Source organism: Phenylobacterium sp. SCN 70-31 (assembly GCF_001724605.1).
Taxonomy (GTDB): Bacteria; Pseudomonadota; Alphaproteobacteria; order Caulobacterales; family Caulobacteraceae; genus Phenylobacterium.
Map to the genome: position 1 here is coordinate 55056 of NZ_MEEX01000011.1, position 51169 is coordinate 106224.

Annotated in this window: 53 protein-coding genes, 1 tRNA gene and 2 pseudogenes (1 of these 56 running past the window's edge); 26 read left to right on the forward strand and 30 right to left on the reverse strand. The window is 71.0% G+C overall.

Features of this window, described 5'->3' with window-relative positions:
* Positions 1-174, reverse strand: the 5' portion of a protein-coding gene (sucC, locus tag ABS78_RS10500) for an ADP-forming succinate--CoA ligase subunit beta (protein WP_293378246.1). It extends 1026 nt beyond the left edge of the window; the window shows 174 of its 1200 coding nt (coding positions 1-174); the start codon lies at positions 172-174; its stop codon lies beyond the left edge, outside the window.
* Positions 175-539: 365 nt separating this feature from the next.
* Here sucC and ABS78_RS10505 point away from each other — a divergent pair, with 365 nt between their 5' ends.
* Positions 540-1310, forward strand: coding sequence for a LytTR family DNA-binding domain-containing protein (locus ABS78_RS10505; protein ID WP_293378249.1), 771 nt, complete (start codon positions 540-542; stop codon positions 1308-1310).
* Positions 1311-1334: 24 nt separating this feature from the next.
* On the opposite strand, the pseudogene ABS78_RS10510 reads toward ABS78_RS10505, so the two are convergent.
* Positions 1335-1869 (reverse strand): annotated as a pseudogene (locus ABS78_RS10510) (GNAT family N-acetyltransferase).
* 134 nt (positions 1870-2003) lie between these two features.
* On the opposite strand from ABS78_RS10510, the gene ABS78_RS10515 reads away from it, so the two are divergent.
* The 3 genes from ABS78_RS10515 (at position 2004) to ABS78_RS10525 (ending at position 5385) form a co-directional block, all read left to right on the forward strand.
* A complete protein-coding gene (locus tag ABS78_RS10515) occupies positions 2004-3041 on the forward strand; it encodes a hypothetical protein (protein ID WP_293378252.1) in 1038 nt (345 codons plus the stop codon).
* Between the two features lie 100 nt (positions 3042-3141).
* Positions 3142-3918 (forward strand): 4-hydroxy-tetrahydrodipicolinate reductase, encoded by a 777-nt coding sequence (dapB, locus tag ABS78_RS10520; RefSeq protein WP_293378255.1) that lies wholly within the window; start codon positions 3142-3144, stop codon positions 3916-3918.
* Complete coding sequence (locus tag ABS78_RS10525) at positions 3919-5385, forward strand: amidase family protein (RefSeq protein WP_293378258.1); 1467 nt, start codon at positions 3919-3921, stop codon at positions 5383-5385.
* On the opposite strand, the gene ABS78_RS10530 is transcribed toward ABS78_RS10525, so the two are convergent.
* Together ABS78_RS10530 and purE are read right to left on the reverse strand one after the other, a co-directional pair.
* A complete protein-coding gene (locus ABS78_RS10530; RefSeq protein WP_293378261.1) occupies positions 5363-6442 on the reverse strand; it encodes a 5-(carboxyamino)imidazole ribonucleotide synthase in 1080 nt (359 codons plus the stop codon). The genes ABS78_RS10525 and ABS78_RS10530 overlap by 23 nt on opposite strands.
* 4 nt (positions 6443-6446) lie before the next feature.
* Positions 6447-6926 carry a 5-(carboxyamino)imidazole ribonucleotide mutase gene (gene purE / locus ABS78_RS10535; RefSeq protein ID WP_293378264.1) on the reverse strand — a complete coding sequence of 160 codons (480 nt, stop codon included), beginning with the start codon at positions 6924-6926 and terminating at the stop codon, positions 6447-6449.
* A 159-nt stretch (positions 6927-7085) separates the two neighbouring features.
* Here purE and ABS78_RS10540 point away from each other — a divergent pair, with 159 nt between their 5' ends.
* Positions 7086-7808 carry a diguanylate cyclase gene (locus tag ABS78_RS10540; protein WP_293378267.1) on the forward strand — a complete coding sequence of 241 codons (723 nt, stop codon included), beginning with the start codon at positions 7086-7088 and terminating at the stop codon, positions 7806-7808.
* Between the two features lie 31 nt (positions 7809-7839).
* On the opposite strand, the gene ABS78_RS10545 is transcribed toward ABS78_RS10540, so the two are convergent.
* The 3 genes and pseudogenes from ABS78_RS10545 to ABS78_RS10555 form a co-directional block, all read right to left on the reverse strand.
* A complete protein-coding gene (locus ABS78_RS10545) occupies positions 7840-8289 on the reverse strand; it encodes an NUDIX hydrolase (protein ID WP_293378272.1) in 450 nt (149 codons plus the stop codon).
* Positions 8290-8433: 144 nt separating this feature from the next.
* A complete protein-coding gene (locus ABS78_RS10550; protein WP_293378408.1) occupies positions 8434-9531 on the reverse strand; it encodes a glycosyltransferase family 1 protein in 1098 nt (365 codons plus the stop codon).
* Between the two features lie 126 nt (positions 9532-9657).
* Positions 9658-9840, reverse strand: a pseudogene (locus tag ABS78_RS10555) (helix-turn-helix domain-containing protein); the annotation flags it as partial.
* 211 nt (positions 9841-10051) lie between these two features.
* Here ABS78_RS10555 and ABS78_RS10560 point away from each other — a divergent pair.
* Positions 10052-10690, forward strand: coding sequence for a TetR/AcrR family transcriptional regulator (locus tag ABS78_RS10560; RefSeq protein WP_293378275.1), 639 nt, complete (start codon positions 10052-10054; stop codon positions 10688-10690).
* Positions 10691-10725: 35 nt separating this feature from the next.
* On the opposite strand, the gene ABS78_RS10565 is transcribed toward ABS78_RS10560, so the two are convergent.
* From ABS78_RS10565 to timA, 3 genes are read right to left on the reverse strand one after another with little or no spacing between them, the layout of a single operon-like run.
* Positions 10726-11229, reverse strand: a complete 504-nt coding sequence (locus ABS78_RS10565) for a Smr/MutS family protein (protein WP_293378278.1) — start codon at positions 11227-11229, stop codon at positions 10726-10728.
* Complete coding sequence (locus ABS78_RS10570; RefSeq protein WP_293378281.1) at positions 11226-12386, reverse strand: MltA domain-containing protein; 1161 nt, start codon at positions 12384-12386, stop codon at positions 11226-11228. Before ABS78_RS10570 ends, ABS78_RS10565 begins: the two co-directional genes overlap by 4 nt.
* A 5-nt stretch (positions 12387-12391) precedes the next feature.
* A complete protein-coding gene (gene timA / locus ABS78_RS10575) occupies positions 12392-13009 on the reverse strand; it encodes a TIM44-related membrane protein TimA (protein WP_293378285.1) in 618 nt (205 codons plus the stop codon).
* Positions 13010-13191: 182 nt separating this feature from the next.
* Here timA and secB point away from each other — a divergent pair, with 182 nt between their 5' ends.
* Positions 13192-13677, forward strand: coding sequence for a protein-export chaperone SecB (gene secB, locus ABS78_RS10580; RefSeq protein ID WP_293378288.1), 486 nt, complete (start codon positions 13192-13194; stop codon positions 13675-13677).
* Between the two features lie 42 nt (positions 13678-13719).
* On the opposite strand, the gene ABS78_RS10585 is transcribed toward secB, so the two are convergent.
* The 3 genes from ABS78_RS10585 to murJ all read right to left on the reverse strand — a co-directional run bounded on the left by ABS78_RS10585 (position 13720) and on the right by murJ (position 17084).
* Positions 13720-14196 carry a universal stress protein gene (locus tag ABS78_RS10585; RefSeq protein ID WP_293378291.1) on the reverse strand — a complete coding sequence of 159 codons (477 nt, stop codon included), beginning with the start codon at positions 14194-14196 and terminating at the stop codon, positions 13720-13722.
* Between the two features lie 45 nt (positions 14197-14241).
* Entirely contained in the window at positions 14242-15294 is a 1053-nt protein-coding gene (gene trpS / locus ABS78_RS10590) for a tryptophan--tRNA ligase (RefSeq protein WP_293378294.1), read from the reverse strand.
* Between the two features lie 125 nt (positions 15295-15419).
* Positions 15420-17084 (reverse strand): murein biosynthesis integral membrane protein MurJ, encoded by a 1665-nt coding sequence (gene murJ / locus ABS78_RS10595; RefSeq protein ID WP_293378297.1) that lies wholly within the window; start codon positions 17082-17084, stop codon positions 15420-15422.
* 119 nt (positions 17085-17203) lie between these two features.
* On the opposite strand from murJ, the gene ABS78_RS10600 reads away from it, so the two are divergent.
* Positions 17204-17863, forward strand: coding sequence for a sulfotransferase family protein (locus ABS78_RS10600; protein WP_293378300.1), 660 nt, complete (start codon positions 17204-17206; stop codon positions 17861-17863).
* Between the two features lie 13 nt (positions 17864-17876).
* Here ABS78_RS10600 and ABS78_RS10605 read toward each other — a convergent pair whose 3' ends face one another.
* Positions 17877-18542, reverse strand: coding sequence for a YggS family pyridoxal phosphate-dependent enzyme (locus tag ABS78_RS10605; RefSeq protein WP_293378303.1), 666 nt, complete (start codon positions 18540-18542; stop codon positions 17877-17879).
* A gap of 151 nt (positions 18543-18693) precedes the next feature.
* On the opposite strand from ABS78_RS10605, the gene ABS78_RS10610 reads away from it, so the two are divergent.
* Positions 18694-19143: a thiamine phosphate synthase gene (locus ABS78_RS10610; RefSeq protein ID WP_363083062.1), complete on the forward strand. Its 450-nt coding sequence runs from the start codon at positions 18694-18696 to the stop codon at positions 19141-19143.
* Here ABS78_RS10610 and ABS78_RS10615 read toward each other — a convergent pair.
* Positions 19133-19519, reverse strand: coding sequence for an NtrZ family periplasmic regulatory protein (locus ABS78_RS10615; protein WP_293378306.1), 387 nt, complete (start codon positions 19517-19519; stop codon positions 19133-19135). The genes ABS78_RS10610 and ABS78_RS10615 overlap by 11 nt on opposite strands.
* A gap of 272 nt (positions 19520-19791) precedes the next feature.
* Between ABS78_RS10615 and ABS78_RS10620 the strand changes: the two genes are divergently transcribed.
* The 7 genes from ABS78_RS10620 (at position 19792) to ABS78_RS10650 (ending at position 29765) form a co-directional block, all read left to right on the forward strand.
* A complete protein-coding gene (locus tag ABS78_RS10620) occupies positions 19792-20262 on the forward strand; it encodes a DUF3576 domain-containing protein (RefSeq protein ID WP_293378309.1) in 471 nt (156 codons plus the stop codon).
* Positions 20263-20435: 173 nt separating this feature from the next.
* A complete protein-coding gene (gene leuS, locus ABS78_RS10625) occupies positions 20436-23048 on the forward strand; it encodes a leucine--tRNA ligase (RefSeq protein WP_293378312.1) in 2613 nt (870 codons plus the stop codon).
* Positions 23045-23554, forward strand: coding sequence for an LPS assembly lipoprotein LptE (gene lptE, locus ABS78_RS10630; RefSeq protein WP_293378315.1), 510 nt, complete (start codon positions 23045-23047; stop codon positions 23552-23554). Before leuS ends, lptE begins: the two co-directional genes overlap by 4 nt.
* Positions 23555-24607, forward strand: a complete 1053-nt coding sequence (holA, locus tag ABS78_RS10635; RefSeq protein ID WP_293378318.1) for a DNA polymerase III subunit delta — start codon at positions 23555-23557, stop codon at positions 24605-24607.
* Positions 24608-24782: 175 nt separating this feature from the next.
* Entirely contained in the window at positions 24783-26900 is a 2118-nt protein-coding gene (locus tag ABS78_RS10640; RefSeq protein WP_293378321.1) for a TonB-dependent receptor, read from the forward strand.
* Between the two features lie 97 nt (positions 26901-26997).
* Positions 26998-28680, forward strand: a complete 1683-nt coding sequence (locus ABS78_RS10645) for a carboxylesterase family protein (RefSeq protein WP_293378324.1) — start codon at positions 26998-27000, stop codon at positions 28678-28680.
* Between the two features lie 119 nt (positions 28681-28799).
* A complete protein-coding gene (locus ABS78_RS10650) occupies positions 28800-29765 on the forward strand; it encodes an AraC family transcriptional regulator (RefSeq protein ID WP_293378327.1) in 966 nt (321 codons plus the stop codon).
* An 11-nt stretch (positions 29766-29776) separates the two neighbouring features.
* Here the strand turns inward: ABS78_RS10650 and ABS78_RS10655 are convergent, their stop codons facing one another.
* Positions 29777-30736: a LysR family transcriptional regulator gene (locus ABS78_RS10655; protein WP_293378330.1), complete on the reverse strand. Its 960-nt coding sequence runs from the start codon at positions 30734-30736 to the stop codon at positions 29777-29779.
* Between the two features lie 200 nt (positions 30737-30936).
* Here ABS78_RS10655 and ABS78_RS10660 point away from each other — a divergent pair, with 200 nt between their 5' ends.
* The gene (locus ABS78_RS10660) at positions 30937-33744 is read left to right on the forward strand and encodes a pitrilysin family protein (protein ID WP_293378333.1); all 2808 of its coding nucleotides are present in this window, start codon (positions 30937-30939) and stop codon (positions 33742-33744) included.
* Here the strand turns inward: ABS78_RS10660 and ABS78_RS10665 are convergent.
* From ABS78_RS10665 to ABS78_RS10685, 5 genes are all read right to left on the reverse strand, one after another.
* Positions 33731-34090: a PEPxxWA-CTERM sorting domain-containing protein gene (locus ABS78_RS10665; protein ID WP_293378336.1), complete on the reverse strand. Its 360-nt coding sequence runs from the start codon at positions 34088-34090 to the stop codon at positions 33731-33733. The two genes, ABS78_RS10660 and ABS78_RS10665, sit on opposite strands and share 14 nt — an antisense overlap.
* A 517-nt stretch (positions 34091-34607) precedes the next feature.
* Positions 34608-35912, reverse strand: coding sequence for an Hsp70 family protein (locus ABS78_RS10670; protein ID WP_293378339.1), 1305 nt, complete (start codon positions 35910-35912; stop codon positions 34608-34610).
* A 67-nt stretch (positions 35913-35979) separates the two neighbouring features.
* A complete protein-coding gene (rnk, locus tag ABS78_RS10675; protein WP_293378344.1) occupies positions 35980-36390 on the reverse strand; it encodes a nucleoside diphosphate kinase regulator in 411 nt (136 codons plus the stop codon).
* 395 nt (positions 36391-36785) lie between these two features.
* A complete protein-coding gene (locus ABS78_RS10680; RefSeq protein ID WP_293378347.1) occupies positions 36786-37526 on the reverse strand; it encodes a hypothetical protein in 741 nt (246 codons plus the stop codon).
* A complete protein-coding gene (locus ABS78_RS10685) occupies positions 37507-38070 on the reverse strand; it encodes a hypothetical protein (RefSeq protein WP_293378350.1) in 564 nt (187 codons plus the stop codon). The genes ABS78_RS10680 and ABS78_RS10685 overlap by 20 nt, the downstream gene beginning before the upstream one ends.
* Positions 38071-38552: 482 nt before the next feature.
* On the opposite strand from ABS78_RS10685, the gene ABS78_RS10690 reads away from it, so the two are divergent.
* Positions 38553-39905, forward strand: a complete 1353-nt coding sequence (locus tag ABS78_RS10690) for a site-specific integrase (protein ID WP_293378353.1) — start codon at positions 38553-38555, stop codon at positions 39903-39905.
* A gap of 120 nt (positions 39906-40025) precedes the next feature.
* Here the strand turns inward: ABS78_RS10690 and ABS78_RS10695 are convergent, their stop codons facing one another.
* The 8 genes from ABS78_RS10695 to ABS78_RS10730 form a co-directional block, all read right to left on the reverse strand.
* On the reverse strand, positions 40026-40394 hold the full coding sequence (locus tag ABS78_RS10695; protein WP_293378356.1) for a hypothetical protein: 369 nt from the start codon (positions 40392-40394) through the stop codon (positions 40026-40028).
* Positions 40384-42783, reverse strand: coding sequence for a DUF927 domain-containing protein (locus ABS78_RS10700; RefSeq protein ID WP_293378360.1), 2400 nt, complete (start codon positions 42781-42783; stop codon positions 40384-40386). The genes ABS78_RS10695 and ABS78_RS10700 overlap by 11 nt, the downstream gene beginning before the upstream one ends.
* Positions 42784-42868: 85 nt before the next feature.
* Complete coding sequence (locus ABS78_RS10705) at positions 42869-43159, reverse strand: hypothetical protein (RefSeq protein WP_293378363.1); 291 nt, start codon at positions 43157-43159, stop codon at positions 42869-42871.
* A gap of 80 nt (positions 43160-43239) precedes the next feature.
* Positions 43240-43626, reverse strand: coding sequence for a hypothetical protein (locus ABS78_RS10710; protein WP_293378366.1), 387 nt, complete (start codon positions 43624-43626; stop codon positions 43240-43242).
* A 108-nt stretch (positions 43627-43734) separates the two neighbouring features.
* Positions 43735-44064: a hypothetical protein gene (locus tag ABS78_RS10715; protein ID WP_293378369.1), complete on the reverse strand. Its 330-nt coding sequence runs from the start codon at positions 44062-44064 to the stop codon at positions 43735-43737.
* Complete coding sequence (locus tag ABS78_RS10720) at positions 44061-44270, reverse strand: helix-turn-helix domain-containing protein (protein WP_293378372.1); 210 nt, start codon at positions 44268-44270, stop codon at positions 44061-44063. Before ABS78_RS10720 ends, ABS78_RS10715 begins: the two co-directional genes overlap by 4 nt.
* A gap of 123 nt (positions 44271-44393) precedes the next feature.
* Positions 44394-45251: a hypothetical protein gene (locus tag ABS78_RS10725; protein WP_293378375.1), complete on the reverse strand. Its 858-nt coding sequence runs from the start codon at positions 45249-45251 to the stop codon at positions 44394-44396.
* On the reverse strand, positions 45248-45487 hold the full coding sequence (locus ABS78_RS10730) for a helix-turn-helix transcriptional regulator (RefSeq protein WP_293378377.1): 240 nt from the start codon (positions 45485-45487) through the stop codon (positions 45248-45250). The genes ABS78_RS10725 and ABS78_RS10730 overlap by 4 nt, the downstream gene beginning before the upstream one ends.
* Positions 45488-45594: 107 nt before the next feature.
* Between ABS78_RS10730 and ABS78_RS10735 the strand changes: the two genes are divergently transcribed.
* From ABS78_RS10735 to ABS78_RS10745, 3 genes are all read left to right on the forward strand, one after another.
* Positions 45595-45870: a hypothetical protein gene (locus ABS78_RS10735; RefSeq protein WP_293378380.1), complete on the forward strand. Its 276-nt coding sequence runs from the start codon at positions 45595-45597 to the stop codon at positions 45868-45870.
* Positions 45871-45959: 89 nt separating this feature from the next.
* On the forward strand, positions 45960-46808 hold the full coding sequence (locus tag ABS78_RS10740) for a hypothetical protein (RefSeq protein ID WP_293378383.1): 849 nt from the start codon (positions 45960-45962) through the stop codon (positions 46806-46808).
* A 178-nt stretch (positions 46809-46986) separates the two neighbouring features.
* Positions 46987-47397, forward strand: a complete 411-nt coding sequence (locus tag ABS78_RS10745; protein WP_293378386.1) for a type II toxin-antitoxin system PemK/MazF family toxin — start codon at positions 46987-46989, stop codon at positions 47395-47397.
* 1293 nt (positions 47398-48690) lie between these two features.
* Here ABS78_RS10745 and ABS78_RS10750 read toward each other — a convergent pair.
* Positions 48691-48766 (reverse strand) — tRNA-Ala (locus ABS78_RS10750).
* A 144-nt stretch (positions 48767-48910) separates the two neighbouring features.
* On the opposite strand from ABS78_RS10750, the gene ABS78_RS10755 reads away from it, so the two are divergent.
* The 5 genes from ABS78_RS10755 to ABS78_RS10775 all read left to right on the forward strand — a co-directional run.
* On the forward strand, positions 48911-49216 hold the full coding sequence (locus ABS78_RS10755; RefSeq protein WP_293378389.1) for a YggT family protein: 306 nt from the start codon (positions 48911-48913) through the stop codon (positions 49214-49216).
* Positions 49217-49221: 5 nt separating this feature from the next.
* Complete coding sequence (locus tag ABS78_RS10760; RefSeq protein ID WP_293378414.1) at positions 49222-49521, forward strand: DUF167 family protein; 300 nt, start codon at positions 49222-49224, stop codon at positions 49519-49521.
* A gap of 4 nt (positions 49522-49525) precedes the next feature.
* Positions 49526-50287, forward strand: coding sequence for a Sir2 family NAD-dependent protein deacetylase (locus tag ABS78_RS10765; protein ID WP_293378392.1), 762 nt, complete (start codon positions 49526-49528; stop codon positions 50285-50287).
* A gap of 84 nt (positions 50288-50371) precedes the next feature.
* A complete protein-coding gene (locus ABS78_RS10770; RefSeq protein WP_293378395.1) occupies positions 50372-50788 on the forward strand; it encodes a hypothetical protein in 417 nt (138 codons plus the stop codon).
* Between the two features lie 82 nt (positions 50789-50870).
* Positions 50871-51169 (forward strand): hypothetical protein (locus ABS78_RS10775; RefSeq protein WP_293378398.1); only part of this gene is annotated, 299 nt, incomplete at its 3' end.

Sequence of the window (51169 nt, forward strand, 5' to 3'; positions counted from 1 at the left end):
CCGGCCCTTGCCGCGTCCGCCGGCGTGGATCTGCGATTTCACGACGAAGACCGGGCCGCCCAGCTTGCTGGCCGCATCGACAGCCTCCTGGACGGAAAACGCGGGATACCCGCGTGGAACGGCGACGCCGAACTCCGCGAGGACGGCTTTGGCTTGGTGTTCGTGGATGTTCATGAGGCCTTGGGGAAACTGCCTGACGCTCGCCCTCTCGGCGAGTGAGCGGCTTATAGGCGCCGGCCCCTGCGATGACAACCGCGTGAGGCCCCCAAACCGTGACGATGCTCACCCTGCGGAAGTTCCACCCAAACCGCACGTCCCGGCGGCCGATCGCGGGCGCCGCGATCGCGTGGGCTCCCGCCCGGCTTGCGAAACGGACGGCATCCTCTATCTCCGGTCCCGATGGGGCGGCGCCCGACCGCCCGGGTCGAAGCGGGTCATGGCCATCGTCCGGACGGGGTGCGAGCGGGAATGCGTCGGATGACGGCGAGGCGGGGCGAACGGCCGAGGCCCGCCGTTCGGACTCCTCGGACGGCGTCGCCGTGAAGGCCCCTCTTCTCCGGAGGTCGGACGGCCAGGCCGGGCCGGGCAAGTGGCTCCGCGGCATCGCCGTCGCGACGGCCGCCGCCGCCTTCCTGACGGCTTCGGGCGCGTTCAGCACCGGAGACGCGCCGCTGGCCGTCCGCGCGGCCTACTGGTGCGCGCTGATCGCGCTGGGCTACGTCTGGGGCTCGGCCGTGGCGCGGCTGTTCTTCGCCGGCGGGCGGCTGCGCACGGGCTTTCCGTGGCTGGACGTGCTGCTGGCCTCGCTTGTCATGAGCGTACCGCTCACCGGGGTGGTCTGGGCCGCCTCGGCCTACGCCTTCGGGGGATCCCCCGATCTGGCGGGACTGCCGTACTATTTCGGGCCGGTCTTCGCGATCTCCGTGGCTCTCACGGCGATCAACATGCTGATCGAGATGCGCCAGGACGGCCCTGCCGGAGAACCGGCCGCCGAACCGCCGCGGTTCCTGGAACGGCTGCCGCTCAAGTTGCGGGGCGCCGCGGTGTGGGCCGTCGAGGCCGAGGACCACTATCTCCGCCTCCACACCTCGAAGGGCCAGGACCTGATCCTCATGCGCCTGGCTGACGCCGTAGCCGAACTGGAGGGGATCGAGGGCGCCCAGGTCCACAGGTCCTGGTGGGTGGCCCGCGACGCCATCGTCGCCGCGCGCCGGGGCGACGGCCGGGCGACCCTGACCCTGAAGGACGGCGCCGAAGTCCCCGTCAGCCGCACCTACGCCGGCGCCCTGCGCGACAGGGGCTGGATCTGAACGTCCCGGAGCCTTGCCCGGTCTTCAGTCCCGACGCCGCGCCCGCCAGTCCTCCCGCGTCTGGCCCCAGCAGTCGACCGCGAGACCGAGCGGTGGCGGCAGGATCGCCTGGCGGAGGATGCGCGAGCCGAGCCGCATCGCAACCGCCTGGGACGGCGTGTTCTCCGCCTCGATTGTGAATCACCTCGGTCCAGCCCAGGACGTCGAACGCCCAGTCGACGGCCGCGGCGGCGCCCTCGACAGCGTAGCCCCGCCCCCAGGCGTCGCGCGAGAGGCCCCAACCCACCTCGGTTCCCGGCCAGCCCTCGGGCTGCCAGGGCCCCAACCGCCCCACCCAGCGGCCGGTCGCCTTCTCGACGACCGAGAACATGGAGAACCCGCGCGACATCCAGCCGCCCGCCATGCCCGACATGATGCGCCATGCGCCGATGCGGTCGGTCGGCCCGCCCAGGAACCGCATCGTTTCGGGGTCGGCGCAAAACGCCGCCCAGGCGTCGAAGTCCTGCGGTTCGGGCGCCCGCAGGATCAGCCGTTCGGTTTCCAGGACCGGGGTTTGCATCGGGGTCGAAAAGGCCTCAATCTGTGAACGGGAGAGCTATAGGGACTGGGGCGACTTTCGGCTGCGCGTGCTGCGCGTTGCGTTTCGCGCCTGTCCCATACGTCGAGGGAACCCTGTGTGTCGAAGGGTCGCCCATGTCGTCGGAACCGCCGCCCCGCTCCCTGCCGCCCCGCTCCCTGCCGCCGTCGGCTTCCCGTTCTCCAGCCCCGGACTCCGCAACCCGTGACTCCGGGGCCCGCAACGTCCCCGCCGGGACGTTCGCCCTGATCGAAGCCGGGCCTTCGGGCTCATGGCGCATCGCGCTGGCCGGGGTGGCCGGCGCCTGCGTCCTGGGCGCCGGCCTGGGATTCCTCGCCCGTCCTGCGCCAGAAGCCGCGTCCGGCGCGAAGCCGGAAGCGACAGGCCCCGTCGAGACGCCCGTCGAACCCCTGCTCCAGGTCGTGGTGGACGAGACGCCGGCGCCGATCGGTCCGCCCATCGAGGTCCTGCCGCCCGACATGGCCGCCGCCGCCGCCGAGAGCGCGGCGCCCTATACGATGCCGGCCCCGCCGGCGCCCGACCGTCCCGCATCGGGGGATGTCGCGCGCCTGGTGAAGGCCATCGCGGTCGCCTCGCCGGCGATCCGCAAGACCGAGCCGGCGCCCAAGGCGGAATCCCGCCCCAGGTCAGCGCCCGACAGGGCCGGGTCGGTCGCCGCCCGTTCGGAGCCCAAGCCGAAGGCCCAAAGGCAGGCCAAGGCCGAAACCAGGAAGGAAACCACGGCCCCAAAGCCCGCGGCCGCCACGAAATCGGGCGACATGCGACCGAAGCGCCCGGTCGTCGCCGTCGCCAAGCCCCGGCCGGCCGACCCGTCGTCCGCCCGCAAACCACCCGCTCGCAAGCCGGCCGCCGCGCCCCTCCGCGGTGACGGACCCACCCGCGTGGCGCGGGCCGACGGCTGCGGAACCGGCTGCGACGACGCCCTGCTGGCGGCGCGCGAGCAGCAGCTCCAGCGCGCCTACGCCGAAGCCGAGGCGGCGGGCGTGCCGTCGCAGGCCCTGCGCCGGCAGCAGGCCCGCTGGCGGGAGGCCCGCGCCGCGGCGGCCCGCGAGGCCCCCTGGGCGGTGGAGGACGTCTACCTGGCCCGCATCTCCGAGCTGCGCGACCTGACCCGCGACGCGCGCGACGAATAGGCCGTCGCCACCGGCCGCGCCGGCCCGACCGCACCGGATTGACCGGGCGGCCTTCCCGCGGGAGACAGGCCCGGTATCCGTCGCCGGGAGCGCCTTCGCCGTGTCCACGTCCCCCATCCGCATCGCCATCGCCGGCGCTCTCGGCCGCATGGGCCAGGCCGTGGCGAAGGTGGCCGAAGGCGACCCCGCCCTGACTGTCGCGGCCCGCTTCGACCGGCCCGGGGCGACGGGCGACGGCCTGGTGTCGCAGGCCGAGGCCCTCGCCGCCGCCGACGTGGTGATCGACTTCACCACCCCCGCCGCCTCGGTCGCACTGGCCGCGGCGGGCGCCGACGCCGGGGTGGCCCTGGTGATCGGCTCCACGGGCGCGGGCGACGCCGAACGCGCGGCCATCGCCGCCGCCGCCGCGCGCACCCCCATCGTCTTCGCCGGCAACTTCTCGCTCGGCGTCAATCTGCTGATGGGCCTCGTGGCCCAGGCCGCGCGCGCCCTGCCGGCCGACACCTGGGACATCGAGATCTTCGAGGCCCACCACAAGCACAAGGTCGATGCGCCCTCGGGCACCGCCCTGATGCTGGGCGAGGCCGCCGCCGCCGGCCGCGGCGTTGCGCTGGATCAGGTGGCGCGCCGCGCCCGCGACGGCATCACCGGCGCCCGGCCGCCCGGCGAGATCGGCTTCTCGGTGCTGCGCGGCGGAGGCATCGTGGGCGAACACACCGTCACCTTCGCCGGCGAGGAGGAGATCCTGACCCTCAGCCATTCGGGACGCGACCGCGCCCTGTTCGCCCGCGGCGCCGCCCACGCCGCCCGATGGGTCGCCGGCCGACCGCCCGGCCTCTACGACATGCAGGACGTCCTGGGGACGAAGGGGCCTTAGGTGGCCCGGGACCTGATCGACGACGACGCGACCGCCCAGCTCCAGGCGCTGGCGACCAAGCATGTTTCGGCGGTCGAGCTCCTGAAGGCCGCGCTCGAGCGTCATGCCGACACCCATGCCACCCTCAACGCCGTGGTGGCGGCCGACCCCGAACGAGCGCTGGAACGGGCCCGCGCGCTCGACGACGCCCGCGTCCGTGGCGAGTCCCTCGGGCCGCTCGCCGGCCTGCCGATGACGGTCAAGGACACCTTCGACGTGGCCGGCATGGCCGCCTCCTCAGGGCTGCCGCACCTGCGCCGCCGCCAGGTCGAGGACGCCGTCGCCGTTTCCCACGCCCGCCGGGCCGGGGCGGTGATCTGGGGCAAGACCAACGTGCCCGTGATGGCCGGCGACTGGCAGAGCGCCAACGCCCTCTACGGCGCCACCCACAATCCCTGGGATCCCGCGCGTACGCCCGGCGGCTCGTCCGGCGGCGCGGCGGCGGCGCTGGCGGCGGGCGTCACACCGCTGGAGATCGGCTCGGACATCGGCGGCTCGCTGCGCGTGCCCGCCAGCTTCTGCGGCGTGTTCAGCCACAAGCCGACCTGGGGCATGGTCTCGCAACGCGGTCATGTCCCGCCCAGCCCGGGTTCGTTCGCCGAGCGCGACCTGAACGTGGTCGGACCCATGGCCCGCTCCGTGCGCGACCTGCGCCTTCTGCTGTCGATCGTCGAGGACGGGCCGCTGGCCCCCAAGGCGCCGCCCGCCGACCTGAAGACGGTCAGGATCGGGCTCTGGCTGGACGAACCGCTGTGCCCCCTCGACCCCGAGGTCCGGGCGGTGGTGGAGGCCTTCGCCGCCCAGCTGCGCGACGCCGGCGCCGAGGTGGAGCCGGTGACGAGCCCGGTGGACATGCGCGCCCTGCTCTTCGCCTACCAGACCCTGCTGGGCGCCGTGCTGGGCGAAGACCTGCCGCCCCGCGTGCTGCGGGGCCTGGAACGCGCGCGGCCGTTCGCGCGATTCGCCCTGGCTCGCGGCGCCGGGCCGCTGTCCGACGCCGCCGCCACCCTGGCCTACACCGCCCGGCACCGGGAATGGATGGCCGCCGACGCGGCGCGCGCGCGCCTGCGCCACGAGATCGACGACACCTTCGCCCGGTTCGACGCCATCCTCGCCCCGATCGCGCCGGTCCCGGCTTTCCCGCACGACCGGCGTCCCTTCGGCCGGCGCCGCCTCGCCACCTCGACCGGCGAGAGCCTGAGCTACAACAGCCTGCTGACGTGGATCTCCCCGGCCACGGCCCTGAAGCTGCCGGCCACCGCCCTGCCCGCGGGGCGCACATCTGCGGGACTGCCCGTGGGCGCCCAGCTCATCGGGCCGATGGGCGCGGACGGCCGCATCCTGGCCATCGCCCAGGCCATCGACGAGAACGTCCGCGGCTTCGAGTCGCCCCGCTCCGGATGTCTTAGAGTCGCCTCAGGCGGTTGACGTGGCCCATCTTGCGGCCGGGCTTGGCCTGCCGCTTGCCGTAGAGGTGGAGGCGCGCATCCGGGTCATGGGCGTACTTCGCCCACTGATCCGCCTCGTCGCCCAGCAGGTTCAGCATCTCGATCCGCGCGTGCGGCTCGGTGGGCCCCAGCGGCCAGCCGGCGACGGCGCGGACATGCTGCTCGAACTGGTCCACCGAACAGCCGTCCTGGGTCCAGTGTCCCGAGTTGTGGACCCGCGGCGCGATCTCGTTGACCAGCAGCCGGCCGTCCTTCAACTCGAACAGCTCGATCCCGATCACGCCGACATAGTTCAACCCGTCCAGGACGCGCCGGGCGATCTTCTCGGCCTGCTCGGCCAGGGCGGCCGACACTTCGGCCGGCGCCAGGCTCCGGCGAAGGACGCCGCCTTCGTGATGGTTCTCGGCCAGGGGATAGATCGCCGTTTCGCCGTCGCGGCCGCGCGCGGCGATCACCGACAGCTCGCGCACGAAGTCCGCCGGCGCTTCCAGGATCACCGGGACCCGGCCCAGGACCTCGAACGCATCGGCGGCGTCGGCGGCGTGCTCGATCCAGCGCTGGCCCTTGCCGTCGTACCCCTCGCGGCGAGTCTTCATCAGCACCGGAGCGCCCATGGCGGTCGCGGCGGCCACGGCCTCGTCGGCGCTGTCGGCCGAACTGAAAGCCACCGTGGGCGCGCCGGCGGCGTTCAGGAACTGCTTCTCGGCCACCCGGTCCTGGGCCACGGCCAGGGCTTCGGCGCCCGGCGCGACCTCGCAGCCCAGCTTCTGGAGGGTCAGGACCGACTGGGCCGGCACGTTCTCGAATTCGAACGTCACCACCCTGGCGACGGCGGCCAGCTTCTCCAGCGCCGCCGGGTCGTCGTACGCGCCGACGATGGTGTGGTTCGAGACCTGGCCGGCGGGGCTGTCGGCGTCGCGCTCCAGCACCGCGACGTCCAGGCCCAGCCGGGCCGCGGCCAGCGCCAGCATGCGGCCGAGCTGCCCGCCCCCCAGGATGCCGAGGGTCGAACCGGGCGGAAGCGGAAGGGCGGTCATGGGGCTACTCGACGGCCTCGGGAATACTGGCGGTCTGTTCGGCGGCGAATGCGGCGACGCGTTCGGCCACCGCCGGGTCCGAGAGCGCCAGGATGCGCGCGGCCAGCAGCGCGGCGTTCTTGGCGCCCGCCTCGCCGATGGCCAGCGTGCCCACCGGGATGCCGCCGGGCATCTGGACGATGGAGAGCAGGCTGTCCATGCCCTTCAGCGCCTTGGACTCGATCGGCACGCCCAGGACCGGCAGGTCGGTGAGCGAGGCGGTCATGCCCGGCAGGTGGGCGGCGCCGCCCGCGCCGGCGATGATCACCTGGAATCCCGCCGCCTTGGCCCCTCGGGCGAAGTCGTACATGCGCTGCGGCGTGCGGTGGGCCGAGACCACCTTGGCCTCGTAGGCCACGCCCAGGCTGTCCAGCAGTTCGGCGGCGTGTCGCAGGATCGGCCAGTCGGACCGGCTGCCCATGATGATGGCGACGGGCGCGCTCATGCGTCGTTCGAATCCCCAGAGTTCCGGAAAGGGGGTCCCGGAAAGGGCGCGGAGTATAGGCGCCGCCTTTGCGCGCACAATGCAGCGCCGTTAGAATCCCTTAACCGCGGTCGCTTCGAATAGCGTTAACCTTGTCGAATGGCCCTGGTGGGACAGCCCATGAGAATAGCCGGCGCCCGCAGCGAACAGATCCGACCCGGCGCCCGGTCCGGCGGCCGGCCCGACACCCGACAGGGGACCGTCGCCGCCACCGGCGCGCCTGCGCCGCCCGACCGGATACAGGTTCTGGGCATTCCTCCGGCCGAAATGACCGCGGCGGTGAAGGCCGCCGTCTCGGCCCTCGCCTCGGAACTCGACACCCTGAAAGCCGAGGTGGGCCGCCTCAAGGCCCGTCTGACCGAGGCCGAAGGCCTGGCCGATCGCGACGCCCTGACCCCCCTCTACAACCGTCGCGCCTTCGTGCGCGAGCTGAGCCGGGTGCGCACCTTCGGCGACCGCTACGGCTTCGCCGCGTCCCTGGTCTACTTCGATCTCGACGGCTTCAAGTCGATCAACGACAGACTGGGACACGCCGCCGGCGACCAGGCCCTCAAGGCGGTGGCCGACATCCTGCTGTCCAATGTGCGCGAGGGCGACGTGGTGGGACGCATGGGCGGCGACGAGTTCGCCGTGGTGCTGGCCCAGGCCGATCGCGCCGCGGCCGCCGCCAAGGCCGCCGCCCTCTGCGAAGCCATCGCGGCCGACCCCGCGCTGGCCGCGATGGGCGGTCTGCGCGCCAGCTACGGCGTGGCCGGGATCGCCGCCGGGGCCGATCCCGAAGCGATCCTCGCCGAGGCCGATGGGGCGATGTACGAGACCCGCCGCCTGCGCAAGGCGGGGTAGCGCGCGTCCCGCATCTTGCGGAGGCAGGGCCTCAGGCCTTGAACTTCGCCAGCAGCGTGCGCAGTTCCGGCTCGTCCACCAGGCCCGCCGCTTCCGCCGGCGAGCCCCACATGCGGTCGCGCTCGGCCATCTCGGGCCAGATGTCGCGGGCCTCGGCGACTTCCAGCGGATAGACCATCACCCGCACGTGCTGCAGCCGCCCCGAACGCAGGCGCTTGTCGTAGTGGTAGATTCCCAGCGGCTTGCGCTTGGGCGCGCCCAGCACCCCCGCCTCCTCATAGGCTTCCTGGGCGGCGGCGGCCTCGGGCGCCTTGTCCTTCATCGGCCACCCCTTGGGGATCACCCAGCGGCGGCTTTCCCGCGATGTGATCAGCAGGATCTGGACCGAGCCGTCGTCGGCCTTGCGCCAGGGCAGGGCGGCGTACTGGGTCCTGGGCTCCCGGTCGGGTTCCGGACGCAGCCTGTCGCGCTTCTTGCCCATCGGCGGTGGTCCGGCGCTCCCTGGCGAATCGGCCGTCTCGAGGCCTTCGAAGCCGGGCGATGTACGCGCGGTTTCGGGCCCGGACAATCGGATTGTCACAAAACTGTCATGAGCGTCGCGCGGGTCGCCGCCCACCGCCTCCTCTCAGGCGGCTTCGGGCCGCCGCCGCCGCACCCTCGCCAGCCGTCGCAGGCGCCGCCAGAAGCGCGTCTTCTCGGGTTCGGGGTAGGGCTGGAGGTTCTTCACGAAGTCCTCGGCGCAGGCGCGCCACGAGAACGTCTCGGCGAAGGCCCGCACCCGCTTCCGGTCCAGCTCCAGGCATTGCAGGCAGGCTTCGCGCAGGCCTTCGGTCGCCGTCAGCGCCAGGACGCCCGCGCCCGAGCCGGGGATCAGGTCGATGGGCCCGGGCGCCGGATAGGCGGCCACGGGCGTGCCCGCCGCCATGGCCTCGAGGATCACCAGGCCGAAGGTGTCGGTGAGCGAGGGGAAGACGAAGACGTCGGCGCAGGCGTAGTGGTCGGCCAGGTCCCGCCCCGACTTCGCGCCCGTGAACACCACATCGGGATACTTCTCGGTCAGCTCCTCGAGCTGCGGCCCCGGCCCCACGACCACCTTCGTCCCCGGCAGGTCCAGGCCCAGGAACGCCTCGATGTTCTTCTCCACCGCCACGCGGCCCACGTAGAGGAAGACCGGCTTCTTCAGATGGGCGAACAGGTCGGGCTCGCCCTCGGCGCGAGGGCGGAAATGCTCGGTGTCGACGCCGCGCGACCAGGCCGAGATGTTGCGGAAGCCGTGGCGCGACAGCTCCTCGCGCATGGTGGGGGTGGCCACCATCAGCCGGCCCGACGGCTTGTGGAACCACTTCATATACGCATAGCCCGCCGCCAGCGGCAGCGGCAGCCGGGCCGAGACATATTCCGGGAACCGCGTGTGGTAGCTGGTGGTGAAGGGCAGCTTCCATTCCACGCAGATGCGTCGCGCCGCCAGGCCGATCGGGCCTTCGGTGGCGATGTGGATGGCCTCGGGCTCGAACGCCTTGAACAGCTCCTGCACCGGCTCGTAGACGCCGATCGCCACCTTGATCTCGGCGTAGGTGGGCAGCGGGAAGGTCTTGAACTGGCCGGGGTGGATCACCTCCACCGTATGGCCCATGGCCTGGAGCTCCTGCACCACGCGGGTCAAGGTGCGGACCACGCCGTTCACCTGCGGCTCCCAGGCGTCGGTGGCCACCAGGATGCGCATGGGCCGCTGGGCGTCGCGCGGCGCGGTGATGGCCTCGCGCAGGCGCCTGTCCGAGCGCGCCGCCCGCGGTCGTTCGGGCTGGCCGAGCGCCTCGCTCTGGAGGAAGGCCCAGAACGCGCCGAGCAGGGATTCCTTGGTGGGGAAGTGGCGATAGACGGTGCGCTCGCCCACGCCGGCGTCGCGGGCGATCTCGGCGAAACTCAGGTCCTCGAGCTGGCGGTCTTCGAGCTGGCGGCCCACGGCGCGGAGGATCTGTTCCCGCGTTTCCGCCCGCTGGCGGTCGCGCATGTTGGGCAGGGGCGATTTCATGACAGCGGCACTGTCACGGGTTCGGACGCCAAGTCAACGCGCCGCGATCGCTGCAAAACTGTCGCGCCGGCCGCCGGGTCGCCCAATCCGCGGGCAGGGGCGCGTCCAATCGAAGCGCCGCCCGTCCAAACCCTGGCGCGGCGACCCCGGCTGTTGCTAGGGAGAAGGGTCGAGAGCAGGACCTCCCCAGGTCGTCATTCCCTTGGGTCCGATGGACGCGCGAATCTATCCCGCCAAGGCGACGCCGAAGTCGCAGCGGACGCGCGCGCGCATCCTCGACAACGCCATGCGCCTGTTCGCCGAGATCGGCTACCACGCGGCCACGAACGCCGTGATCGCCGACGCCGCCATGCTGACCCGCGGCGCGATGCTCTATCATTTCGCCACGCGCGAGGAGCTGGTCGAGGCCGCGGTGGCCCATATCGAGCTGCACCGCGCCCGCCTGTTCGAACAGGCCGCCGCCGGTCCGCCGCCGCCGGGCGTGGATGCGGCCGAGCACGCCATCGACGTCTATTGGGCCCTGCTGCACGAACTGCCGTTCCGGGCGTTCGCCGAGCTGGAGGCCGCGGCCCGCACCGACGCCATGCTGGCCGATCGGCTGGCCGGCGCCCAGAGCGCGTTCGACCACGCCCAGCTCGGCGGCGACCGCTTCGGGGCGATGGTCCAGGCCGGAACCGATCCGCGCTTTCAGACCAGCCGCGACCTGGGTCGCTTCCTGCTGGAAGGCCTGGCCCGGGGCTCGCTCACCTACGACCAGGACGCCCGCCGCGAACGTCTCCTGGCCGTGGTCAAACGCGCCGTTCGCGCCCTCAACCGCCGCACCGACGCCGCCGATCTCTGGAGCGAATAGCCACCGCGCCCACGAAGGCCGCCCCGAAACGCGGCCTACGGGCGGGGCCTGCGTTTCAGCGCCACATACAGCGCCCCGGCGCCCCCGTGGCGGCGATGCGCCTCCGAGATGCCGGCGACGACGTGGCTCAGGTGCGGCGCGCCCAGCCAGTCCGGCACGCGACGCCGGAGCACGCCGTCGCCCTGCACGCCCTTGCCGGTGATGATGAGCACCGCTCGGACGCCGTCGGCCTGGGCGCGCTTCAGGAAGTCGTCCAGAACGGCGCGGGCGCGCTCCTGGGTCAGGCCGTGCAGGTCCAGCCGCCCGCCGATCTCCTCCCGCTCGCGGCTGATCCGATGCCGGCGGTTGGGCTCGATGGGATCGACGCCCTCGCGCAGCGCCTTGGCCGCGTCTCCGGCGCGCTGCGGCGCGATCCGGGCCGGGGCGTCCAGGGTCTGCGGGCGCGCCGGCTTCGGCGCATCGCGGCCCACCAGCGGGTGCACGGTGGCGGCGACCAGGCCCCAGATCTTGAGCTCCTCGGGCTTGAGCGGCCGTTTCATGGCGGGGCGGCGGCCGAGCGGGGAACCAGGCGCCAGAGGCGGAGGGTGTGACGGACGCGCCCGGCTTCCAGTCCCGCCGCATCGCCCTCGCCCAGATAGAGGTCGGCCCTCACCTCGCCCCGGATCGCCCCGCCGGTGTCGAGCGTCGCGACCAGCCGGCGGTAGCGCGGAAAGGCGCCCGCGAGCAGAGGCGCTTCGGCGTCCAGCCACACCAGCCCGCCATAGCCGTGGAACGCCGGGTCGATGGCGACGGCCCGTCCCCGGGGCAGCGGCAGCCCCGCGGCGCCGACGGGCGGCCGCCCGTCGTCGGGCGCCAGGCGGAAGAAGACGTAGCGCGGGTTCAGCCGCATGATCTCGTCCGCCGCCGGCCCGCGGTTGGCCGCCAGCCAGGCGCGGATCGCCTCGCCCGAGGTGTTGTCGCGCGCCAGCAGGCCCCGGTCGCGCATAGGGTTGGCCACGCCCACGAACGGGCGGCCGTTGTGCGCGGCGTAGAGGGCCTTCATCCGCCGGCCGTCCTCCATCACCAGCACCCCCGAGCCCTGGATCTGCAGGAAGAACAGCTCCTCGGGCCGCATCCACGCCAGAGGAGTCCCGGAGGACGGGCTTTCCGCCGCCGTCTCGACGGCCGCGCGATCGGGATAGGGCTCGCGGACGCCGTCCGGGCGGATCCGCCACACGGTCCCGTTCTCGCCGGGCGCCAGATCGGCCGGCCGGGGCCGCAGGGGCGCGCTGAATTCGCGGTCGGGCCGCGACCGGGCGGCGTATTCCGGCGCGAAATAGGCGGTGAGCACGCCGTCGCCCGGCGCCCGTTCGGCCTCGAAGAAGGCCTCCAGGAAGGCGCGGCCCACGCCGGGACCGGTGTCGCGCACCGCGCGGGCGCGGGCGCAGAGGTCGGCCGTCGCGGGCGCCTTCGAAACCTGGCAGGTCGCCCGCCAGGCCGCGAACGCCGCGTCATGATCTTCCTCGCTCCAGCCGGGAAGCTGCGAGAGGGGAATGCGCTGCGGCTCGGGGACCGGCGTCGGGCGCGGCGCGGGCGCTTCGGGCTGCGGTAGTCCTGGCGGGGGAAAGCCGGGCGGCGGCGGCCCATGCTCGGACCGCGTGGCGCAGGCGGCGAGGCTCAACGCGGCCAGACCCGCCGCCCATACCCCCCATCTCACGGCGCCTACGCCTCCGCGGCGTCGACGTGGACCAGGGTCCAGTTGGGATCGCGGCTCTTCAGCGGACGCTCGAACGTCCAGAGTTCGGCCGTGCGGCGATCGTCCACCGACTCGCCCTCGGGACCCTTCGCGCGGTTGCGGAACTCGGCGAGGAAGCGGACGGTCACCCGCGCCACGTCGCCGGGCGCCACTTCGGCCTTCTCCAGGTCGGCGCGCGGGGCGTGGAAGAACTCGACGGTCTCGGTGCGACCCTCGGCCTCGCGCTGGTCGATGGCCTGCTCGAAGCTGGCCAGCACGTCGGCGGCCAGCAGGTTGCGCAGCGTGGCGCGGTCGCCCTCGGCGAAGGCCTTCACCGTCATCTCGTAGGCGCCCTTGGCGCCGTTCAGGAAGCGTCCGACGTCGAACCCCGGGTCCCTGGCGCGCACGGCCGCCAGGCCCGTCAGCTCGACGCCGTCGTCGGCCGGCTCGGGCGCGCGCTCGGGCGAGGCGGGCCGGCGTTCGATCGGCTCGGCCTGCTTGCGATCCTCGGGTTGCAGCCCCTTGCGACGCCCCAGCACCGAATAGAGCTGGTAGAGGACGACGGCCGCCAGGCCCGCGAAGATGATCAGTTCCAGGACTTGCAACAGCTCGCTTTCGGTTCGGTCATGGACGCGGCCGGATCACCGGGTCCGGCTTGTTAGCACGTATATAGCCTCACGGAACGCCGCCGTCAGGGGCGGCGTTGCAACGCAAGGGGCGCCATGATAGCCGCTCGGGCCCGAATGGGCGCGATCCTCGCGTTCCCCATACCAGAGATTCCGACCACATGACCGACACCGACGCCGGCGCGGACGCGCCTCCGGTTCCGGGCGCCGAACCCGGCATCCGCATCCTGGCCCAGTTCATCCGCGACCTGTCGTTCGAGAACCCGCGCGCGCCCGAGGCGCTGCGCCCCAGCCAGGACCAGCCCCAGATCGACCTCCAGGTCGAGATGAACGCCCGCGGCCGCGAGGACGGCCTGTTCGAGGTGGACCTGAAGCTGTCGGCCCGCGCCGGCCGCCCCGACGGCGCGCTGTTCCATGTGGAGCTGCTGTACGGCGGCGTGTTCCAGATCAGCGGCGTGCCGGCCGAGGAGATGGAGCCCGTCCTCCTGATCGAGTGCCCGCGCTACATGTTCCCCTTCGCCCGGCGGATCATCGCCGAGGTCACGGCGGAAGGCGGCTTCCCGCCCTTCCTGCTCGATCCGATCGATTTCGCCGGCGTCTACGCCGCCCGCAAGGCCCAGCAGGACCCCACCGTCGGCCACGCCTGACGCGGGCCGCCTCCCGGTCGGGAAGGGTCAGGTCGGGAAGGGTCAGGCCAGGTCCGCGATCTCGGCGTCCGTCAGGTCGCCGGGGACGATGGTGATCGGCACCTTGCGGTCGCCGAAGCGCACGCCGTCCTTGGCGATGGCGCCGACGAGAGGCCCCGGCCCCCCGCGCCCGGTCGCCGCGGCCAGCACGACGATCTTGATGTCCGGATCCTCGGTGAGGACCTTGCGAAGCGCGGCGCGGGGGCTGTCGGCTTCATGGATCAGGAACTCGGGCGGCAGGCCGGTCTCCGTCTGGACGAACTCGGCCGACTGCTGCAGCGCCGCCTCGGCTTCCTGGCGCTGCTGGCGCGCGATCTCCTCGCGGACGCCGGACCAGTGCTCGAACACCGCCGGCTGGATCACCCGCAGCAGCGCGACATAGCCGCCGGTCGAACGCGCGCGGCGGCACGCGAAGCGGAGCGCCGTCTGGAACTCCGCCGTATCGTCCGCCACGACCAGGAACTTGCGCCGTACGCTCATGCGCTGAGCCTTACCGCTTGCAGGCCGGGGCGCAAGCGGGCGGCCTCAGGCGCCCCAGAATCCGACCAGGGCCTTCACCTCGGCCAGGGTCGGCGCCGCGATGGCGCGGGCGCGGGCGGCGCCGTCGGTCAGCACGCGGTCGATCTCGCCCGGATCGGACAGCAGCCGGCGCATTTCGCCGCCGATCGGACCCATGACCGCGACGGCCAGGTCGGCCAGTTTCGGCTTGAACGCGCCGAAGCCCTGACCCGCGTACTCGGCCAGCACCTCGGCCTCGGCCTTGCCCGCCAGCGCCGCATAGATGCCGACCAGGTTCTTCGCCTCGGCCCGACCCTCCAGGCCCTCGGCCGTCTCGGGCAGCGGCTCGGCGTCGGTGCGCGCCTTGCGGATCTTCTGGGCGATGGCGTCGGCGTCGTCGGTCAGGTTGATGCGCGAATAGTCCGACGGGTCGGACTTGCTCATCTTGGCCGCCCCGTCGCGCAGGCTCATCACACGCGCGCCCGGTCCCTGGGTCAGCGGCTCGGGCAGGGGGAAGAAGCCGGGCGCCGCGAAGTCGTTGTTGAACTTCTGGGCGATGTCGCGCGTCAGTTCCAGGTGCTGCTTCTGGTCGTCGCCGACCGGCACCTTGGTGGCCTTGTAGGCCAGGATGTCGGCCGCCTGGAGCACGGGATAGGTGTAGAGCCCGACGCTGGACCGCTCCTTGTGCTTGCCGCTCTTCTCCTTGAACTGGGTCATGCGGTCGAGCCAGCCCAGGCGCGCGACGCAGTTGAAGATCCAGGCCAGCTCGGCGTGCTCGGGCACGGCCGACTGGGCGAAGATGGTGGCGACCTTGGGGTCCAGGCCGGTGGCCAGGTAGGCGGCGGCGATCTCGCGCACCTGCTGCTTCAGCTTCGCCGGCTCCTGCCAGACGGTGATGGCGTGATAGTCCGCCACGAAGATGAAGGTCGGGATCTCGTGCTGGAGCCTCGCGAACTTCTTCAGCGCGCCCAGGTAGTTGCCCAGGTGCAGGTCGCCCGAGGGCTGGACGCCCGAAAGCACGCGGTCGGGGCCGGAATAGGGAACGGGACCCTCGGACGGGGTCGGAGCTTGGTCGGTCATGATGGTCGGCTTCTCTAAGGAACGGGCAGGCGGGCGCAAAGCCCGGTTTCACGGGTGGGCGGTCAGCGCCATCGCCAGGTGAGACGTTCGAAAGCCATGCCGGCGCGAATAGCCCGCGGCGCGCCTCACGACAAGTCCGCCGGCGCGGCGGGCGGATCGCCCCGCCGCCGGCGGAGGGCCGCCTTCGCCTCGGCCGGCGTCAGGCCGCCGAAGGCGAACAGCAGCGCCGGGTAGAGCGCCAGACCCGCCGAACAGACCAGGACGATCGAAATCTCCTTCACCCCGAAGGGCGCGACGGCGCCGACCGCCGCCTCGATCTCGGCCCGGAAGAGGTTTGCGGCGAAAAGCGCGCCGCCCAGGGCCGCGCTGGCCAGCGCGATCCGTACGATCCGCGAGGCGGTCTGCGGCGAGGGCCGCCAGTCGCCGCGGCGGGTGAGCGCGACCCACATCTGCAGCACGCTGATCCAGGCCGCGACGCTGGTGGCGATGGCCACGCCCTGGAAGCCGATGGCGTAGAACAGCGCGATCCCCAGCACGATGTTGACCCCGACCGAGATCAGCGAGAACCGCATCGGGGTCCGGGTGTCCTGCCGCGCGAAGAACGCAGGCTGGAGGATGCGCAGCAGCACGAACGCCGGCACGCCCCAGCCGTAGTGGAACAGGAGCTGGCCTGTGGCCGCCGCGTCGACCGCGGTGAACTGGTCGCGGGTGAACAGGCCGTCGATCAGATAGACCGGCAGCGCCATCAGCGCCGCCGCCGCCGGAAGACTGAGCGCCAGGGCGAAGACGATCCCCTGGTCCATCGCCGCCTGGGCGTCGTCGTGGTCGTCCCGCTGGAGCGCCTGCGACAGCCGCGGCAGCAGCGCCACGCCGATGGCCACCCCTACCAGGCTCATGGGAAGCTGGTAGAGCCGGTCCGCCACGTTCATCCAGACGCGCATCCCGGCGATCTGCGAGGCCAGGATTCCCGAGATGAAGATGTTGATCTGCGTGGCCGAGTTGGCGATCGCGGCGGGCACGGCCAGTGTCACCAGCGCCTTCATCTCGGGCGTCAGACGCGGCCGGACGAGGCGCAGGCGCGCGCCGCTGCGCCGGGCGCCCCACCAGCAGATTCCCGCCTGGCCGATCCCGGCGATCACCACCCCGGCCGACGCCCACCAGGCGGCCCGCACCGGGTCGGTCTGGGGCAGCACCACGGCCAGCATCACAAGGTTGAGCACCGTCGGATAGGCCGCCGAGACGATGAACTTTCCCCGGGCGTTGAGGACCCCGGAGAACAACGCCGCGATGGCCATGCACGGCAGGTAGGGCATCGTCACCTGGGTGAGCATCCAGGCCAGGCGGAATTTCTCCGGCTCGTCCGCGTAGCCGGGGTTGATGACGTACATCAGCCAGGGCATGGCGAGCTGGGCGACCAGCATCACCGCCACGGTGGCGACCGCGACGGTGGCCAGGGCGTCGGCGGCGAAGCGGTCGGCGTCGGCCTCGCCCTCTCCCGCCAGCCGCCGCGAGTAGGCGGGAACGAAGGCCGCGGCGAAGGCGCCCTCGGCGAAGATCCGGCGGAACAGGTTCGGGAAGGCCAGCGCGGTGTAGTAGGCATCGGCCGCGATGGTGGCGCTGGCCCCCAGGCGTGCGGTGACCACGAGGTCGCGGACCAGACCCATCACCCGGCTCACCAGCGTCAGCCCCGAGAAGATGGCCGACGAGCGCAGCAGGCCGCCGGATCGCTTTGGCGCGGGTCCGGGCGCGGGCGCGGGCGGCGCGGGAGACGGGGTGGCGGTCTCGGTCACGGAGCCCTAGGGACGCTGCGTCGGAAGCGGCGTCAACCTAGCCGCAAGCGCCGCGGATCGCCCGTGGATTCTCGGCGCCGACGCGCTACGCTGATGCGCAGAACAGAGGGAGGATCGTCGTGGGGCTGAAGGTGATCGGGTCGGGACTCGGCCGGACGGGCACGCTGTCGACCAAGCTGGCGCTCGAACAACTGGGATTCCGCTGCCATCACATGGCCGAGGTGTTCATGAACCCGGCGTCGATCCCGCTCTGGGTCGAGGCGGGACGGGGCCGGGGGGACTGGGACGCGATCTTCGACGGCTACGAGGCCATGGTCGACCACCCGGGCTGCTGCTACTGGCGCGAGCTGATGGATCGATATCCGGACGCCAAGGTGCTGCACACCGTCCGCGACCCCGACAAGTGGTTCGACTCCACCCAGGCGACCATCTTCAGCCCGCACCGGCCGCACCCCGACCAGGAGCCGATGAAGACGTTCTTCGACCAGATCAACGCCTTCTACGGCGGCGACATGCACGACCGCGGCTTCATGACCGACTTCTTCCGCCGCCATACGGAAACGGTGGTCGCGGCCGTGCCGAAGGACCGGCTCCTGGTGTTCGACGTGCGCGAGGGCTGGGACCCGCTGTGTGCGTTCCTGGGCGTCCCCACGCCCGACACGCCCTACCCGCGCGAGAACTCGACGGAGCAGTTCCAGAGCCGCGCCGGGTCCGGCAAGGCGCCGCTCGACATGGACAAGATCGCGCAGTCCGCGCGGGCGGCGGCCGGCAAAGCCTAACCCTCGGCCGATCCTAATCCCGCGCGCCGAACACCGCCGAGCCCACCCGCACGCTGGTGGCGCCGAAGCGGATGGCGGTCTCGAAGTCGGCGCTCATGCCCATCGAGAGCTTCGCGAGGCCGTGGCGGCGCGCGATCTCGCGCAGCAGCGCGAAATGCGGGCCCGGCGGTTCGTCGGCCGGCGGGATGCACATCAGCCCCTCTGGCTCCAGGCCGTAGCTTGCCCGGCAGGCGGCCACGAAGGCGTCGGCCTCGGCGGGGACGACGCCCGCCTTCTGCGGCTCCTCGCCGGTGTTCACCTGCACGTAGAGCCGGGGCCGGCGGCCCTGGCGCTGGACCTCCTCGGCCAGCACGCGCGCCAGCTTTTCGCGATCCAGGGTCTCGACGACGTCGAAGAACGCCACCGCCTCGCGCGCCTTGTTGGTCTGCAACGGGCCGATCAGGCGCAGCTCCAGGCCGTCCGACCGCCCCTCCCAGCGCGTCATGGCCTCCTGCACGCGGTTCTCGCCGAACACCCGCTGGCCGGCGGCCAGCACCGGCGCGACGGCCTCCCAAGGCTGCTGTTTCGACACGGCCACCAGGGTCACGTCGGCCGGATCGCGCCCGGCGGCTTGCGCGGCGCGGGCGATCCGGGCCACCACATCGGCGTAGGCTGCGGACTCGGAAGAGGGGGCGGACATTTCGGCGTTCTGGACCCTTGAGCGGACCGCCCGGCTTCTACCGGCGCGCCGGAGGCTGCGGAAGGCCCTGCCGTCCCTCCTGTTCTTCACCGACCCGGCGCGCACGCCCGATCCCGAGGCCGTCGCCCGGCGCCTGCCGCGCGGCGCGGGGATCGTCTTCCGTCACTTCGGCGCCCCGGACGCCGAGGCCGGGGCGCGGCGGCTGCTGGCCATCGCGCGCCGGCGCGGCCTGCTCCTGCTCATCGGCCAGGACGCGGCCCTGGCCGCCCGGATCGGCGCGCACGGCGTCCACCTGCCCCAACGGCTGGCCCATCGCGCCGGCCCGCTGCGCCGCGCCCGGCCCGGCTGGCTGATCACCGCGGCGGCCCACGATCCGGCTGCGGCCCGGGCGCCCGGCGCGCACGCCGTCGTGGTGTCGCCGGCCCTGCCGTCGCGCAGCCCTTCCGCCGGGCGGCCCCTGGGCCCCGTGCGGCTGGCGGCGCTGGCGCGCGCGGCCGGGCGTCCGGTCTATGGTCTGGGGGGAATAGGCGACGCCACCGCACGGCGGCTGAGGGCCAGCGGTCTCGTCGGCCTGGCGGCCGTGGACGGCCTCAGAACTTGAAGGTGGATTCCAGCCGCACCTTGGGCTGGTCGGCGGGGCGGGCCTGGTTGCGCTGCGGCGTCAGGTCCTGGTCGCCCAGGGCCACCGAGCCGCCCACGCGCACCGACGGCGTGATCCGGAAGAAGGCGCCGGCCGAGACGTCGTTCGACGTCGCAGGACGCCCATCGGGCTGCTGCATGCCGAACGTCAGGCCGAAACGGCCCTTGCTGGCGTCCAGCTTGTAGGCCCGGCTGGCGCTGGGCGCCGCGGTCGTGGGCTCGGCGCGAACGGTGAAGTCGACGGACTTGGCGGCCGGATCGGCCGCCCACGCGCCGCCCGCCGCCATGCTCATCAGCATGGCTGTGGCCAGGACGATGCTCGCGCCGCGCTTCGACATCCGAACTTATATAGCCCCAACGGTCACCTGCCGCGACCCTGCCCATACAGCACAGCGTCGCGATTGCCAGCGAATTAAGGGCGGCGCCTTTTCCGGGTCAACGGGAGTCAGCCGTCGTTCAGCTTGTGAACGATATATGCGCGCCGTGTGTGGCCCAAGCGCCACGCGATTCCTGTTTGGCGGTTCCGGCGGCGTTGTTATAGAGGCAGCCGGCGCGGGGCGGCGCCGTGGCGCGCGGATGCGCCCGCGGAAATCTATGGAGGCGGATGCTAATGCCGTTTGTGCGCGGTACCCGGACGCGAGTCCTCAAGGTGGCGGTCGTGGCGCTGGGCGTCGCCGGCCTGGCGGCCTGCGGCAGCGTTCCGACCCCCTTTGGCGGCAATTCTCGCGCCCGCCCCGCCGGCGACAGCGCGGCCGCCATCGCCGTGAACGGCTATCTGTGGCGCGCGACGCTGGACACCCTCAGCTTCATGCCCCTGCAATCGGCCGATCCGTACGGCGGCGTGATCATGACCGACTGGTACGTCAATCCCGAGAAGCCGGACGAGCGCTTCAAGGCGACCGTCTACATCCTGGACTCGCGCCTGCGCGCCGACGGCCTGAACGTGGCGGTCTTCAAGCAGGTCCGCGACACGTCGGGGACGTGGATCGACCAGCCGGCCGCCGGCCAGACCGAGACCGACATCGAGAATTCGATCCTGACCCGCGCACGCCAGCTCCGACTTTCGAACATCCGGGGCTAGCTGCTCCCCCTTCTGGGGGAGCTCCCGCGAAGCGGGTGAGGGGGCCTCCCTCTCCGGTCGACCGCCGCGGATGAAGCCCCCTCCGGCTCGGGGCTTCGCCCCGATCCACCTCCTCCAGCGGGGGAGGAATGCCGTTGACCGGAAGTCCAACTCCAGTCCAAAGGCCGCGCGTCATGGCCCGCTACAATCCCAAAGACATCGAGCCCAAGTGGCGTCAGGCGTGGACCGACGCCGACGCCTTCCGCGCGGTCGCCGACCGCAGCAAGCCCAAGTACTACGTGCTGGAGATGTTCCCGTATCCGTCGGGGCGCCTGCACATGGGCCATGTGCGCAACTACGCCATGGGCGACGTCATCGCCCGCTTCAAGCGGGCCAAGGGCTTCGCCGTGCTGCACCCGATGGGCTGGGACGCCTTCGGCCTGCCGGCCGAGAACGCGGCGATGGAGCGCGGCGTCGATCCCAAGGCCTGGACCTACGAGAACATCGACCGGATGCGGTCCGAGCTGAAGGAGCTGGGCCTGAGCATCGACTGGTCGCGCGAGTTCGCGACCTGCGACGTCGACTACTACGGCAAGCAACAGGCCTGGTTCTTGGACCTGTTCGAGCGTGGCCTGGTCTATCGCAAGGAAAGCGTCGTCAACTGGGACCCCGTGGACCAGACCGTCCTGGCCAACGAGCAGGTGGTGGACGGCCGCGGCTGGCGGTCGGGCGCGGTGGTCGAGAAGCGCAAGCTGAACCAGTGGTCCATGCGGATCACCGACTACGCCGACCAGCTCACCGACGACCTGAAGGCCCTGGACCGCTGGCCCGAGAAGGTCCGCGTGATGCAGGAGAACTGGATCGGGCGCTCCAAAGGCCTGAAGTTCCGGTTCCACTTCGCCCACGCCCGCGCCGGCGAGGAGATGGAATCCGCGCGCGCCGGGGGGGCCGCGCCCGACGGCTTCGCCGACGGCCTGGAAGTCTACACCACCCGGCCCGACACCCTGTACGGCGCCAGTTTCGTGGGGATCGCCGCGGACCATCCGCTGGCGGCGGCCGTGGCGGCGCGCGACCCGGCCGCGGCGGCGTTCATCGACGAGTGCCGCAAGGGCGCGGCCACCGAGGCCGAGATCGAGACGGCCGAGAAGAAGGGGTACGACACCGGCCTCCGGGTGAAGCACCCGTTCGACCCGGCGTGGGAGCTGCCCGTCTGGATCGCGAACTTCATCCTGATGGACTACGGCACGGGCGCGATCTTCGCCTGCCCGGCGCACGACCAGCGCGACCTGGACTTCTGCCGCAAGTACGATCTGCCCGTCCGGCCGGTGGTCCTGCCCCCCGGCGAGGACGCGGCCGCGTTCCGGGTGGGCGACGAGGCCTATGTCGGCCCGGGCACGCTCTACAACTCCGACGGGCTGGACGGCCTGGACATCGAGGCGGCCAAGGCCGAGGCCATCCGCCGGATCGAGGCGCAGGGCGACGGCGAGGGTGCGACGGTGTTCCGCCTGCGCGACTGGGGCGTCTCGCGCCAGCGGGCCTGGGGTTGCCCGATCCCGGTCGTGCACTGCCCGACCGACGGCGTCGTGCCCCTGCCCAAGAGCGCCCTGCCCGTGGCCCATCCGGCCGACATCGAGTTCAGCAAGGCGGGCAACGCGCTCGAGCGGCACCCCACCTGGAAACACACCACCTGTCCGAAGTGCGGCGGTCCGGCGGTTCGCGAGACCGACACCCTCGACACCTTCGTGGACAGCTCCTGGTACTTCGCGCGGTTCGCCAACCCGCACGCCGCCGAGCCGATCGACAAGTCCGAAGCCGACTACTGGCTGCCGGTGGACCAGTACATCGGCGGCATCGAGCACGCCGTCCTGCACCTGCTGTACGCCCGCTTCGTCACCAAGGCCCTGGCCGACGACGGGCAGCTCTCGGTGCGCGAGCCGTTCGCGGGCCTGTTCACCCAGGGCATGGTCACCCACGAGACCTACCGTCGCCAGACCGGCGAATGGGTCGAGCCCAAGGACGTGGAGATCGTCGCCGAGGGCAACACCCGGCGGGCGGCCCTCGCCGGCTCGGGCGAGCCGGTGGTCATCGGCGACATCGAGAAGATGTCGAAGTCCAAGAAGAACACGGTGGCCCCGGAGGAGATCTTCGAGGTCTACGGCGTCGACGCCGCGCGCCTGTTCGTGCTGTCCGACAGTCCGGCCGAGCGCGACGTGCAGTGGACCAGCGGCGGGGTCCAGGGCGCCTGGCGCTTCGTCACCCGCGTGTGGGACGAATTCGACAGCCAGCCCGCCGATGTGGCCGCCGCCGAACCCGACGCCGAGCTGCGCCGCGCCACCCACAAGCTGATCCGCCAGGTGACCGAGGCCATCGACGGCTTCCGGTTCAACTCGGGCATCGCGCGCCTGTACGAGTTCCTGAACCTCCTGAAGGCCAACCCCGCCAAGGGCGCGTCGCCGGCCGTCCTCGCCGCCCGCCAGGAGGCGCTGTCGGCCTTCGCCCGCCTGATCGCCCCCTTCACGCCCCACCTGGCCGAGGAGTGCTGGGCCCGGATCGGCGGCGAGGGGATGGTGGTGGCGGCCCCCTGGCCCACGTTCGACGCGGCCCTGACCGAGGACTCGACGAAGGTCCTGCCGGTCCAGGTCAACGGCAAGCGCCGCGGCGAGATCACCGCCCCGGCGGGCGCCGAGCCGGCCGAGGTGGAGGCGATCCTGAAGGCCGACGCGGACATCGCCGCTAAGCTGGAAGGCCTGACGATCCGCAAGATCATTGTGGTCAAGGACCGGATCGTGAATATCGTGGCCGCATGAGGATCGCTCTGACCTTCGCCGCACTGGCGGTCGCCACAGGCCTGTCCGGCTGCGCCGGCTTCCAGCCGCTGTACGGCGAACCCCAGGTGGTGCGGAGCCTCGCGGCCATCGACGTCCAGGCTCCGGCCGGGCGGACAGGCTACCTGATCCGTCAGCACCTCGACGACGCCTTCGGTCGCAACCCCGGCGCGCCCCCGGCCTATACGATGGAGCTGAGCCTCGGCGAGGCCCGCTATCCGCGCGGCGTGCGGATCGACAACGTGGCCACCCGCTACGAGTACGTCCTCACCGCCGCCTATGTGCTGAAGACCGTCCCGGACGGCGCCGTCGCCCGGCGTGGCCAGGTGCGCGTCGAACTGACCTACGACTCCGCCGACCAGCCCTACGCCTCCATAGCGGCCCAGCAGGACGCCCAGGATCGCGCCGCCGACGAGGCGGCCCGCCGGATCCAGCTGGAGCTGGCCGTCTGGCTCGCCAACGGGGGCCAACGCGCCGCGGGGCGCTAGATGATCCTCAGCCGCCGCCCCGATATCGAGCGGTTCCTGTCGAAGCCCGACCCGGCCGTCCGCGCCGCCCTGATCTACGGCCGCGACCTGGGCGTGGTCCGCGACCGCGGCCACCAGCTCGCCGGGAAGCTGGTCCCCAATCCGGACGACCCGTTCGACGTCGCGGTCCTGACCGAGCAGGATCTGGCCGACGACGCCGGCCGTCTGGAGGGCGAGCTGGCGGCCCAGTCGCTGATGGGCGGCCGCCGCCTGGTGCGCCTGCGCCTGACGGCCGAAAAGCCCGCCGCCGACAAGCTGGCGGCCGAATCCCTGGTCCGCCATGCAGCCGGAGAGCTGAACCCGGACGCCTTCTTCCTGATCGAGGCCGGGAACCTGGGCCGCGAGTCCGCCCTGCGCAAGGCGGCCGAGAAGGCGACGGCCGCCGCCGCCATCCCCTGCTACGAGGACGAGCCCGGCGACGTGGCCCGCCTGGTGCGCGACACCCTCGCCGCCGACCGGGTCGGCCTGACCGCCGACGCCCTCCAGCTGTTCGTGGGCCGGCTGCCCAAGGAGCGCGGCGTGGCGCGCCAGGAGATCGAGCGCCTGGCCCTCTACCTCGGCCCGGGCGGCGGCATGACGGCGACCCCCGCCGACCTCGAGCCCTTCCTCGGCGTCGAACCCGAATCCTCGTTGTTCGACGCCGCCGCCGACGCGTTCGGCGGCCGCATCGCCGAGGCCCAGGCAGGCCTGCGCCGCGCCGCCCAGGAGGGCGAGTCCGGGCCGGCCGCCGTCCGCGCCGTGGGGATGCACCTGGGCCGCCTCCGCCGCACGCTCACCCTGGTCAAGGCCGGCGCCGGCGCGCAGGAGGCGGCCAAGGCCTCGGGCGTGTTCTGGAAACAGGAGCGGGAGTTCCTCCGCCAGGCCCGCGCCTGGACCCTGGACGAACTCGACCGCATCCAGCCCGAGGTCCTCGCCGCCGACCGCGCCTGCAAGACAGCCGGCTCGCCCGACCGCCTCATCGCCGAACGCCTGGCGCTCATGGTCGCCAGCCGCGCCCGGCGCCTCGGGCTGTAAGGCCGCCGCCACCGACGGACCCTCCCCCACGACGCCCACCCAAGCGCGACCCCGAAAAGTGTCCGCCTCGGGCGCCAGAAACCGACCTTCCCGCCGCAGGCGCCGCCGATAGGTTCGCGCCAACCACAAAAAAGGGGAAGCTGAGATGATTTTGTCGTGCGCGGCTGCGCGTCCCATGACCCGCATCATGCTCGCCGCGAGTTCCGCCGCCGCCGCCTTGCTCGGCGCGGGAGCCGCCTACGGTCAGTCCGGTGAAGCGGCGAGCCTCGAGGAGCTCGTCGTCACCGCCCAGCGGCGGGAGGAGACCCTGCGCGAGGCGCCCGTCGCGGTGTCGGCGTTCAGCGGCGAGGCGATCCAGGCCCAGGGAATGACCAACCTCTCCGACCTGCGGAGCATGATCCCGAGCGTCCAGATCGGCGAGAGCTACACGGAATCCCGCGTCGCCATCCGTGGCGTGGGCAGCCAGAGCACCCTGCTGGGCGCTTCGCCGGCCGTCGCCTATCACGTCAACGGCGTCTATCTGGAGCGCACGGGCGTCGCCGGCGCCGCGTTCTTCGACGTCGAGCGCATCGAGGTCCTCCGGGGGCCGCAGGGAACCCTGTTCGGCCGCAACGCGACGGGCGGCAGCATCAACGTCGTGACCAAGCGCGCCACCCCCGAGTTCGGCGGCTATGCGGGGGTCACCCTCGGCGCCGAGCCGTTCCACTACGGCCTCGACGCCGTGGTGAACGGCGCCCTCGACGCGGCCGGCGTGGTGTCGGGCCGGATCGGCGTCCAGCGGCTCTACAGCAACGGCTACACGAAGAACCTCGAGAACGGCGGCCGCCTGGACGACGCCGACAGCGTGGCGGTTCGCGGCCAGCTCCGGTTCGCCCCCGGCGGAGCGTTCGAGGCCGGCCTGACCGGCGAGTACCAGCGCCAGAACACCGCCGGGCCGGCGCAATGGCTGCTGGGCGGCCCGAACTTCGCCCTCACGCCGGCCGAACTGATGGGCGGGACGCGCCCCGACAAGTCGCGCCGGGCGGTGTTCGCCAACCAGGGTTTCAACGACAAGACCTTCAAGGGCCTGACCCTGGACGCGAACCTCGAGACGGATCTGGGCGCGTTCGAGTTCCTGGCGGCGGCCCACGGCACGGACATCTCGCTGCGCGTCGACGGCGACGGCACGCGCGCCCTCTTCACGCTCAGCGACTTCAACCAGAAGGCCGAGCAGTACTTCTCCGAGCTGATCTTCCGCCCGGATCTGGGCGAGACCCTCGACGTGCTGGTGGGGGTCAACGCCTTCTACGAGAAGGCCGAGCAGCTCATCGAGGTGCGGACCCCGCCGCTGAACCGGATCACCATCATCGACGCCGAGGTCCAGACCTATTCGTACGCGGCCTTCGCGCACGGGACCTGGGAGGTCAGCGACGCCTGGGACGTGTTCGGCGGGATCCGCTACACCTTCGACCGCAAGGCCATCGACGAGGCCAACAACTTCCTGGGCGTGGGGACCAACCGCTCGAACTGGGACGCGGTCACCTACCAGATCGGCACGTCCTACGACCTGAGCCGCGACATCAGCGCCTACGCGACCTACGCCACCGGCTTCAAGGCCGGCGGCTTCCAGGCGGGCAGCTTCACCCGGGCCTTCAACCCCGAGACCAACAAGAACCTCGAGGCGGGCCTCAAGGGCTACTATCTGGACCGGCGCCTGGAACTGAACATCGCCGCCTTCCGCTCGTCCTACGAGGACCTCCAGGTCAACCAGATCCGCGGCGTCGCGGCGTTCATCGACAACGCCGCCGAGGCGACCATCAAGGGGGTGGAGCTGGAGGCCCGCGCCCAGCTTCCCTACGGCTTCCGCGCCGAGGCCGTGGTCTCGCTGCTGGACGCGAAGTTCAAGGAGTATGCGACGATCGACTCCGCGCGGCCGGCGCTGGGCGAACTCGACCTGTCCGGCAACCGCCTGCCCAAGGCGCCGAAGGCCACCGCCACCTTCGCGCTGTCGCACGTCACCGAGCTGGACGCCGGCCGGCTGACCGTCGGCGCCCGCTACAACTGGCAGGACGATGTGTTCTTCAGCGAATTCAACCTGCCGGTCGTGTCGCAGAACGCCGTGGGTCGCTGGGACCTGACCGCCGAATTCCGCTCGGCGGACCGCCTCTGGACCGTGGGCGCCTATGCGCTGAACCTCACCGACGAGGTCGTGATCAACAACGTCAACGTCGTCGCCGCCTCGCTGGGATCGGCCGCCATGTCGAATCTCGATCCGGGGCGCAAGGTGGGGCTCTTCGTCCGCCGCGACTTCTGACGGCCACACCCCTGGCCGCGGACAGCCGTCCGCGGCCATCGCTACCAGCGTTCCGGGGCGGCGCCGTCGTCCCGGCCCCAGATCCGGAACCCCTGCGATGAACAAGCCGCCCTTCGGACGCCGGTTCGCGGCGATGGCGCTCAGCCCCGTGCTCGCCCTTCTCTCATGGGCCGGGCCGGCGCTGGCCGACGACCGGGCTGACAACCGGGTCCAGACCGCGTCCGGCGCCTTGCAGGGGACCCTCGCGCCCGCGGGCGACGTGGCCGTCTTCAAGGGGGTGCCCTACGCGCGACCGCCCATCGGCGAACTCCGTTGGAAGCCGCCGCAGGCGCCGGCCTCTTGGGACGGCGTGCGCCCGGCGGTCGAGACGGGTCCCGCGTGCCTGCAGCCCAACGCCGGCCCGCGAGGCTTCTACACCGATCCGCCCCCTCGCACGGGCGAGGATTGCCTCTACCTCAACGTCTGGGCGCCCAAGGCCGCCCGGAACGCGCCGGTCATGGTGTTCATCCACGGCGGCTCGCTCATCACCGGCGACGGCGGGTCGCCGCGCTACGACGGTTCGAAGCTGGCGCGGAAGGGCGTCGTCGTCGTGACGATCAACTACCGCCTGGGCGTCTTCGGCTACTTCGCCCACCCCGAACTCAGCGCCGAGTCCCCGCATGGCGCGTCGGGCAACTACGGCACCCTGGATCAGATCGCGGCGCTGCGGTGGGTGCGGACGAACATCGCCGCGTTCGGCGGCGATCCCGAGCGGGTGACGGTGTTCGGACAGTCGGCGGGCGCCCTCAGCGTGAGCCACCTGATGACCAGCCCCCTGGCGGCCGGGCTGTTCCAGCGGGCCATCGCCCAGAGCCTCTACATGCCGGCCATCCCGGAGCTCCGCCGCTCTCGCCTGGGCCTTCCCGCCGCCGAAGAGGCGGGGCGGACGTTCGGGCGGGCGCACGGCGCGCCCACCCTGGCCGACCTGCGCGCCATGCCGGCCGACCGGCTCCTGACGGTGGCGGCGGCAAATCCCAACGATGTCTTCGGCATGACCTCGGCCGTGGTGGACGGCTGGGTCCAGACCGCCCAGATCTACGAGACGTTCGAAGCGGGACGGCAGGCCAAGGTCCCGTTCCTCTCGGGCTTCACCAGCGGCGAGATGAAGGCCTTCGACGCCGGCGTCCTGCCGCCCTTCCCGGCGACCCCGGCCGAATACGAGGCGCATGTCCGGGCGGCTTACGGTGAGATGGCTCCGGCCTACCTGCGGCTCTATCCCGCCGCCACGCCCGCCGACAGCGCCCAGGCCGCGGCGCGCGACGCCTTCTACGGCTGGGCGATCGAGCGGATGCTCAAGCTCCACGTCGACGCCGGCCAGAACGCCTGGCTCTACTACTTCGACCACGTCTATCCGTCGGCCGAGGCGCGCGGCGTGGGCGCGTTCCATTCCAGCGACGTCCCGTTCGTGTTCGGCAACGTGGGTCCGGGCGCGCTTGCGCCCCGCAACTGGCCCTCGCCGCCGCCCGCGCGGCCGGATGACATCGCCATGTCGGACGCCCTCATGGACTACTGGACCGCCTTCGCCCGGACCGGGCGGCCCGACCCGGCCGGACGGCCCGCCTGGCCGGCGTTCACCGGCCCGGACGGGGGCTACATGGCCTTCCGCGCGGGCCAGGCCGCCCCGTCCAGCGGACTGCTCCCGGAAATGTTCGAGGTTCAGGACGCCCATATGCGCCGTCTGCGCGCCGACGATCGCGCATGGACCTGGATCAACACCGGCATCGCCGCCCCACCGCGCTGACGCCGACGGCGGCGGTCCGGACCGCGGGCTCCGGCGCGTTGGCGGCGCGGGCGAACTTGCCTATGGTCTTCCCTGGCGCGGCGAAAGGGCCGCGCGGGGCGCAGGCTTCATTGGGCGGCATGCTCGACACCGATTCACGCTGGCTCACGACGATGCGGATTTCGCCGCGGTGGCTGGCGCGCCGCTGCGGCGGCGCCATCCGCGCCGGCCTGGATTTCGAGGATCTGCTCGACCGCTCCTTCATCCCGCGCCAGGAGGACGGCGTCCTCGACATCTCGGGCGCGCAGCATCTGCTGATGACGCTCAACATCATCGACCTGCTGGACGACGAGGTCCACGGCTTCGGCCACCACCGCCAGCGGCGGGGCGCGTCGGCGGTCCTCCTGTGCTGCCTTTCCGACCGGGGCACGGTCGGCTCGGCCCTCGACCGGCTGGTGCGCTACCTGAACTTCAGCCGGTCGGTCTACCGGGCGCAGGTGAACATCTCCCGGCGCTGGGTGGACGTCTCGCTGAACGCCTCGACGCCGAACGACCGCGACGCCGCCATGATCGAGGAGATCTACGCGAGCTTCCTCTACCAGGGCCTGTGCTGGTTCGCGGGACGCGACCTGTCCGTCGCCCGGCTCCAGGTGCGTATGCCGGATCATCCCACGCTGGGCCGCACGCACCCCGTGCTCGGCGTTCCCGTGGTCCTCGGCGACACGACGGCGATCCGGCTTCCTGCGGCCTGCCTCGCGCTGCCCCGCCGGGCGGCGCCCGTGGACAATCCGGTCCTGGCCTCGTCCGAGCACTGGCAGAGCGGCGCGCCCCGCCCGGTTCGCCCCACCGGCGCCCGTGACGACCGCAACGCCTGGGTGCTGGAACAGGCGATCGCCCACCTCCAGACCTCGAACGCCACCGTCGACGACATCGCCGCCGAGCTTGGCTATTCCGAGTCCCGCAGCCTGCGCCGGCTCATCAAGTCCAAGACCGGCCGCACGCCGCAGGAATGGCGCGCCCGCACCGCCCTGCCTGGCGCCGACGAGGATCCCCATGTCCGCGCCCGGGCGCGCGCCCGCCAGCTCCTGGCCGGCATGAGCCTGTAGGACGGCCGCGCTCAGCCCGCCGACGACGTCGGAAACGGGATCACCACGGCCGCCTGTTCGGTCTGGCGCTGCAGGCCGATCTCGGCGTTGCGGCGCACGATCTGCTGGAGGTGGGGCGCCATGAAATCGATGAAGGCGCGCACGCGCGGCGTGTCCTTCAGGTCGCGGCGGGTGACGATCCACGAGGTGGCGCGGGCCTCCTCGATCACCTCCGAGCAGCGCAGCAGATCGGGATCCATGTCGGCCACGGTGCAGGGCAGCGCGCCGACGCCCAGACCCGCCCTCACGGCCTGCAGCAGGCTGCCGAGGCTGTTGGATCGGGTGATCGGCGTCTTGCCGCCCGAATGCCGCATCATCCAGGTGGCGCCGGGAAATTCGCCCATCTCCATCGCCACGTCGATGAGGTCGTGGTCCTTGAGGTCGTCGGGCGAGGTCGGGGCGCCGCGGCGGGCGGCATAGTCGCGGCTGCAATAGAGCGCCATGTCGTGGTCGGCGATCTTCCGCGCCACCAGGTCGGATTCGGCCAGCGCCTTGCCCGTGCGGATGGCCAGGTCCGCCTCGCCGTTTTCCAGGTCCAGCGCCCGGTCGGTCACCACCAGGTCCACCTGCACGTCGGGATGGATCTCGCGGAAGGCGCCCAGCGCCGGGATCACCATGGTGTTGGCCACCAGTTCGTTGGTGGTCAGCCGCAGCGCGCCGGCCACCCCGCGGAGCTGGCCGGCCGCCTGGTTGGCGAAGCGGATCGCCGCCCGCTCGACCAGTTCGGCCTCGCCGATCAGGGCCTGGCCCGCCTCGGTCAGCCGGCTGCCGCTCTGGCCCCGCTCGAACAGCTTGAAGCCCAGGGCGCCTTCCAGGCTTTCGATCCGCCGGGCGACGGTGGTCTGGTTGACGCCCAGCGCCTTGGACGCCGCCAGCGTGGAGCCCCCGCGGCCGACGGCCAGGAACGCCTTGAGGTCATTCCAGTCGAACATGCCCGCATACTGCGGTTAGCCTGCGCGCCACCGCAAGAGGCCTCATCCGGCCGCGCGCCGCCGCCGTATCTCCTGGCGTCCCCCGCCTGCGGGAACCCAGTGGCCGCCCCCTCGTCGGCCACCGTTCGAGAACCTCGCGGGCTTTCCCCGTCCCGGTTGGATGCTAAGGAGTCCCCACCTTGCTCCAACCGGGATGCTCCATGTTCCGCACCCTTCGCACGGCCGTCCTGGCCCTGTTGGTCGCGATCGCGCCGGCCGCCGCCGTCGCCGCCGACGTTCCGCCCATCGCCTTCACCGAGCGGACCCTGCCCAACGGCCTCCGGGTGATCGCCTCGCTCGACCGCTCGACGCCGAACGTCTCGGTCCAGGTCTGGTACGGCGTGGGCTCCAAGGACGATCCCGAGGGCCGCTCGGGCTTCGCCCACCTGTTCGAGCACCTGATGTTCAAGGCCACCCGCAACATGCCGGCCGAGACCCTCGACCGCATGACCGAGGACGTGGGCGGCTTCAACAACGCCTCCACCGCCGACGATTTCACCGACTACTACGAAGTGGTCCCCGCCCAGCACCTGGAGCGCATCCTGTGGGCCGAGGCCGACCGCATGTCGACGCTGGTGGTCGACGAGGCGATCTTCGCGTCCGAGCGCGACGTGGTGAAGGAGGAGCTGCGCCAGCGCGTCCTGGCCTCGCCCTACGGCCGGCTGTTCGCCCTCTACCTTCCGCAGGCCAGCTACACGACCCACCCCTACCGCCGGCCCGGCATCGGCTCGATCGAGGAGCTGGACGCCGCGACCATCGACGACGTGCGCGCCTTCCATCAGACCTACTACCGGCCCGACAACGCCATCCTGATCGTCGTGGGCAATTTCGATCCTGCGAAGCTGGACGCCTGGGTCGACCGCTACTTCGCCCCCCTGAAGCCGCCCGCCCGGGCTCTGCCGCGCGTCACGGTGAAGGAGCCGCCGCGCACCGGCCCCGGCGTCTTCGACGGCTACGGCCCCAACGTGCCCCTTCCGGCCGTCGTGCTCTCGTGGCAGGCGGTCGCCGCCGCCGATCCCGACGCCCCGGCGCTGAAGGTGCTGGACGCCATCCTCTCGGCCGGCAAGTCCTCGCGGCTCTACAACAGCCTGGTCTACGACCAGCAGATCGCGGTCGAGGCCTTTTCGGGCGCCGACCTGCCGCGCGATCCCGGCCTCTTCATGCTGGGCGCCATCATGTCCAGCGGCAAGACCGTGGACCAGGGCGAGGCCGCGCTGCTGGCCGAGGTGAAACGCCTGCGCGACGCCCCGCCTACCGACGCCGAGATGGCCGAGGCCCGGAACGAGCTGCTGGCCGACGCCCTGCGCGAGCGCGAGACCATCGACGGCCGCGGCAGCGCCATCGGCTACGCCGCCCTGGTCGACGGCGACGCGGGCGCCGTCAACACCGCCCTGGGCCGGCTCCAGGCGGTCACCGCCGCCGACGTCCAGCGCGTGGCCCGCAAGTACCTGGCCGAGGACCGGCGGATGACCATCCGCTACCGGCCCGAGAGCGAGCGCGCGCCCGGCGAGACCCCGCCCCCCGCGCCGGCGCCGCCGAAGACCGTCGCGCGGTATGACGGGCCGGTCTTCACCCTGGCTCCCGAGGCCGAGCGGACGAAGCCGCCGCCGGTCGGCGAGCCCATCGCCCCGATCCTGCCCAGGCCGGCCGAGACCACCCTGCCCAACGGCCTCCGGGTGATCGTGGCCCGGTCGTCCGACCTGCCGCTGGTCACGGCGGGCCTCACCGTCAAGGTGGGCGCCTGGGCCGATCCGCCGACGCTGTCGGGCGCCGCGGCCATGATGGCCGGCATGCTGACCGAGGGCACGAAGACCCGCTCGGCGCAGCAGATCGCCAGCCAGATCGAGAGCCTGGGCGCGTCGCTCGCCTCCGGCGGCGGACTGGAGTCGTCGTCCGTGACGCTCGGCGCCCTGCCCGCCACCCTGCCGCAGGCGCTGGCGATCATGGCCGACGTCACCCGGAACCCGGCCTTCGCCGCCGAGGAGCTGGAGCGCCAGCGCGACCAGGCGCTGGACGGCCTGCGCGTGGCCCTGGGCGACCCCGGTTCGGTGGCCGGGCTCGCCAGCGGACCGGTCGTGTTCGCCGGAACCCCCTTCGGCCACGTGTCCCAGGGCACCCCCGGCAGCTTGCCCCGGCTGACGCCCGCCCATCTGGCCGCCCTGCACGCCACATGGTTCCGCCCCGACAACGCCATCCTGGTGCTGACGGGCGACATCGATCCCGAGACCGGCTTCCGCCTGGCGCGCGAAGCCTTCGGCGACTGGGCCCGGCCGCGCACGGCCCTGCCGCGGACGCCCGCGATCCGGCCGAAGGCGCCGGCGCGGGCCGTGGGGATGGACATCCCCGGTTCGGGCCAGGCCTCCGTCAATGTGCTGAAGCCCTCCATCGCCCGCGCCGACCCCGACTACTATCCCGCCCTGGTCGCCACCTCGCTGTTGGGCGGCGGCTATTCGGCGCGCCTGAACCAGGAGATCCGCATCAAGCGCGGCCTGTCGTACGGCGCAAGCGCGCTGCTATCGACCGCCCGGACCACCGGCTCCTTCCGGGCCTCGGCCCAGACCAAGAACGAGTCCGCCGCCGAGGTTCTGGACCTGATCCGAGCCGAGATGGCGCGGGTCGCCGCAGAGCCGGCGGGCCCCGACGAGCTGACGGCGCGGAAGTCGGCGCTGGTGGGCGGATACGGCCGCACCCTCGCCACCTCGGGTGGGCTGGCCGGCGTGCTGGGCGGCCTGGCGTTCCACGGCGTTCCCCTGGACGAGATGGCCGCCTATACGGCCAAGGTGGAGGCGGTGGACGCCGCCCAGGTCCAGGCCTTCGCGGCCCGCGCCCTCCGTCCCGACGGCGCCAGCGTGGTGGTGGCCGGCGATGCGGCGACGTTCGCCGAGGGCCTGAAGGCCCGGCTGCCCGGCCTGGAGGTGATCCCCGTCGACCGGCTCGACCTCGACAGCCCCACCCTCAGGACGCCGTAGCCCGCCGACGACGCAGTCGTACGCCCAACACGCCGAAGCCCAGGATCATCATCGCCCAGGTCCCGGGCTCGGGCACGGCCGTGACGGGCGGAGGCGCGGGCGGTTCCACCGGCGGCCCTACGGGCGGCGGCGCGCCCGGCCAGATATCCTCGGGTTCCGGGATCGGGAGAGGCCGCGGCGGCATGCCGAAGCCGGGCGGCCATTCGCCGTCCCCCGGCGACACGGGAACCGCCAACGGCGGCCGGAAGGGGCCGGGCGGCATGGGTTCTGGCAGGGCTTCGCACACGGTGGTGCGGATCAGGGCGTACGACACCGGTGTGGCCAGTTTCGCCGCCGCCACCGCCATGGGCGTGGGCCTCGGTCGGGGGGGCGCCGTCGGTGTCGGTCGAAGCGCGGCGCGTTGGGCCGCCGCAGGCTTGCCGCGAGCGGTCTTGCGGGACGAGGCCTTGGGCCGGGGCTTCGGCCTTGCAGCCTGAACCCCTTCGCCGTGCGCCTTGAGCGCGCGCGGACGGGGTCGCGGACCCTGTTCGGCGGGCGGGCCCATCCTGAGCATGTTGGCCCGCAGGGGCCGATCGCTCGGCGGTGGCGCGGCCGGGGCTATCGGAACGCGACTGACCCGCTCGACACAGTCCATGAGACTGCCGGCTTCGGCCGGTGAAGCGAGAAGCGCGGCCAACGCGGCCACAAGGCCCGTGATCCGCGCGCGGTGCGTCCATGTCGGAGAGGAGCGATACATCATCAAGCGGGGCAAGCCGCGCCGGATGACTCACGTTCCTATGGTCAAGCTATTGGGACGAAAGAAATTTCCGAATGAAACCACGCTGTCCGCCGAGCATTTTCGCCAGACCCGCCATACCGGATTTTCAACTTTGGCGAGCGGTCCACCGGGATACGTCCTCCTCGCGCCCCATCAGCGCCAGGCCCGAGGCGATGGACTCCAGCTCGGCCCCCGTCTCGATCCGCGCGGGGTCGAAGCGGCGCCCGAAGATCGCGCGGACCGCCGGGACCAGCGACGAGCCGCCGGTCAGGAACACCCGGTCGATCCCTTCGGCCGCCAGCCCGGCGTCCGCCAGGGCGGCGTCCACCGCGCCCTCGATCAGCGCCAGCTCGGGCGCGATCCAGTCCTCGAACTCGCCCCGGGCCACGTCGCGCGCGATGTCGATGGAGCCGGCCTCGAACCGGAACGCCGCCCCGGTCTCGGCCGACAGCGTCTCCTTCAGCCGCGAGACGGCGCGGTACAGGCGATAGCCGTGGTTCTCGTCCAGGATCTCGATCAGGCGAGCGATCTTCTCCGGCTCGGCCGCCTGGCGCTCCAGGGCGCGGATCTCGCGCATGTCGCGGCTGGCGCGCAGCAGCGCCAGCTGGTCCCACCGCGCGAAGGCCGCATAGTACTTGTAGGGAATGGGCAGGGTCTTGCCGAACGAGACGTAGTCGCCGCCCTTGCCCAGCTCGGGCGAGACCAGGTGGTCGATGATCCGATAGTCGAAGGCGTCGCCCGCCACCCCCACGCCCGCCCGGCCCAGCGGCGTGGCGCGCAGGCTCCCCGCCACGCGCTCGAAGCGGATGATCGAGAAGTCCGAGGTGCCGCCGCCGAAGTCGCCCACCAGCACCGTGGCGTCGTGGTCCAGGCCGCGGGCGAAGAAGAACGCGGCGCCCACCGGCTCGTAGGCGTAGCGCACCGCCTTCACCCCCATCCGGTGGAAAGCCGTTTCGTAGCGCCGCAGCGCCAGGGCCTCGTTGGGCGCGCCGCCCACGAACCTTACCGGCCGGCCCACCACCACCCGCTCGGGCAGCTCGGCCAGGTCCCCGCCGCCATGCTCCCGCACCTTGAGCAGGAAGGCGGAGAGCAGGTCCTCGAACCGGTAGCGCCGGCCCAGGATCTGGGTCTCGGTGAAGCTCTCCTGGGCGGCGAAGCTCTTAAAGCTCTGGATGAACCGCGTCTCGGCGGGATCGTCCACATAGGCCTCGATGGCCCAGGGCCCGGCCGTCACCTGCCGTTCCGACGGCAGGTCGGGGGGCGCGTAGAACGACAGGCACGAGCGGAACGCGAACAGCTCGCCGTCCGTCGCCGGAAACCGCACGAGACGCGCCGGCCCGTCGCCGCCCGCGAGGGCCAGCACGGTGTTGGTGGTGCCGAAGTCGATGCCGAGGCTGAGGGGCGCGGACATGGCGGGGCTTTCCGAGGGGCGCGCCCCATACCAGACCTGCGCCGGTCCGCAAACCGTCCCGCGGCGCCTATGGGGCCGCCGGCGCCCCTCGCCGCACCCGGACGACCTTCAGCGCCCGCACCCGCCCGTCGCGGTCGGGCCAGTCGATGGTCTGCCCCTCGCTGAGGCCCAGCAGCGCCGCGCCGATCGGGGTCATCACCGAGATGCGGCCCTGGGCGATATCGGCGTCGCGCGGATAGACCAGCCGCACCGTCCGGGAGTCCCCGTGGGCGGCGTCCACGAACTCCACCTCGGACTCCATGCCCACCACGCCCGGCGGCACGTCGGCGTCGGGGCGCACCTCAGCGCGCTCGAGTTCGGCAAGGAGGCCCAGGGGGACTCCCCGAGCCTCGACCTGCTCGGCGATGGGGAAGAGGCGGTCGGCGTCGGTCTCGCCGACGATCAACGGCGGGCGCGCGGGCGCGGCCTGCGAGGGCATGGGTGTCTCCGGGGATCGGGTGTGATGCGACGCCCGGCTCAGGAGCGGATGCTCGGGCGCCGGCGCGGGAAGAAACGGTCTGGAAGCTGGATCTGAGGGTCCCCGACCCCACGCGCAAAGAGAGGCCGGGGCGACTAGCCTGCCTGGAGCGTGCCGCCGTGGTGGCGGAACCGGAGAAATGTGGGTCGTTGCAGCACGAAGCCATCAGGCCGCGCGCCCGCGCGGAAGTCAACTCGGACAGAACGTCCCGGAAATCGCGCCGGAAACGGTCGGGAGGTTCCTGGTGGAGCCGAGGGGAGGCGTTCTGAAGCAACCCCTAAGCGTAGGAAATACTTGAATATCTAGGGGTCTGGCAGCGTAGCTGTCACCCACGGCCCCCTCAGACGCAAGCTGGTTCAGCTCAACTTCGCAAGCGCGCTCAATTCGGCAATGAGCTGTCGGAAGCTTGGATTGAGGTCGTCGATGTCATTTCGCGACGCATTGTAGTGCCGGCTATGCGCCGCCCCATCGCCGGTCTGCTTCAGGCGGTCGAGCGCCTTAGGGGCTCCGCGCGAGAGCTTCACCACCGACTGCCCCCCAAGCGCCAACAGTATATCACCGAAAGTTATCAGGTTTCCTTTGACATCTCGGATGAGGTCTATTTGTCCTGCACTATTAAACGCCTCTATAAGCAATATCTCTGCGAGCCTTCGACACATGACGGCGCAAGAATTATAGAATCCATACTCATATGTTCCATTGATCTCCCTCCGCAGCGCTTCGAGGTGCTTGCGACCCCCTAGCGGAATGGAGGTGGGAAGGATGGTTTCTGAGACGAAGATGTTCTCGGCTCGGCGATGGGCCTGGAACCGCTCTGAAAGAACGCGATCACTCCCAGCTCGGATACGGAACGTCCCGGCTGCACGGCCTCGAACAACGTCAGCGTGCCGGGCGAGCTTAGCTCCAAGCCTGGAGACGTTGACGTTCGCGCGAAGCCGATCAGCCGCGAGCAGGTCTGCCAACTGTCTTCCTGTCAGCTCAGACTGGTGGTGGTCTTCGTGACTCTCGAACCACAACAACGCGACCGCTACATCGACTTCGGTCAACTCCTGCGCGGCCAAGTAGGCGATAAATTCTCTACGCCGTGCGTTGCTCATCTAGCAGCCATTGCTCGAAGTTGGTCCGCGCCATGATGCTGAGCACATAGGTGGGCTGAGGTCCGGTGCGAGTGACAATGTAGTCGTGCTTGGCGTCACCGCTCATGGCCCGCGAGACATTGGATGGATCCATCTTTACTCCGATACCTTGGAGCACGCGGTGGACGTTGCCAGTTGTGAGGGGCGTCTCCCCGACAAACCAAGAGACCAGCTTGACCTTCTCGGCGCGGCCCTTCGGTCCGAGGATCACCTTGTTGAGAAACTGACTGTAGCGGGGGTCATTCTTCATCCTGGCGACCACCTCATCAGCATCGAAGCCGTTGTGGGTCGGCCCTGTGGCGGCTCGGGGCACACGATTGGCGCGGCGGGAAGTGCGCCGAGGCTTCTTCGCCTCTCCATCCGGTGCTGATTGATCATCGTCCACCGCGGCCACCGCGCCAGTGTTCGGCTGAGGCGTCCACCACCGCTCAAGAACGCGCTCAACTTCATCCAAATCACCTTCAACATCGATGGCTGACGAGCCGTGCTCGATCTTGACCTTCATGTCTTCGCTACCCCACCTATTTGGTCGAGCTCTTAAGATGACACGATTCTGCGAACTGAGGACTCCGAACGTCCAGAGGCCAACGCGCGAGTATTTGGGGAAACAGTCCAGGAAGCGCGGGGGCGCGTTGATCCTCGCCTACGCACGCGCCCAGCAGCCACCCATGACCAGCAAAAAGCTGTCACCCACGGCCACGCGGTCGTCGCCATAAGTATTTGTTTTTACTGGGGTTCGACCACCCCGAAAAGGGATGGTGGAGCCGAGGGGAGTCGAACCCCTGACCTCCTCTCAGGAGATTTGCCCTATTCCGGCTGATCTGGCGTTTCCCGCGTTTTCCGGAGCGTCCTGGCAAGTCATTCATTGTTATGTGGAAAGTCTCGAAATCGTGAGACACGCGTTCCTGCGGCTTGACCGGTTTAGCTTGCCTTACTGATTACAGGGCGATTACATAGGGCCGTTCAGCTCCTGACCGGCGTAAGCACATGGCTCGCATCAAGCTCACAGACGGACTGGTCGCCGCGGCCGAGCCTCAGGCTCGCGAGACCTTCCTCTGGGATGACGCTCTGCCCCGGTTCGGGGTCCGCATATCGCCCCAGGGCGGGCGCTTCTATCTTGTGCAGTACCGCGCCAAGGGACCGGAGGGCCAAGGCTCCAAGGTCCGCCGCGTCTACATCGGCCGCCACGATGGCGAACTGTGGAACGTCACGAAGGCCAGGGCCGCCGCCCGCAAGCTCCTGGCCCCCGTTGACCTCGGCCAGGACCCCTATGCGGACCGGCAGGCCGACCGCCAAGCCAAGCACGCCGCCGCGCTCGCCGCCCAGGAGGCCGAGGCCGCCAGCGTCCGCAAGGCCGCCCAGCGGGCGAAGGAGACTGTCAGCGTTCAGGCTGAACTCTACATCACCCGCCGCCTCGCCAAGCGCCGCAGCGGCGGCGAGGCCGCCCGCCTCCTGCGTCACGGCCCCGTGGCCGCCTGGGGTGAACGCCACGTCTCAGAGATCAGGCGCGCCGACGTGGCCGATCTGCTGGAGACCATCGCCCAGAGATCGCCCGCCGTCGCCCGCGCGACCTTTGCCGAGCTGCGGCCGTTCTTCGATTGGTGCGTTGAGGGCGACAAGATCGCTGTCTCGCCGTGCGCCAACGTGAAGGCCCCGCCCCGCCCGGCCGCCAGAGACCGCGTCCTGGCCGATGACGAGCTGCGGCTGATATGGCGCGCCGCAGACGCGATGGGCTTCCCCTTCGGCCCGGTATTCAAGCTTCTCATGCTCACTGGCCAGCGCCGGGCGGAAGTCGCCGGGATGCGCTGGAGCGAACTCGACCTGACCGCCGGTCTCTGGCGCATCCCGGCCGAGCGGGCGAAGAACAAACAGGCCCATGAACTCGACCTCTCGCCGGAAGCCCTGGCGATCATCCGCCAGGTCAAAGAGCTTCGCCTGAACTCAGACGTTCTGTTCCCGGCCCGTGGCGAGGGCGCGGTTCGCGGGTTCTCGGCCACCAAGCGCAAGCTTGACGCCATGATCGAGGATCTTCGCCGCCAGGACGCGGCCGACGCCGGCGACGATCCGCCGACCGAGCCCCTTCCGGCTTGGCGCACCCACGATCTGCGGCGCACGGCGGCGACGGGCATGGCTGCGATGGCCTTTCCCCCGCATGTGGTTGAGCGTGTCCTGAACCACGTCTCAGGCACTCAGAGCGGCCTCGTGGGCGTCTATCAGCGCCACGAATACCGCCCCGAACGAAAGGCCGCCGCCTTTGCGTGGAGCACGCGCGTCGCCGCGATCCGCGACGGCCAGCCCATGCCCTCGAATGTGATCGATCTGGCCGCCCAGAGGGCCTAGCGCGCCGCCTCGGAACCGCGCCCGCCGCCTCGCCGCCGGCCCCTCCCGGCGACCACTGCGGCCCTATTGGGCCAACCGCCTACGGATTGTCTGGGGACGCATTGATAGCGCGTCGCATTCTCATAATTGCCTGCCGATAATCCGAAGCGCTGGGCACGGCCCCAGCTCCAGCGCGGTCCGCGTGTCGGCTTCGGCGCGGCTCATGCCGCCGTCATACTCCCGCACGGCGGCGCGTTCCATCCACGCCGTCCAGGCCTCCAGCACGTCCGGCTGGGTCGTGCAATGCGATGTATATTGTTTTTCGCTGGGAACCCTGGGAACCCTGGGAACCGCAGACTTAAGTTGCTGATCTTTATTCGCTTTGTCGGTTCCCAGTCCGGCCGCCAGCGGTTCCCAGTTATTTTCGACTGGGAACCGCTCGGCCGAGCCTCTGGACCACCTGGCGTGGGCCGCGCGAAGGGCCTCGACCAGGGGATCGTCAGTCGCCAAGGTCGGCCTCCAGAAGGCTCCCCTTCACCGTCCAGAGCCGCAGCTTCTGGCCTTTGCGGGAGTGGCGCTTCTTCCAGTGCTCCCCCTCGCCGCGCTCCAGAAATCCGGCCTCGTGAAGCGCCTTCGCGACTTCGACCCGGCCCAGGCCCTCTGTGACGTAGGCCCAACCCGCATCATTGAACCGGAATTCGAGCGCCGGTCCGACCTTGACCCGCCAGCCGTGGGTCTTGAGGCCTCGCGCCTGTTCGTCACGGCCGGCCCGGCTGGGCTCGGTCGACTCGAAGTCGTCGCCATCTTCCCAGGGGGCGAAGCTCGCACCTTCACTTTCGATGATCGCCTTGACCCTAAGAAGCGCGGCTCGCGCCTCGTGCGATCGATCTCGGCCGAACACCGCCGCCCAACGGTGATAGAGGTTCGCCGACGCCGTCGTCGCGATCCCAGGCGGCCAGCCCGTGACGCCGAAGAGGGTCGCTAGTTCACCCGCCGCCGCGATGGCCGCGAACCGCAGCGCGGCCCGCTGGGCCTGCCCCGTGTCGCCCTCCCGTTCCACATGCTGCACGAAGGCCCGCATGATCGCCTTGGCCTCGCTCTCGGCCTCGGCCTGGCGCGCCGTGAAGGCCTCCACGAAGGCCGGCCCCGCGTGGCCGAAATCCCGGCCGCTGGCGGCCTTGACCGCATCCGACAGGGCCGCAGGCCCGGCGAGACCGTGAAGCTCGCCCCAGACGCCCATTTGCGCCCCGGCGTCGGCGGCTATGTCCAGAAGCCGCAGCTCCTGGCCGGCCATCGGCCGTTCGCCCCGCTTCCCCGCCCGGATGTGGTCCGCCAGTCCGATCTCACCCGTCGAAAGGATCGCCACCCGCCATTCGGCGCGCCGGCGAAGCGATCCGTCCGCCCGCGCCCTGGCCTTGCTTTGGCCGCTCGCCAGCGCATAGGCGCTCGCCCCGGCTTCCTCGTGCGCCACTAGCGCCAGCTCATCGAGCACCAGCAGGCCATCGTTGTGGCCCCAGGCCACCATCTCCAGCGCGTTCGCCGTGGCTCGCCAGGTCTGGCCGAATCCCAGCGGTCCGCCGCCGCCCCAGACCGAGCCCGCCGCATAGGCCAGCGTGGTCTTTCCGCACGAGCTGGAGCCCCGGAAGTGAACGCCGCCGCCTTCCAGCGCCAGCGGACGCATGAGCGGCCCCAGGAAGGCCAGCGACAGCGCGAAGGCCAGAAGGTCGTTTCCGACCGCGAACGCCGCCACGCCCTCGCGCCAGGCGGCGAGCGAGCCCGTCCGGCGATAGTGCAGGGCCGAGGGTTCGCCGGTGAAGATCACACCCTCGCCGCCGCCGGGTCCGATGACTTCGCCGGGAAGCACGAAGCGGGCGCCGCTCCAGCCCGTCGCCGCCACCAGCGTCAGCCGGCGCGCCGCCGCGACCTCCATGAGGGCGATGGCGAACTTGTCGGACTTGCCCCGCGCCGGCGAGATCACCAGGCCGGCGTCGGCCAGCTCGGCCCGAACCTCGGCCCCACCGCTGGCCAGCCGACCCTTGGAGACCGGGACCGTCTTCTCCCGGCCGTCGCGGTCGCGGAACCGCACCACCACGGACCAGCCGCCGCCGTCCGGATCACGGGCCTCGCCAACCACTTCGAAGGGCGCGGCGATTCGCGTGGGAATGGGCTTGCCGCCGCCCTGGGCCGGCTGATCGTACCAGAGGCCGTCGCCGTCCATTCGGAAGCCCCAGGGCCATTCCACGTCGCCGGGCTGAGCGTCCGCCCTGGCGGCCTCGACAAGGCTGCTGGCCTTGGCCTGATCGAAGCCGTCCGGCCAAGGGTCCGCGAGGCCCCAGCCCTCCGGGAAATATCCCGGGGGATCGACCACGGCCACCGACACTGCGCCTGCCGCACCAGCGGCCCTAGCGGCGGCCTGGGAAGCCTTGCGGCCGGGCGCGTCGGCGTCGCCCCAAACGATCACCGAGCGGCCGTGGAGCGGCGCGAAGTCAGCCTTTCCGACCGCGTTGCTCCCGCCCGGCCAGGTCATGCACACGAAGCCTGGGAAGCGCTGGGCCGCGCCGTCAGCGTCCTTCTCGCCCTCGGCCAGCAGGACCGGCGCGCCCGGTCGGGCCGCCAGCCGATCGAGGCCGTACAACGGTCGAGCGTCCGGTTCGGCCTTCAAGGCCCAGCGGAGGCGGCCGTTGTCGCCGCGGCGCAACGTCGCGGCCCGGATCGTCTTGTCCGTCCATTCGGCGCGGGGTCGATCCACTTCGCCGTTGGCCGCGTCGGGTTGGGGGAACCGGAGCGTGTAGCGAAGCACTCGCCCGGCCGCGTCGCGGAACGCCCACACATGAGACGGCGCGCCCAGCTCACGCCATTCCTGAGGCAGGGGCGGCGCATCCTCAGGCGCGGGCGCCATGAGGTCGCCGGCATCGGACTTTGCCGCTCGCCGCGGTGCAGCTTTCGCCGCCTCCTGACGAACGCGGGCGAACGGGTCCCCCGGGCTATCGGTCACGTCCCGGTCCCTTCAGCACCACGCCCACCACACCGCGCGCAACGGCAACCCAGCAGTGTCGGCTAAGCGCTTCCTCGAGAACCGCCCGCTCGCGGGGCGACAGGTCGCCATCGTGATAGACAAACGCCTGCAGGGTCGAGAGCGTTGGCGCGAAGCCTTGGCCGTCTTCGGCGGCGACGTCGCCGCACAACCCGGCCAAGCGCAGGAGGCTCCAGCCCATCAGGCCACAGAAGCCGGCCACGATTGCGGACGTGGCCTCCAGTTCCTCGCTGTCCGTCACAAGAATCTGGCGCGCTTCGCCGCAAACGAGGGGAGGGACCCATCGTCCAGCCGGTCCCGTCGTCGGTCTGCTGGAGCCACTCACCGGCCCGTCACCCGATCAGCGTGCGCGATCAGCCGCCGCGCCAGCGACAGAGCTTCATCCTGACGCGCCGACCATAGCAGCCGGCCACGGATCGACAGGACGACGTCCACACCGGGCAACCAGATTTCGAAGATCCCCCGCGAAGCGAAGAACCGTTTCAGCCGGCCGCGATCATGGGCGCCGAGGTACGCTCGCCCATATTGAGCGTAGGATTCGATCCGCGCCGCATCGACGTCGAGTTCCGCGGCGAGATGGCCGATGTCCCATCCGGCGATGGCCAGGGCGGCGTGCAGGTTTCCACCCTGAAAAGGGCCGTCAGGAAGTGTGCGGACCGAGGCGGCGAGCCGATCGATAGACGACCTGGCGAATTTGATGAACAGCATCGGTGTTTCCTCACCGGCCCGCGATGCGCGCGCCGCGCGCATCGACGACACCGGGCTGTTGAAGGGATTGCCGCGAAGCGCTCGGCGCGCGGCCCGCCGCGGCCTGCGCTACTCGTAGGGATCGACGCCCAGCGCCTCGGCCAGCCGGACCGCGGCGTCCCGCTGCGACAAGTCCAGAAGGAAGGCCACCAGGCCCACCAGGTCGCCGCCACGGTCGCCGGAGGCGAAGTCGGCCCACTTGCCGGTGTCGAGGTTGACCTTGAAGCTCCCCAGGGTCTTGTCAGGCCGCTTCGGATTTCGAGCGACCCACTCCCGCCCTTCGCGCCGACCATCGGGCAGGAAGGCCGCCGCGACGGCCTCGCCCGAGCGCCGCGCCGCCGCGCCGACCCGGTCGAAATCGATGCGACGGCCGGCCCCGCGATCAGCCGGCGGGGTCACTGGAGCGCCTCGCCGGCCGGGGCCGTCGTCGTGCGCTTCTGGGCCTCCAGCCAGGCCGACAGGTCGGCCGGATCGTATGCGACGCGAGCGCCGATCTTGACGAACGGCGGGCCGCCACCCGTCACGCGAAGCTTGTTGAGGTACGAGCTGGAGACGCCCAGCCGGTCCGCCGCCTCAACGGTGGACAACAGTTTCTCTAGGTGCACGTGGCTAACTCCCGATTGGCGCGCCGAAGCGCAGGACAATCGGGACGCTGGCTATGGGCTTGGCCGCACGTAAGCGCCGACCTTTGCCCTACCCGGCGGACCTTTGGAGAATAGGGATTGAACCTAAGGTTTGACGCGTGGAGGCAAGCCCCGCTCGCCGGTTGAAGCCCTCCACTCCCCTTCCCACTTCCGAATCTCGGCGACGATGCTGGAACGCTCCGGCAGGCCCTCAATCCCAGCGCCCTCTATGAGCTTGGCGACGCTTTCTTGTGACAAGCTGGGCTTGGCTGAACGGGCTCTTCGCGCCACGTCCAGAGCGGGAACGCGCCATTTGTCGGCGGCGGCCTTTCGGGCCTCGCCGCCCGCCCGGGGAAGGCCCAGACTGTGGAGCGCCTTGGCCTCATAGTCCGCCTTCAACTCGGCCTCGCGAACGAAGCGGCCGACAAGGTAGGCTTGGCGCGCCGCTGCATCTGCCGCGCTCAAAAGCTTCAGCCCCTGGGTCTCATCCTTGGCCGCGTCGGGAAGCTCATTCCACAAGGTCCGCAAGTGGTGATCGAGCCACGAGGCCAGATTGAGATCAGCGAACGAAAGGGGCGGGCCGCCGTCGACGGCCAACACCTTCGCCAATTGATCCACGTTCGGCCCTTCAACCCGGGCGACGTGCTCACGCAAAGTCGCGCCTTCGGGCACACCCCCGGCCCGCGCCAAATAGGCAAGCGCATCGCCCAGCTCACGAAGATCCGGGTTCTTGTCGGGCTCAAACTCCCAGGGGAGGCCGTCAGGCTCAAACCGGCCATCGCCCCGGGCGATATCGAACCACACCAACAATCGCTTTCGACCGTCGAAGAGACCCCCGACTTCCGGCAGTTCCCGAACGGATCGAACGCGCCAGCGCCAGTCGGCATCGACCAGATACCGGCGAACGGGCCTCCAGCCGCGCAAGCGGTCATCGTCAACTACAAGCTCGACTCGATCGCTCACGTCCGCCGCCTCGCCAGCACCAGGACCGCACCCGCCCGGTCCGCATCGGCCACCAGCTCCACGCCCTCGGCTTCGAACGCCGCTACGATCTTCGCCGCCGTCGCGTCCCTGGCCGAGGCTCCGGCCTCCAGGCGATTGATCGTCGTCCACGCCACGCCCGACCGCTCGGCCAGGTCGCGCATTGACCATTTCAGGATCGCTCGCGCGGCGCGGCACCCCTCCGGTGTGACTTCCATCCGAGACCCCCGAAACAACCTCGGGAAATAGGATACAAGCGTATCCACTTACTTGCAATCTCCCTAGATATAGATACACTTGTATTCACTTAGACGGAGTTAGACGCATGACCACCAACGAAACCCGCCGCGAAGTGATGGCCACCGCGTGGGGCCTGTTCCGCGCCGACCCCGCCCGCACCTTCGCCGACGCGCTCACCGGGGCCTGGCGCTGGGTCAAGGGCGCCGCCGCCCGCGCCGCCCAGAACGCCGCCTGGGCGGCCCGCATGGCCGGCCGAACCGTCGTGTTCGGCTCGATGCTGCAAAGCCCGATCCGCCGCCGCGTCGGCACGGGCTGGGATGCCTACAAGGCCGAGCGCGTCACCGTCGCTCTCGGTCACTGAGAGGGGTCGCGCACATGGCCCCGACGTTGCCCCGCGCACCCTCGGCCGCCTCCGAAGGCGGCGATTCCGGCCCACAAGGAGACACACCCATGCCCGCCGCCCGCCCCACGACCGACACCCCGCAACATCCCGATGCGCGCGCCGCGCGCATCCCGTCGCCGCCGGCTTTCGAGACCCTTGACGCCTTGGGCGTAGCCGTGGCGCGCCTGTGGGCCACGACCCCGGACCTGGACGATCCGGCCCAGGAGGCCGCCTACTACAACCATGCCGATGGAGTATTGGCGGCGATCGTGGCGACGCCGGCGCGGGACTTCGCGGACGCCCAGGTCAAGGCCGAGGCCGTGGCCTGGTGTTGCGCCAGCCGCACCGACTTCGGTCTGGGCGACACCAAGTGTGAGCGTGTCATCAGCTCGCTGCTGCGCGACCTGTTGCAGTCTCCGCCTTCCGAGAATACCGGCATGGCCGATGCCGCCCGCATCGAACGGCTCATCCTGGATGATCCCAAGCCCACACGGACACTCCATGATCTGGCGGCGGCCTGGGTCGCCGTCCAAGCAAAGATCGCCAGCTCGGACGCGGCGATCCGGAACGCCCAGGATGAGGCCGAGGCCCTCTACTCTCCCGATCCGCCCGGCGGGCGATATGGCCAGCGCGACACGGCAGAACGGGCATTCTGGAGGCGACAAGCCAACGCGATAGACGCCTCGGTCGGCCTGCCCTCACTCAACACCGCCGCCGAGGATCTGTACGCGGAAGCCAACGCCATCGCCGCTCAGGTCCGCGCGACCCAGCCTGTGACGATCGAGGAAGCCGCCATCAAGTTCGGCCTGATCCTGGCCGACGTGTGCGACAGTGACGGCAAGATCGACAACTCCCAGCCGGTCTATGACTTCCTGGCCGATCTGGAGCACCTGGCGCGATGCGCCCGCCAGTCCTGAGGCGAATGACGTTCGCTTCCCATCGACCCCCCAACGCCCGCCAGGTCCGTCCGGCGGGCGTTTTGCTGGCGTTGGAGCCCGCATTGCTATCGCGAATCGTCATAGCCTCGCTTTCCCTCGCGCGCCGAGGGTTGCCCGCCCCTTTCAATTCTGGGCGCGCTGAGATCGAGAAACCTCCATGCCGATCAAGTACGATCCACCAGCCGGCACGGTCTTGCTCTGCAACTTTGCGACCGGATTTCAGCCTCCTGAAATGGTGAAGCGACGGCCCGTTGTGGTGATTTCGCCGCGCCTCAGGCATCGGCGCGGGTTATGCACAGTCGTTCCCCTCAGCACGACCGCACCAGACAATCCGCAGCCCTATCACCACGAGCTGACGCTTCCCGTCGCACCACCCGCGCCCTGGGATCAACAGCGCGTATGGGTGAAGGCCGACATGCTGGCGACCGTCGCCTTTGAGCGCCTCGACCTATTCCGAACACCGCGCGCGCCCTATGGCCGGCGGCAGGACGTACAAGTCAGGCTCTCACCCGAGGACCTCACCGCTATTCGGTCCTGCATCGCCCACGCCATCGGTCTCTTAACTTGACCGAAGGACTCCAGACTCTCATATGACGTGGGTCAGCTCGCGGCATCCCCGTTGAGCCTCAAGACCGGGTCCGCCCGGCCAACCCCGCCAAGGCGACACCAAGCCCGGCGGGGTTGCTTGTTTCTGGGCCAGGCCCGCCCCCATTCCTCTCGCCCGCGCACGACGTGCGCGGCGCCGCGTGCCGATGGGTCGCGATCCCATACCCACACCCTCACTGAGAGGGTCCGGAGGGCCACACTCGCGCGGGGTTTCCGGGAAATCTGCGAAACAACATGCCCCGATCCGGCGGCTTGGCCGGCGCGGCCGGCGAGGGCGAGCGGTTCCCAGTGGTTCCCAGTCCAAATCGACCGACTGGGAACCGCTGTGGCTCTGAAAAGACAAAGACTCTCAGTGAGATAGAAAGAGGGTTCCCAGGGTTCCCAGGGTTCCCAGCCCTTCGCGCCACGCCCGCATCGCTGATTGCCTAAGTCCCTGGGAAATAAAAGTTTTCGGAATTCTGCGGACACTTGCGCGGCGTTCCCCCGCCGGTCCAGCCGGCCAGGTTTGTAGACTTTTGCACCCCCTCCCCCCGGCCAGCCTGTCCGGGAATAAAACCCGAGATCGCAGCCTTGCGGGCAAGCGGGAGCGCCTGAGGGCGCCCAGGTCACCGCCCGTGCGAGGATCCCCAATCGGAGCCGGCGGAATCTCGCGCCGATGCGAAAAAATTCTATGCGTGAGGGTGGCGCCGGTAGAGCCGCCGGGGCCGGCCCGAACTTTCGACCCCCCTCCCCCTCTCACGGCTGGAAAGGCCCCCCAGCTCGCCCATGCGAGGCCCCTGGCGATCTGGAGCCGCGCCACGTTCTGCGGCCGACGCTGGCGCGCCTGGGCCTCGCGATCGGACCTCAGTCCGGCCCCAGCTCGCCGGAGCACCACAACCTATGGCGGTCCGCCGCAATCGCCCCGTCTCAACGCCCTCGAAAGCCGCCGGCTGGCGCGCGCATGTGGCCTCCCCAGGCCCCCCACCGCGCGACCAATTCCAATGGCAAGGCCGTTCCGTCGGGCGGCCGGTTCCGGACCTTGGCCGGCAGGAAATGCAAATGCGTCTCACCTGCATAATCAGCACGCAATCTCTCTCGCCGGATGCGGCTAGGAGACCCACCGGAACCCCAGGGAAGGCCGAGGCGAGCCTATGACCACTCGCGCCGCCTTTGAGGCCCGCTGATTACAGGCTGATTACACGGGCCGGCCTCGCGCCCGAAATCGGTCGCCCTTGGCCGCCAAAATCGACCTAAGTCGCTGATTTTATGAGATTCCTGGTGGAGCCGAGGGGAGTCGAACCCCTGACCTCCTCATTGCGAACGAGGCGCTCTACCAACTGAGCTACGGCCCCAGGAAGGCGCGGAATAAGTCGATTGCGGGGCCGCCTGTCAAGCGGGCATGCGCGCGGCGCGCGCACGGGAGCATCGGAGACCGGCGGGCGCGCCCGGCGCCGCTTCACCTTGCCACGGCCGCAAAGGGCCTTAGAAGCAGGGTGATGACCGGATTTATCCTCTTCGTCCTGACGAACCTGATCGGCCTCCTGGTGCTGGCGATCATCATCAGCGCGGTGATGTCGTGGCTGGTGGCGTTCAACGTCATCAACCTGCGCAATCAGTTCGTCTACAGCGTGGCCCGGGTGCTGGACGCCATCACCCAGCCGGTGCTGCGGCCGTTCCAGAAGGTGATCCCGCCCCTGGGCGGCGTCGACATCAGCCCCATCGTGGCCATCCTGGTCCTCCAGGGGATCAGCCGCTACCTGCTGCCCTGGCTGGCCGAGCCGCTCTACCGGCTGGTGGGCTGACGGCGATCTCGCCGCCCTTCCGCCTCGCGGTCCGCGTCACGCCCAAGGGCGGCCGCGACGGCGTCGACGGCTGGGCCGCGGACGAGGCCGGCCGCCCCGTGCTGAAGGTGCGGGTCTCCTCGCCGCCGGCCGACGGCGCCGCCAATGCGGCGGTCGTGGCCCTGATCGCCAAGGCGCTGAAGGTCCCGAAATCGGCCGTCCGCATCGCCGCCGGCGAGACCGCGCGCGTGAAGCGGCTCGACATCGACGGCGCGGGCGCGGCCCAGATCGCCCTGGCGTTCGGCCCGCCGCCGGGCGAAGGTTGAGGTCATGGCCAGCCGCATGCCGCCTTCGCGCGCCGACCTCGGGCGCCTGATCGCCGACGCCCGCCGGATCGTCGTCTTCACCGGCGCCGGCATCTCCACCGAGAGCGGCATCCCCGATTTCCGCAGCCCCGGCGGCGTGTGGAGCCAGATGAAGCCGATCTACTTCCAGGAGTTCGTGGCCAGCGAGGAGCGGCGGCGCGAGGCCTGGTCGCGCGTCTTCTCGGGCCGCGCCGGCTGGGTGGGCCGCGAGCCCAACGACGGCCACGCCGGGGTCGCCCGCCTGATCCACGCCGGCAAGGCCTCCAGCGTCGTCACCCAGAACGTCGACAACCTGCACCAGGCGTCGGGCGTGCCGCCCGAGCGGGTGATCGAGCTGCACGGCAACGCCAGCTACGCCACCTGCCTGGAATGCGGCCTGCGCCACGAGCTGGAGGATCTGAAGGTCCTCTACGAGGCCACCGGCGACCTGCCCGCCTGCCGCGCGTGCGGCGGGATCGTGAAGACGGCCACCATCTCGTTCGGCCAGGCCATGCCGCCCGAACCGATGGCTCGCGCCGAGGCCGAGACCCGCGCCTGCGACCTGTTCCTGGTTCTGGGGTCGTCGCTGGTGGTCTATCCGGCGGCCGGTTTCCCGGTGATGGCCAAGCGGAACGGGGCGGTGCTGGCCATCGTGAACCGCGAGGAGACCGAGCTGGACCCCTACGCCGATCTGGTGCTGCACGACGAGATCGGCCCGGTGATGCGCGAAGTGGCGCCGGCCAACTAAAGCGCGGCGGCCGCGCGTTTCGTCACACCCCCGCCTTGATCCCGGGTCTAAAGGCTCCGCCTTTCCAGTCCGGGAGTTCGTTGCGTGATCAGATCTGTCGCCGTCGTCGGCTCGTCGCTCCTCATGGCCGCCCTGCTCGCCGGTTGCAGCTCGGGGGAAAGCGCCGGCGGTTCGGGCGACCCCTACGCCGGCCACGAGGCCCAGATTCAGGCCTGGCGCGACGACATCGAAGCCGGCCACCCCGCCTGCAAGGCCAAGGTCGACGGCAAGGGTTGCCAGGACTTCCAGGTGATGTGCAAGGCCGCCCAGGATCTGACCCCGGAAGACACCGCCCGCGGCGCCACCGCCAAGCTCGTCGCCGCCATGACCTTCGCCGGCCGCAACGAGGACGGGTCCACCGGCCAGTCGGGCTCGTCCTTCGCCTACCTGATCCGCACGCCCCAGGGCTGGACCCGCGAAGACTCCAAGCCCGTCAACATGACCACCTGCGCCCCGCTCTAGGCGGACGCTCGAACGCGGAAAATCCGACGAGCCCCCAGTCCTACGTCCGATTCTGACGTAGCGGGGTGGTTGGATATCCCTCATGTCCGAGGGACGCGACATCGACACGCTGGCTCTGGCGACGCTCGACCGGCTGGCCGCGCTGGACCTCTCCGCCGCGGAGAAGGCCCACGGCGCCCTCATGGCCGCCGAGGATCCCAAGGACATCCCCGAACTTTCCCGCGCCTACCGCGGCCTCGCCCGCTCCCTGCGCCAGACCCTGGCGCTCAAGGACCGCCTGAGACGCCAGCGCGCCGAACGCTCCGAGTCCCGTCCCGACCCCGACCGCCTGGCCCGCGCCGGCCGCTTCGACATCCTGGCCGAGGCCGTCCGCGAGGCCGC

Coding starts and splice junctions, on each gene's coding strand:
- ABS78_RS10515 (WP_293378252.1), top strand. CDS start 2,004: ATGTCGTCGGAACCGCCGCCCCGCTCCCTGCCGCCCCGCTCCCTGCCG.
- ABS78_RS10530 (WP_293378261.1), bottom strand. CDS start 6,442: ATGACCGCCCTTCCGCTTCCGCCCGGTTCGACCCTCGGCATCCTGGGG.
- purE (WP_293378264.1), bottom strand. CDS start 6,926: ATGAGCGCGCCCGTCGCCATCATCATGGGCAGCCGGTCCGACTGGCCG.
- ABS78_RS10540 (WP_293378267.1), top strand. CDS start 7,086: ATGAGAATAGCCGGCGCCCGCAGCGAACAGATCCGACCCGGCGCCCGG.
- ABS78_RS10545 (WP_293378272.1), bottom strand. CDS start 8,289: ATGGGCAAGAAGCGCGACAGGCTGCGTCCGGAACCCGACCGGGAGCCC.
- ABS78_RS10550 (WP_293378408.1), bottom strand. CDS start 9,531: ATGCGCATCCTGGTGGCCACCGACGCCTGGGAGCCGCAGGTGAACGGC.
- ABS78_RS10560 (WP_293378275.1), top strand. CDS start 10,052: ATGGACGCGCGAATCTATCCCGCCAAGGCGACGCCGAAGTCGCAGCGG.
- ABS78_RS10565 (WP_293378278.1), bottom strand. CDS start 11,229: ATGAAACGGCCGCTCAAGCCCGAGGAGCTCAAGATCTGGGGCCTGGTC.
- secB (WP_293378288.1), top strand. CDS start 13,192: ATGACCGACACCGACGCCGGCGCGGACGCGCCTCCGGTTCCGGGCGCC.
- ABS78_RS10585 (WP_293378291.1), bottom strand. CDS start 14,196: ATGAGCGTACGGCGCAAGTTCCTGGTCGTGGCGGACGATACGGCGGAG.
- trpS (WP_293378294.1), bottom strand. CDS start 15,294: ATGACCGACCAAGCTCCGACCCCGTCCGAGGGTCCCGTTCCCTATTCC.
- ABS78_RS10605 (WP_293378303.1), bottom strand. CDS start 18,542: ATGTCCGCCCCCTCTTCCGAGTCCGCAGCCTACGCCGATGTGGTGGCC.
- ABS78_RS10615 (WP_293378306.1), bottom strand. CDS start 19,519: ATGTCGAAGCGCGGCGCGAGCATCGTCCTGGCCACAGCCATGCTGATG.
- ABS78_RS10620 (WP_293378309.1), top strand. CDS start 19,792: ATGCCGTTTGTGCGCGGTACCCGGACGCGAGTCCTCAAGGTGGCGGTC.
- leuS (WP_293378312.1), top strand. CDS start 20,436: ATGGCCCGCTACAATCCCAAAGACATCGAGCCCAAGTGGCGTCAGGCG.
- lptE (WP_293378315.1), top strand. CDS start 23,045: ATGAGGATCGCTCTGACCTTCGCCGCACTGGCGGTCGCCACAGGCCTG.
- holA (WP_293378318.1), top strand. CDS start 23,555: ATGATCCTCAGCCGCCGCCCCGATATCGAGCGGTTCCTGTCGAAGCCC.
- ABS78_RS10640 (WP_293378321.1), top strand. CDS start 24,783: ATGACCCGCATCATGCTCGCCGCGAGTTCCGCCGCCGCCGCCTTGCTC.
- ABS78_RS10645 (WP_293378324.1), top strand. CDS start 26,998: ATGAACAAGCCGCCCTTCGGACGCCGGTTCGCGGCGATGGCGCTCAGC.
- ABS78_RS10650 (WP_293378327.1), top strand. CDS start 28,800: ATGCTCGACACCGATTCACGCTGGCTCACGACGATGCGGATTTCGCCG.
- ABS78_RS10655 (WP_293378330.1), bottom strand. CDS start 30,736: ATGTTCGACTGGAATGACCTCAAGGCGTTCCTGGCCGTCGGCCGCGGG.
- ABS78_RS10660 (WP_293378333.1), top strand. CDS start 30,937: ATGTTCCGCACCCTTCGCACGGCCGTCCTGGCCCTGTTGGTCGCGATC.
- ABS78_RS10665 (WP_293378336.1), bottom strand. CDS start 34,090: ATGGCGGTGGCGGCGGCGAAACTGGCCACACCGGTGTCGTACGCCCTG.
- ABS78_RS10670 (WP_293378339.1), bottom strand. CDS start 35,912: ATGTCCGCGCCCCTCAGCCTCGGCATCGACTTCGGCACCACCAACACC.
- rnk (WP_293378344.1), bottom strand. CDS start 36,390: ATGCCCTCGCAGGCCGCGCCCGCGCGCCCGCCGTTGATCGTCGGCGAG.
- ABS78_RS10680 (WP_293378347.1), bottom strand. CDS start 37,526: ATGAGCAACGCACGGCGTAGAGAATTTATCGCCTACTTGGCCGCGCAG.
- ABS78_RS10685 (WP_293378350.1), bottom strand. CDS start 38,070: ATGAAGGTCAAGATCGAGCACGGCTCGTCAGCCATCGATGTTGAAGGT.
- ABS78_RS10690 (WP_293378353.1), top strand. CDS start 38,553: ATGGCTCGCATCAAGCTCACAGACGGACTGGTCGCCGCGGCCGAGCCT.
- ABS78_RS10700 (WP_293378360.1), bottom strand. CDS start 42,783: ATGGCGCCCGCGCCTGAGGATGCGCCGCCCCTGCCTCAGGAATGGCGT.
- ABS78_RS10710 (WP_293378366.1), bottom strand. CDS start 43,626: ATGCTGTTCATCAAATTCGCCAGGTCGTCTATCGATCGGCTCGCCGCC.
- ABS78_RS10730 (WP_293378377.1), bottom strand. CDS start 45,487: ATGGAAGTCACACCGGAGGGGTGCCGCGCCGCGCGAGCGATCCTGAAA.
- ABS78_RS10735 (WP_293378380.1), top strand. CDS start 45,595: ATGACCACCAACGAAACCCGCCGCGAAGTGATGGCCACCGCGTGGGGC.
- ABS78_RS10740 (WP_293378383.1), top strand. CDS start 45,960: ATGCCCGCCGCCCGCCCCACGACCGACACCCCGCAACATCCCGATGCG.
- ABS78_RS10745 (WP_293378386.1), top strand. CDS start 46,987: ATGCCGATCAAGTACGATCCACCAGCCGGCACGGTCTTGCTCTGCAAC.
- ABS78_RS10755 (WP_293378389.1), top strand. CDS start 48,911: ATGACCGGATTTATCCTCTTCGTCCTGACGAACCTGATCGGCCTCCTG.
- ABS78_RS10765 (WP_293378392.1), top strand. CDS start 49,526: ATGGCCAGCCGCATGCCGCCTTCGCGCGCCGACCTCGGGCGCCTGATC.